Origin of the sequence: Cylindrospermum sp. FACHB-282 (genome assembly GCF_014697195.1) — a bacterium.
Taxonomy (GTDB): domain Bacteria; phylum Cyanobacteriota; class Cyanobacteriia; order Cyanobacteriales; family Nostocaceae; genus Cylindrospermum.
Genome location: NZ_JACJRJ010000045.1, coordinates 1 through 51,654 on the forward strand (window position 1 = coordinate 1; position 51,654 = coordinate 51,654).

General features: G+C 42.5%; 40 protein-coding genes and 3 pseudogenes. 25 read left to right on the forward strand and 18 right to left on the reverse strand.

Going from position 1 to position 51,654, the window contains the following annotated elements:
* Window positions 1-304 precede the first annotated feature (304 nt).
* The 7 genes and pseudogenes from H6G32_RS20435 to H6G32_RS27315 all read left to right on the forward strand — a co-directional run bounded on the left by H6G32_RS20435 (window position 305) and on the right by H6G32_RS27315 (window position 6,685).
* Window positions 305-1,786: a DNA phosphorothioation system restriction enzyme gene (locus tag H6G32_RS20435; RefSeq protein WP_190461565.1), complete on the forward strand. Its 1,482-nt coding sequence runs from the start codon at window positions 305-307 to the stop codon at window positions 1,784-1,786.
* 349 nt (window positions 1,787-2,135) lie between these two features.
* Complete coding sequence (locus tag H6G32_RS20440; RefSeq protein ID WP_190461567.1) at window positions 2,136-2,309, forward strand: hypothetical protein; 174 nt, start codon at window positions 2,136-2,138, stop codon at window positions 2,307-2,309.
* A complete protein-coding gene (locus H6G32_RS20445; RefSeq protein ID WP_190461569.1) occupies window positions 2,306-4,378 on the forward strand; it encodes an AAA family ATPase in 2,073 nt (690 codons plus the stop codon). The genes H6G32_RS20440 and H6G32_RS20445 overlap by 4 nt, the downstream gene beginning before the upstream one ends.
* A 222-nt stretch (window positions 4,379-4,600) precedes the next feature.
* Window positions 4,601-4,721, forward strand: a pseudogene (locus H6G32_RS27305) (Uma2 family endonuclease); the annotation flags it as partial.
* A 514-nt stretch (window positions 4,722-5,235) separates the two neighbouring features.
* A complete protein-coding gene (locus H6G32_RS20455; RefSeq protein WP_190461571.1) occupies window positions 5,236-5,706 on the forward strand; it encodes a DNA phosphorothioation-associated protein 4 in 471 nt (156 codons plus the stop codon).
* Between the two features lie 33 nt (window positions 5,707-5,739).
* A complete protein-coding gene (locus tag H6G32_RS27310) occupies window positions 5,740-6,021 on the forward strand; it encodes a hypothetical protein (RefSeq protein WP_309232613.1) in 282 nt (93 codons plus the stop codon).
* A 136-nt stretch (window positions 6,022-6,157) separates the two neighbouring features.
* Entirely contained in the window at window positions 6,158-6,685 is a 528-nt protein-coding gene (locus H6G32_RS27315; RefSeq protein ID WP_309232614.1) for an HNH endonuclease, read from the forward strand.
* Here the strand turns inward: H6G32_RS27315 and H6G32_RS20465 are convergent, their stop codons facing one another.
* The gene (locus H6G32_RS20465; protein WP_190461572.1) at window positions 6,686-8,284 is read right to left on the reverse strand and encodes a DGQHR domain-containing protein; all 1,599 of its coding nucleotides are present in this window, start codon (window positions 8,282-8,284) and stop codon (window positions 6,686-6,688) included.
* A gap of 190 nt (window positions 8,285-8,474) precedes the next feature.
* Between H6G32_RS20465 and dndC the strand changes: the two genes are divergently transcribed.
* From dndC to H6G32_RS20510, 9 genes are all read left to right on the forward strand, one after another.
* Window positions 8,475-10,124, forward strand: a complete 1,650-nt coding sequence (gene dndC, locus H6G32_RS20470; protein WP_190461574.1) for a DNA phosphorothioation system sulfurtransferase DndC — start codon at window positions 8,475-8,477, stop codon at window positions 10,122-10,124.
* Window positions 10,125-10,213: 89 nt separating this feature from the next.
* Complete coding sequence (gene tnpA / locus H6G32_RS20475; RefSeq protein ID WP_190461576.1) at window positions 10,214-10,630, forward strand: IS200/IS605 family transposase; 417 nt, start codon at window positions 10,214-10,216, stop codon at window positions 10,628-10,630.
* Between the two features lie 614 nt (window positions 10,631-11,244).
* Window positions 11,245-13,230, forward strand: a complete 1,986-nt coding sequence (dndD, locus tag H6G32_RS20480; RefSeq protein WP_190461578.1) for a DNA sulfur modification protein DndD — start codon at window positions 11,245-11,247, stop codon at window positions 13,228-13,230.
* A 9-nt stretch (window positions 13,231-13,239) separates the two neighbouring features.
* Window positions 13,240-13,626, forward strand: a complete 387-nt coding sequence (gene dndE, locus H6G32_RS20485) for a DNA sulfur modification protein DndE (RefSeq protein ID WP_190461580.1) — start codon at window positions 13,240-13,242, stop codon at window positions 13,624-13,626.
* Window positions 13,627-13,761: 135 nt separating this feature from the next.
* Window positions 13,762-15,273: an AmpG family muropeptide MFS transporter gene (locus H6G32_RS20490; protein WP_190461582.1), complete on the forward strand. Its 1,512-nt coding sequence runs from the start codon at window positions 13,762-13,764 to the stop codon at window positions 15,271-15,273.
* Window positions 15,258-15,659, forward strand: a complete 402-nt coding sequence (locus H6G32_RS20495; protein ID WP_190461584.1) for an ABC transporter permease — start codon at window positions 15,258-15,260, stop codon at window positions 15,657-15,659. Before H6G32_RS20490 ends, H6G32_RS20495 begins: the two co-directional genes overlap by 16 nt.
* Window positions 15,660-15,767: 108 nt before the next feature.
* The gene (locus tag H6G32_RS20500) at window positions 15,768-15,935 is read left to right on the forward strand and encodes a hypothetical protein (RefSeq protein WP_190461586.1); all 168 of its coding nucleotides are present in this window, start codon (window positions 15,768-15,770) and stop codon (window positions 15,933-15,935) included.
* Window positions 15,936-15,942: 7 nt separating this feature from the next.
* The gene (locus tag H6G32_RS20505) at window positions 15,943-16,467 is read left to right on the forward strand and encodes a GNAT family N-acetyltransferase (RefSeq protein ID WP_375539808.1); all 525 of its coding nucleotides are present in this window, start codon (window positions 15,943-15,945) and stop codon (window positions 16,465-16,467) included.
* A 130-nt stretch (window positions 16,468-16,597) separates the two neighbouring features.
* Window positions 16,598-17,356 carry a HEAT repeat domain-containing protein gene (locus H6G32_RS20510; protein WP_190461590.1) on the forward strand — a complete coding sequence of 253 codons (759 nt, stop codon included), beginning with the start codon at window positions 16,598-16,600 and terminating at the stop codon, window positions 17,354-17,356.
* A 71-nt stretch (window positions 17,357-17,427) separates the two neighbouring features.
* Here the strand turns inward: H6G32_RS20510 and H6G32_RS20515 are convergent, their stop codons facing one another.
* From H6G32_RS20515 to H6G32_RS20550, 9 genes and pseudogenes are all read right to left on the reverse strand, one after another.
* Window positions 17,428-18,642: an RNA-guided endonuclease InsQ/TnpB family protein gene (locus H6G32_RS20515; protein WP_190461593.1), complete on the reverse strand. Its 1,215-nt coding sequence runs from the start codon at window positions 18,640-18,642 to the stop codon at window positions 17,428-17,430.
* 211 nt (window positions 18,643-18,853) lie between these two features.
* The gene (locus H6G32_RS20520) at window positions 18,854-19,258 is read right to left on the reverse strand and encodes a phosphomannose isomerase type II C-terminal cupin domain (protein ID WP_190461595.1); all 405 of its coding nucleotides are present in this window, start codon (window positions 19,256-19,258) and stop codon (window positions 18,854-18,856) included.
* A gap of 304 nt (window positions 19,259-19,562) precedes the next feature.
* A complete protein-coding gene (locus H6G32_RS20525; RefSeq protein ID WP_190461597.1) occupies window positions 19,563-20,897 on the reverse strand; it encodes a PQQ-dependent sugar dehydrogenase in 1,335 nt (444 codons plus the stop codon).
* A 363-nt stretch (window positions 20,898-21,260) separates the two neighbouring features.
* Window positions 21,261-22,457 (reverse strand): EAL domain-containing response regulator, encoded by a 1,197-nt coding sequence (locus H6G32_RS20530; protein ID WP_190461599.1) that lies wholly within the window; start codon window positions 22,455-22,457, stop codon window positions 21,261-21,263.
* Window positions 22,450-26,007: a PAS domain S-box protein gene (locus H6G32_RS20535; protein WP_441306995.1), complete on the reverse strand. Its 3,558-nt coding sequence runs from the start codon at window positions 26,005-26,007 to the stop codon at window positions 22,450-22,452. Before H6G32_RS20535 ends, H6G32_RS20530 begins: the two co-directional genes overlap by 8 nt.
* 108 nt (window positions 26,008-26,115) lie before the next feature.
* Window positions 26,116-27,324, reverse strand: a pseudogene (locus H6G32_RS27565) (PAS domain S-box protein); the annotation flags it as partial.
* Window positions 27,325-27,479: 155 nt separating this feature from the next.
* On the reverse strand, window positions 27,480-30,194 hold the full coding sequence (locus tag H6G32_RS20540) for a glycoside hydrolase family 10 protein (RefSeq protein WP_190461603.1): 2,715 nt from the start codon (window positions 30,192-30,194) through the stop codon (window positions 27,480-27,482).
* A 572-nt stretch (window positions 30,195-30,766) separates the two neighbouring features.
* Window positions 30,767-32,095 (reverse strand): TIGR03279 family radical SAM protein, encoded by a 1,329-nt coding sequence (locus tag H6G32_RS20545; RefSeq protein WP_190461605.1) that lies wholly within the window; start codon window positions 32,093-32,095, stop codon window positions 30,767-30,769.
* Window positions 32,096-32,459: 364 nt separating this feature from the next.
* The gene (locus tag H6G32_RS20550) at window positions 32,460-33,398 is read right to left on the reverse strand and encodes an undecaprenyl-diphosphate phosphatase (RefSeq protein ID WP_190461607.1); all 939 of its coding nucleotides are present in this window, start codon (window positions 33,396-33,398) and stop codon (window positions 32,460-32,462) included.
* Window positions 33,399-33,571: 173 nt separating this feature from the next.
* Here H6G32_RS20550 and H6G32_RS20555 point away from each other — a divergent pair, with 173 nt between their 5' ends.
* From H6G32_RS20555 to H6G32_RS20570, 4 genes are all read left to right on the forward strand, one after another.
* Entirely contained in the window at window positions 33,572-34,351 is a 780-nt protein-coding gene (locus H6G32_RS20555; RefSeq protein ID WP_190461609.1) for a DUF3120 domain-containing protein, read from the forward strand.
* 674 nt (window positions 34,352-35,025) lie between these two features.
* Window positions 35,026-35,454 carry a photosystem II complex extrinsic protein PsbU gene (psbU, locus tag H6G32_RS20560; RefSeq protein ID WP_190461638.1) on the forward strand — a complete coding sequence of 143 codons (429 nt, stop codon included), beginning with the start codon at window positions 35,026-35,028 and terminating at the stop codon, window positions 35,452-35,454.
* Window positions 35,455-35,639: 185 nt separating this feature from the next.
* Entirely contained in the window at window positions 35,640-37,328 is a 1,689-nt protein-coding gene (nadB, locus tag H6G32_RS20565) for an L-aspartate oxidase (RefSeq protein ID WP_190461611.1), read from the forward strand.
* Window positions 37,329-37,343: 15 nt separating this feature from the next.
* On the forward strand, window positions 37,344-38,114 hold the full coding sequence (locus H6G32_RS20570; RefSeq protein WP_190461612.1) for a pentapeptide repeat-containing protein: 771 nt from the start codon (window positions 37,344-37,346) through the stop codon (window positions 38,112-38,114).
* 84 nt (window positions 38,115-38,198) lie between these two features.
* Here H6G32_RS20570 and H6G32_RS20575 read toward each other — a convergent pair whose 3' ends face one another.
* The 3 genes from H6G32_RS20575 to H6G32_RS20585 all read right to left on the reverse strand — a co-directional run bounded on the left by H6G32_RS20575 (window position 38,199) and on the right by H6G32_RS20585 (window position 40,508).
* A complete protein-coding gene (locus tag H6G32_RS20575) occupies window positions 38,199-39,182 on the reverse strand; it encodes a vitamin K epoxide reductase family protein (protein ID WP_190461614.1) in 984 nt (327 codons plus the stop codon).
* A gap of 81 nt (window positions 39,183-39,263) precedes the next feature.
* On the reverse strand, window positions 39,264-40,112 hold the full coding sequence (btpA, locus tag H6G32_RS20580) for a photosystem I biogenesis protein BtpA (protein ID WP_190461617.1): 849 nt from the start codon (window positions 40,110-40,112) through the stop codon (window positions 39,264-39,266).
* Window positions 40,113-40,367: 255 nt separating this feature from the next.
* A complete protein-coding gene (locus tag H6G32_RS20585) occupies window positions 40,368-40,508 on the reverse strand; it encodes a hypothetical protein (protein WP_190461619.1) in 141 nt (46 codons plus the stop codon).
* Between the two features lie 329 nt (window positions 40,509-40,837).
* Between H6G32_RS20585 and rimO the strand changes: the two genes are divergently transcribed.
* The gene (rimO, locus tag H6G32_RS20590; protein ID WP_190461621.1) at window positions 40,838-42,202 is read left to right on the forward strand and encodes a 30S ribosomal protein S12 methylthiotransferase RimO; all 1,365 of its coding nucleotides are present in this window, start codon (window positions 40,838-40,840) and stop codon (window positions 42,200-42,202) included.
* A gap of 154 nt (window positions 42,203-42,356) precedes the next feature.
* Complete coding sequence (locus tag H6G32_RS20595; RefSeq protein WP_190461623.1) at window positions 42,357-43,931, forward strand: DEAD/DEAH box helicase; 1,575 nt, start codon at window positions 42,357-42,359, stop codon at window positions 43,929-43,931.
* Window positions 43,932-43,978: 47 nt separating this feature from the next.
* Here the strand turns inward: H6G32_RS20595 and H6G32_RS27460 are convergent.
* Window positions 43,979-44,182 (reverse strand): annotated as a pseudogene (locus H6G32_RS27460) (aldo/keto reductase); the annotation flags it as partial.
* Window positions 44,183-44,608: 426 nt separating this feature from the next.
* On the opposite strand from H6G32_RS27460, the gene H6G32_RS20600 reads away from it, so the two are divergent.
* Window positions 44,609-44,803: a hypothetical protein gene (locus tag H6G32_RS20600; protein WP_190461625.1), complete on the forward strand. Its 195-nt coding sequence runs from the start codon at window positions 44,609-44,611 to the stop codon at window positions 44,801-44,803.
* Between the two features lie 517 nt (window positions 44,804-45,320).
* Here H6G32_RS20600 and H6G32_RS20605 read toward each other — a convergent pair.
* Together H6G32_RS20605 and H6G32_RS20610 are read right to left on the reverse strand one after the other, a co-directional pair.
* A complete protein-coding gene (locus H6G32_RS20605) occupies window positions 45,321-46,202 on the reverse strand; it encodes a hypothetical protein (RefSeq protein ID WP_190461626.1) in 882 nt (293 codons plus the stop codon).
* 826 nt (window positions 46,203-47,028) lie between these two features.
* Window positions 47,029-47,973, reverse strand: coding sequence for an aldo/keto reductase (locus H6G32_RS20610; protein ID WP_190461629.1), 945 nt, complete (start codon window positions 47,971-47,973; stop codon window positions 47,029-47,031).
* Window positions 47,974-48,182: 209 nt separating this feature from the next.
* Here H6G32_RS20610 and H6G32_RS20615 point away from each other — a divergent pair, with 209 nt between their 5' ends.
* A complete protein-coding gene (locus H6G32_RS20615; protein ID WP_190461631.1) occupies window positions 48,183-49,616 on the forward strand; it encodes a BCD family MFS transporter in 1,434 nt (477 codons plus the stop codon).
* 92 nt (window positions 49,617-49,708) lie between these two features.
* Here the strand turns inward: H6G32_RS20615 and H6G32_RS20620 are convergent, their stop codons facing one another.
* Window positions 49,709-50,326, reverse strand: a complete 618-nt coding sequence (locus tag H6G32_RS20620) for a PEP-CTERM sorting domain-containing protein (RefSeq protein ID WP_190461633.1) — start codon at window positions 50,324-50,326, stop codon at window positions 49,709-49,711.
* A gap of 277 nt (window positions 50,327-50,603) precedes the next feature.
* On the opposite strand from H6G32_RS20620, the gene H6G32_RS20625 reads away from it, so the two are divergent.
* On the forward strand, window positions 50,604-51,413 hold the full coding sequence (locus H6G32_RS20625; protein WP_190461634.1) for an inositol monophosphatase family protein: 810 nt from the start codon (window positions 50,604-50,606) through the stop codon (window positions 51,411-51,413).
* A 77-nt stretch (window positions 51,414-51,490) separates the two neighbouring features.
* Here H6G32_RS20625 and H6G32_RS27465 read toward each other — a convergent pair whose 3' ends face one another.
* Window positions 51,491-51,601, reverse strand: coding sequence for a hypothetical protein (locus H6G32_RS27465; RefSeq protein WP_375539809.1), 111 nt, complete (start codon window positions 51,599-51,601; stop codon window positions 51,491-51,493).
* Window positions 51,602-51,654: the final 53 nt, after the last annotated feature.

Genomic DNA, 51,654 nt, shown 5'->3' on the forward strand with positions numbered 1-51,654 from the left:
TGGGTAATGGGTAATGGGTAATGGGTAATGGGTAATGGGTAATGGGTAATGGGTAATGGGTAATGGGTAATGGGTAATGGGTAATGGGTAATGGGTAATGGGTAATGGGTAATAGAAATCAATCACCTCTTAGACAATCCCTAATCACCAGTTAGCAAGCCCTAATCCCCTTTTGCCCAATTGCCTATCATCTATCACCCATCACCTATCACCCATCACCAATTACCTATCACCCATCACCTATCACCAATTACCAATTACCAATTACCAATTACCAATTACCTATTACCTATTACCAATACTTATGTACTTGACATCAAAACCAGTGCAACAACTGCCCGCTTTCAAGCTCAAGTTACCATTTGTGGGGGAAAGTAAGGGTAGTTATCGGACTCAGCAACCATTACCAGGATGCCCGATTATGCCCCCATGTCTGCAATTGCGCCAGTATCAGCAACAAGCGATCGCAGGCTGGTTTGCTAATAACGGCAGAGGAACGCTAAAAATGGCTACTGGTAGTGGTAAAACTATCACTGCACTGGCGATCGCTTGTGAATTGTACCAACAGATAGGCTTACAAGTTTTATTGGTGGTGTGTCCCTATCGTCATCTTGTCAGCCAGTGGGCGCGAGAATGTGATAAATTTAACTTGCAGCCAATTTTAGCCTTCGAGAATTTACGCAATTGGCAAAGTCAACTTTCCACCCAAATCTATAATCTGCGTTCTGGTTCTCAAGAGTTTGTGACGGTGATAACCACCAACTCTACTTTAATTGGCGATGGCTTTGGTTCACAACTCAAGTATTTTCCCGCCAAGACTTTAATTATCGGTGATGAAGCCCATAACTTAGGCGCACCAAGGTTAGAGGAAAGTTTACCCCGCCGTGTTGGGTTGCGACTAGCTTTGTCAGCGACACCGGAGAGGTATTTTGATGATGGCGGTACTCAATCATTATTTGATTATTTCGGCCCGGTGCTACAACCAGAGTTTACCTTGCGGGATGCGATCGCACAAAATGCTTTGGTACACTATCTCTATTATCCCGTGCTTGTGGAGTTGACAGAGGCTGAAAGCATTGCTTACTTAAAGTTAACCAAAAAAATCGGCCGTTCTCTACTTTATCGAGAAAGAGAAAATGGCAATGGTGGAGACTTTGAAGACAACGAAGATATCAAATCGTTATTGATGCAACGCGCCAGGTTAATTGGTGCAGCAGCCAATAAATTAACCGCTTTGCGGGAATTAATGGCAAATCGCCGCCAAACCACTCACACCCTTTTTTATTGTAGCGATGGTTCACAAGATGCAGGACAACGTTCATCTTTGCGTCAACTCAAAGCCGTTGCTAAAATTTTGGGAATAGAATTGGGATACAAAGTCAGCACCTACACCGCTCATACCTCTTTACAAGAAAGGGAAGCTTTGCGCCTGCAATTTGAAAGCGGCGAGTTACAAGGTTTAGTAGCGATTCGCTGTTTAGATGAAGGTGTTGATATTCCGGCAATTCAAACAGCTGTCATTTTATCAAGTTCTGGTAATCCCCGTCAATTTATTCAGCGCCGGGGACGAGTTTTGCGCCCTCACCCTGGTAAAGAACGCGCCACCATCTTTGACATGATTGTTTTACCACCAGACTTAGACAGAGAAACCATTGAAGTAGAACGCAACTTGTTAAAAAAGGAATTGCGGCGCTTTGTGGAGTTTGCTGATTTAGCCGATAACGCCGGCGAAGCAAGGATGAAGTTGCTAGATTTGCAGAAGCGCTATGGGCTATTGGATCTTTAATATAGAATTTAGATTGCAGAAAAAGAAACGGCGTTTATCTACATCTATAGGTGGTTAGAAACATCCGATTTTATATTTTTTTTTGTAAAATTACTTCTAAAGTTAGAGCAGAAGATGCGCTGATATGAAATAATAGACAATATAGAACAGTCAATATAATGGGGGCTAAGTCAAATTTTATTGAAAGCACAACTTCCCATTATAAAGCTTGACAACAAGCATAACATAGCGCCTCCAAAAAATAAAGCTTTTTCTAGCAAAAAATTTTCAATTTACCAACTACAATTTGCCAAATCTCCTGCTGACTAAAAACGGTTAAAATAGGGAAAACATATATCTAAAAACCGAGATGTCACAAGAGGCAATCATCGATGATGTGCAAGAACCAATTACCAGCGCACCGCCAGAAGTAAGACAAATAATTGAGAAGGTGTGGAGAGTAGAGAAAAGACGACTAGATCGCAAACTCAAAAGTCCTATTATTGATGAGATTTTAGATATAGTGAAGGAAGCGGTACAATGAAGCTGACTTCAATTAAATTATGTAATTTTCGCTCTTTTTATGGCAGAACTCCAGAGATAAATCTGGCTGGTGGCAATGAACGCAACACCACAATTATTCACGGCAATAATGGAGCCGGAAAAACCAGTCTATTGAATGCCTTTACTTGGGTGTTATATGAAAAATTTAGTGCAGCTTTTGCATCAACAGAGCAGCTAGTAAATAAAAGAGCGATCGCCGAATCTCAACCAGGACAACCGGTAGAATGTTCAGTAGAACTTGGTTGGGAACATGAAAACACCCGCTACCGAGCTAAACGCGCCTGTCGAGTTTATAAAAATACTCATGAAATAGAAGCTGGGAAAACGCAGCTAACTTTGTGGGTAGGTGGAGATGATGGTAAATGGAATATTCCCAATCAGTTACCAGACGAAATCATCACCCAGATTTTACCAGCGAGTTTACATCAATATTTTTTCTTTGACGGCGAGAGGATTGAAGAAATAGTCCGTTCTGATCAAAAAGCCGAAATTGCCGAAGCAATCAGAACTTTTTTAGGTGTAGAAGTAATTGAACTTTCAATCAAACACTTGAAAGATGCCAAGAAAAATTTAGAAGCAGACTTAAAAAACATCGGTGATGCGGAAACAAAACAGTTATTGATTCAGCAAGAAAAGCTAGAAATTGACATTGAAATTATCACCCAGCGCCAAACGGAAATCAAACAAGACTTAGAACATCAACAGACATTTAAAAAAGAAGTCAGTAACCGATTGCGAGAACTTAGCGCCGTCAAAGAATTGCAAGAAAGACGTCAGAGTTTGGAATCTCAGAGAGATGCCAATCGGGAAGAACGGAAGAAAACAAAGGAAACTTTGAAAAAAGTCATCTCTGCGCGAGGTTACACAGTTCTGTTATCAGAAACTACAACCCAGTTTCGGGAGATATTCACAGATTTAAAACAGCGCGGTGAATTAACAGCGGGAATTTCGCGGGAATTTGTGAATGAGTTGCTAAAATCCGAACGTTGTATTTGTGGTGCAGATTTACAAGACGGTAGTCATTCCCATCTGAACGTCAAAACATTGCTAGATAAAGCAGGTTCTTCAACAGTAGAAGAAACAGCAATTCGCATGAGTGCCCAAGTAGATGAAATTGATAAGCAAGCAACATCGTTTTGGGAAGAAGTAGATAGAGAACAAAGGAGAATTAAGCAGTTATCAGAAAATATAAATCAAGTTGAAATTGAATTAGATGGCATTCAAGAACAACTGCGAAAAAATCCCAATGAAGAAATCAGCAACTTACAGAAACGCTTAGACGAAATTGAAGCAAAAATTGATGAATTAAATCGAGAACAGGGTGGAAATCAACAGGAAATCGCTCACCTAAAAACAGAAATTGATGACTTAGTCAAAAAAATCGCCAAGCAAAAACAAAATGAAACAAAGCAATCGTTAGCACAACGACGCATCAATGCTACTCAAGACGCTATCGAACGTTTATCAGAAATCAAAAATCGTCAAGAAAAACAGTTTCGTGTGCAATTAGAAAAGCGGGTGCAGGAAATCTTCTCAGAAATTTCTTTTACTCCCTACCTTCCCAAAATCAGCGAGAAATATGAACTGAGTTTGGTAGAAAGTACGACGGGTATCGAAGCACCAGTTGCAGCTTCCACGGGAGAAAATCAAATTCTCAGTTTATCTTTTATCGCCAGCATCATTGATAAAGTGCGGGAATGGAGTGAGAAACGAAAAATGATTATGGTTCCTGATAGTAGCACTTTCCCTATTGTGATGGATTCACCTTTTGGTAGTTTGGATGCAAATTCTCGCCGACACATTGCCAGAACAATCCCTAAATTAGCAAATCAGTTAATTGTGTTAGTGACTAAGACGCAATGGCGGGGTGAGGTGGAGGAGGAAATAGCAGCGAAAATTGGTAGAGAATATGTGTTAACTTACTATTCTTCTAAGCCTGATTGCGAACAGGATTATATTCAGTTAGGTGGAGAGAGATACCCTTTGGTGCGTCAAAGTCCAAATGGATTTGAGTATACTGAAATTATTGAAGTTGAACGGAATAGGTAAACTCAGATTTTGCACCAATTGCTAAAAGCCGTGAACTAAAGTTCCGGCTGTAAGCATAAACCAGTTAAAACTGGTTAAAAGTTTTGTTTTAGTTAGCTTAAGCTTTCAGGGCTAAATTTATTTAAGGGCTAATTGACAAAGGCAGTTTTTCCCACAGGAGGAAGTTATGGTTGCTAGTCCAGACAAAAATTATCTGACTCCCCAGGAATACCTGGAATAACTATATCTGAAAAGGGGCCGTTTCACTACCCGGATGTTCTAGTAAGTTGTCATCCGAAGGACAAACAAGCAATTAAATTTATTCAATATCCTTGTTTAATTGTCGAAGTCCTTTCTCCTAGTAACGTAAGTTGCTAGTTAGGAAAACTGTCAGAATCAGGATGTCCAGGATTAAAGGATGAACAGGATGAAAACTGGGATTTAATCACCAATTACCTATTGCCCATTACCTATTACCAGCAACTTGGGTTATATTGAGGGGGATGAAGTGCATTTAACTAGTGTTGATTTCCGCTTTCCTATATCTTTGGTTTATGAGGATGTGCTGTTGTCGATCTAATACCGCTATATAATTAACAGTTTTCATATCAATAGCTGAACCCGCAGTAAGTAAGTAGGCGAAAAGAAATCAAACTATGTTAAGCAAAGTAAAAACTATTGAAATTTGCTCGTAGTGAGGGCTTCAGCCCTCACTACCAACCTTGAATTATTTACGCCAACCTACTTTGCAGGATGGTTGGTGGCGGTGGATAATTTGTTTGTTTAGGCGATCGGATTTTCTGGTTGGTATATTGCGCTTGAATGTGCGATCGCTTTTCGTTTTCGGTTATGATAGCAACAACGTAGATATTAACATCATGGCTGCAAACAGGATCAAAATTGCTAAAGATAAGGCTGAGTTGGTGAAATCGCTAGTAGCATCCAAAGAAACAACTGGCCCTTTTCAGACTTATGTAGAGGTAATGGTGTTTGCAGCAGCATTAGGGGTCAAATATAAAAAACGTGTTCCTACTGGAGAAACTACAAAAAAAGAACCTTCTCCAATTCCACAAGAAAATTTTGCTTCATTAGGGTATGACAAAATCATTAACTTATTAGGAATCACGGAGACACACGATATAGAAATACTTGCATCTAGAGAAGAAGAATATGAGGATAAACGCACTCAAATATTTGAAGAGTATGCTAATGGAGGACTGGAAATATTACAAAATGAATTGCGGGGAGTCCTGGACTACACAGCACAAATTCTAGTAATTTTGATTGCTGCAAGAGACAGTAAAGAAAACACAGAAGAGGAATTTGATTTAAGCAAATTCTTAAATTGAGATATTTTTGTTTAATTTTATAGTAAAAAAAATATGAATAATCTTAGAGAGTATTGTCAAAGGTTTTCTCAGTTAAATGTGAGTAGTAGTCGTAAGCGTGGTAGTGCTCAACACAAACCTATATTGCTTTTATCTGTAATCGATTTGATTGCACAAGGTATCATTACTAATAATAAAATTCCAGTTTCAGATGATTTGATTCAAACCTTTGATAAATATTGGAATTTAATTGGGTCTCAATCTTACAAAGGGGGTTTGCACTATCCATTTTTCCATCTGCAAAATGAAGGTTTTTGGTACTTAAGTAAGATTTAAACATGGGTTCAATGGTTTACAGCCAAAAACACCTAACAAGTTAAAAGAGGCTGTCGAATACGCATATTTAGACAATGAACTATTTATTTTTCTACAAAATGAAGCTTCTAGAAAAGAACTAATTGATGCACTTATTATGGCTTTTTTTTCTGATGATGAAAATAAAATTGAAGGAATTTTACAAGTAAATCAAAGCTGGCAAAATTACTCGGATAAGGAAGATAAACAAATTGATTATAGTAATTTAGACATTAATCCCAGATGGAGTTTTAGAAGAACAATAGTTAGAAACGCTTTTTTCAGAATATCTGTTGTACGTATATATGAAAATAGATGTGCTTTTTGTGGACTAAAAGTTATTAAAAACGGCAATCAAAATATTGTAGATGGCGCACATATAAAGCCATTTTCACAATTCTATGATAGTAGAATTCACAATGGAATATCACTTTGTAAAAATCATCACTGGGCATTTGATATGGGTTGGTTTTCTGTAGATAATCAATACAAAATTATAATTAGTAATGACTTGGAAGAAGTATCTCCCCACGCTAAACCTATGAAAGATTTCCACGGTGAAAAACTACTTCTACCCAAGACAGAGCAACTTTTTCCAGAAATGGAAGCGTTGGAATGGCATCGTCAGAACATATTTAAAGCATAATTATAGAACTGGTGGAAGTCCTACATCTTTCAATTCAACAAACTTCCCATCAAAACCTATAGTTTTATCTTCTATAGTCCTAGCATCAGCTAAATCCTTACGCAGTTTAGCAAGTTCCATCTGATCATTAATTCCACCCAAAATATAAATCAGTAACTTCGTTGCTAAATCCTTTCCAGCAACCTGCACCCGCTTCTTATTTGGGTCATACAAAACGCCGTACCAAAGAGATTGAGGATACTCCATCCCACTAAATCCTCCTTGCTGGTCAAACTTCCGCAACTTCTTAAAAATAGCTGCTAGAGAAAACCCTTTTTTAAACACCAAAATTCCCAAAGCTTGGGCTAAAGCCACTTGAGAAACAGGACGGAAAAGCATATTTGCTTCACCTCCTTCCTTCTCAAAACTGAACCGACGCAAAACAGGTGTATCCTCATGTTCCAGAATCTTAAAACTAGGAAGGCTGGCTAAATAATCAAAAAGCTGGGTAAATTCCTCAATTCCCTCCTCAAGTTCATCATCCTCTGGACGCATGGGAATTAGACCTTTTTCTAAAGGTTTCCAATGAGGGAATTTTTGCCCCAAATATCGCTCTGACATATCTTGCAAAGCTTGCAGCGTCGTTAAAACTGTAGAATTTGCTGCTACTGTTGCACTATTCCAATTAACGCGATCATTACGATCTCCCTTTTCTTTTAAAAGCGGATGAGTAACCGCGATTTTCCTCGCTACAATCGAAAAACCATCATCCTCATTTAGCTGTGCTAACTGACCTTTAGTTAAGGGTGCAGCCATGAGATTAACATGAACAAAAATCGATCTCACCCGTCGCCTTGCTTCGTTGCGAGTTTCCCCAGGTGCAACCGCACAGATAAACTCAATACCAATTTTTTCTTTGGGTAAGCTTTGCAAATAAGCAGGGTCTACTTGGTACTTTTCTATCAAATCAGTTGCGGTAATAAAACTGTCGTCAGCCGATTTTTCTTTTTTATAGCGCTGAAGTTTGCCAGATTCGATTAAGTCCATCAACCCCTGCACACCCATCAGTCGGTGTTGACCATCCAAAGCATATATAGTGATATCATCCTCAGAAATATTTAGCAGACCGACTTTACCATCTTTGTCTAGAGGGGTGAAATCAGTAGTAGATTTGTTGGCGCGTCCATCTTTATCCCACTCAGCAGCTTTGGCATTATCCACCCAAGGTTGATTAATCACCACCAGCACAGGGGGAAATTTATGATTTTTTCGAGCTGCTAAATACTGTACTAGAGGCGCTTGACGTGACCAGTCAAGGGGACGCTGGCGAATTTCATCAATGCTATCTGCATCAATTTCGATATTGTCAGTCTCTGGATTATATTTCTTTTGAAGTAGGGGTAAACCAGAGGCGAAGTGTACCCGACTCGCAAACCATTCTAGGGTAACAGAACCTACATAAGCCTCAGTACCACCCATCTCGGTTTTTTGAACGAGAATCTGATCTTTTTTACCTAGAAAGTTCTCCAGCAGCAAGGCCAGTGACTGTTTATCCTTGTTTTCTTGTTCTAGGTACTCTTTAGCGATTTTAGTAGTTTTGTCAGATGTACTGTCTTTCATGTTAATTTTTAAAAACAAAATAGTGTAAGCTAGCTTAATCGTCTAAAGAAAGTTGCATATTAATAGTATAGTTTTTAAAAACTTTTTTTAGATCCGCGTAGGTAAGTTTTGCCTGTGTGGTTATGTGAATTCCATTGACTTAGATGGAACAAATGCAGTCACACCAATGTTTCCAGAGAGGTAGAGAGAAATGACTACAGCACAACAACCAGAAAATAAAGATCAGCAGAAACGTACTGTAGCAGAGTTAGTGGACTATATCCAAGCTCTCACCACTGAAATTCAAGAATTGTATTGTTTAGATGAGATACCTTGGGTTGTAGGCTATTCGGGTGGCAAAGATAGCACTGCTACTTTACAGCTTATCTGGAATGCGATCGCAGAACTACCACCTGAAAAGCGAATTAAGCCAATCCATGTTATTACAACAGATACGCTAGTAGAAAACCCTGTAGTCTCTGTTTGGGTACGCAAATCTTTAGAGCAGATGAAAGTAGCTGCCAAAGAAAAGGGAATGCCTATTGAACCCCATTTACTACAGCCAGAAATAAAAGAGACATTTTGGGTAAGTTTAATTGGTAAAGGTTATCCAGCACCACGAGGAAAATTTCGTTGGTGTACAGACCGCCTTAAGATTCATCCTTCTAACCGCTTTGTACGTGATGTAGTTAGAGTCAAGGGAGAAGTAATTCTTGTCTTGGGTACGCGCAAGGCTGAAAGTGTCAAACGTGCTATCTCAATGGAAAAACATCAAGTAGGTAGCTTAAAAGAACGTCTCAATTCTGATTCAAATTCGCTTAAAACCTTGCTTTATCATAGTCCTAGCCTGCCTAATTCTTTAATTTATAGCCCTATCGAAGATTGGCGTACTGATGAAGTTTGGATTTACCTAAATCAGTGGGAAAACCCTTGGGGATATAGTAACAAAGACTTATTCATCATGTATCGAGGCGCAACAGCAGATAATGAATGTCCTCTAGTTGTTGATACTTCTACCCCTAGTTGTGGTGATTCCCGATTTGGGTGCTGGGTTTGCACAATCGTTAATAAAGATAAATCAATGGCGGCAATGATTCAAAATGATGAAGAAAAAGAATGGATGCAGCCTTTATTGGATATCCGCAATGAATTAGATATAAAAGATGATAGAGACAAGAGAGACTTCAGAAGAATTTGGGGAGAAGTTCAACTATTTGAGCGTGATTTTGAAGGTGAAAAATCCATTCAACCAATTCATGGCCCCTATACAAAATATTGGCGGGAACATTGGCTGAGACGAGTATTAGAAGCGCAAACACAAGCCCGTCACACAGCGCCAGACAATATGCGCGATATCACCCTCATTACTCTCGAAGAAATGAGCGAAATTCGCCGCATTTGGCTAGAAGATAAACACGAATTTGATGATAGTTTACCTACCATTTATGAAGAAGTAACTGGTGAAGTATTCCATGACCCCCGTCCTGGTGCTGATTCTAGCTTGCTAGGTCTTGATGAGTGGACGGTGCTAGAAGAAATATGTGAAGGTGACGCCATGCACTTAGAACTGATGGCGAAATTGTTGGACACAGAACGCCAGTATCGTAAAAAAACTCGTCGTGTGGGTATCTATGAAACCCTAGAAAAATGTTTTAATACAAGTTCCCGTTCGCCAGAAGATGCGATTAAAAACGCTCGTTTGAAACGGGAATTAAACGAAGCAGTTAATCAAGGTGATGTTGCAAAAGTTAAGCAGCTAACTTTAGGGGATGTACCGGACAAAGAAGAGAATGAAGAGAGTAAACCCGACACTTGGGCAAATTTGAAGTTTGCAAAAAAGAAGTTAGATGATAGTGAATAATAGCCCCGGCGATTAGAAATCGCGGCTACACAAACAAAACCCACCTCCGTGGGTTAATGAAATATGGAATTTAAGGTATCAGAAAAAATATGAGGTCAAATTTCACGCAATTATATCTACATTGTGTATGGGCAACTTGGGATAGATTGCCTCTAATTAGGCCAGAAATTCAAAAGTTAGTTTATGCCTCAATTATTCAAGAATGTGAACAATTAAAATGTACTGTAATTGCAATCGGTGGTATTGAAGATCATGTTCATCTTCTAACAGGTTTTCCGTCAACTGTCAGCGTTGCTGAAGTGATTAAACAGATTAAAGGTAGTTCCTCCCATTTCATTAATCACGAAGTTAAACCAAGTGAGTTTTTCAAATGGCAAGGAAGCTATGCAGGTTTTACGGTCAGTCATGATGCCATTGACAATGTAGCTAATTATATCAGAAACCAGGCTACTCACCATCATCAAAAATCAACTATCCCCACATGGGAACTTGTTACAAACAAATGAAAATATCAAAAAATTATATTATATTTAGCGTAGGCGGACTTCGCCTGTGTAGACGCGAATTCTATTCGCCCGGTGTTTTTTCTTCGCCTGTGTAACCATCAATTCTATTCGCCCAATATTTAATAAAGATACCCGGCGATTAGAAATCGCGGCTACACAAACAAAACCCACCTCCGTGGGTTGAATAAAATTTAGGTCAATGTTTCATCAATTTAGATACCTTAAGATACCTGGCGATTAGAAATCGCGTCTATACAAACAAAACCCACCTCTGTGGGTTGAATAAAATTTAGGTCAATGTTTCATCGATTTAGATACCTTAAGATACCCGGCGATTAGAAATCGCGGCTATACAAACAAAACCCACCTTCGTGGGTTGAAGAGAATTTAGGTCAATGTTTCATCGATTTAGATACCTTAAGATACCTGGCGATTAGAAATCGCGTCTATACAAACAAAACCCACCTTCGTGGGTTGAAGAGAATTTAGGTCAATGTTTCATCGATTTAGATACCTTAAGATACCTGGCGATTAGAAATCGCGTCTATACAAACAAAACCCACCTTCGTGGGTTGAAGAGAATTTAGGTCAATGTTTCATCAATTAAAAAATTAATGATTTTTCTTGAACTCGTTTTACAAAACTTCGGCCCTTACGCTGGGAAACAGATAATCAATCTTAACCCAAACATTGATGAAGAAAACTCACGCCCAATTATCTTATTAGGTGGGATGAATGGCGGGGGAAAAACTACTTTGATGGATGCCATTCGTCTTGCGCTTTATGGACAACGCGCCCAATGTTCTACCCGTGGTAATTTAAGTTATTCCGATTTTCTCAGTCAATGTGTTAACAGCAAAATAGACCCAGCTAACGACACCCGGATTGAATTGCTTTTTGAACATATCGAAAACGATAAACCAATAAAGTACCGTGTTGTAAGAAGTTGGAGAAAAAATCCTAAAGATGGTAAAGATACATTAGGTATTTTGGGTGATAGTGACACATGGCCTGATGCTTTAGTTAATATCTGGGATGAGTATATAGAAAACCTTCTACCCTTGGGTATTTCTAATTTATTTCTCTTTGACGGTGAACAGGTTAAAGAACTCGCAGAACAGGAAACCCCACCACCGATTGTTGTTGAAGCGATTCGCGGACTTTTAGGACTGGAGTTGGCAGACAGGTTAGCTGTTGATTTAGATATTTTAGTTAATCGAAAACTCAAAGAGGTTGCTAATACTAAAGATTTAGCAAATTTAGAGGAGATTGAAACTAGGTTAACGCAGCAACAAGAAGATTATCAAAATACAGAAGAGGATTTAGAAACTTATAAACTTCAGGTAGCAGAATTAGGGAATCAGCAGCAGGAAGCTTTTGATAAATTCATTTCAGAAGGTGGTAAAATTGCCGCTGAACGTAATCAATTAGAATTACAGCAGCAGGCAAAAACTGGGGAAATTGAACAAGTGCGGCAGTCAATGGCTGAATTAGCTGCTGATGTTTTACCCCTGGCATTAATTCCTAATTTGCTGAATCAGGTGCAAGCACAGGGAGAAAAAGAATTTCGCCATCAACAGGTACAACTCGCTAGAGATTTATTACTTGAGCGAGATCAGCGGTTATTAAGTTGGCTAAAGCAAGCAGAAATTTCCTCAGCGCAAGTTGAAAAAATCCAATCTTTTCTAGTTCAAGATGTAGATAGTTTATATGCAAAATCTCTTCAGACAGAAGCACCTTGGCTTTTAGCTGATGAAGAAAGTTTGAGTCAATTAGATAATTTAATCTATCGCTTGCAGAATTCTCGAACTTCTGCACAACAGCAGTTAGCTATTATCAAAAATAAAGAAGAAGAAATTATTACCCTAGAGAGACAAGTGCAAACAGCCGCAGCACCAGAAGATTATAAAAAGTTGCTGAAGGCATTGGAAGAAGCACAAAATCAAGTTGCTGAAGCTAAAGCTAATTTAGAAACTACCCGCCGCCGTTTAGCTGAATTAGAAACTATTATTTCTAGGTCAAAAAAGGAGTTAAATACATATACTGTAGAAAATATCAAGCATAAAAATAGTGAACATATTATTAATGCTGCGGCTAAAGTTCAAAATACACTAAAGATTTTTCGCGATCGCCTAACCCTGCGAAAACTCAACAAACTAGAAGAAGAAGTAAAAAATTGTTTCCTCTATCTCCTGCACAAATCAGACTTAGTGCATCGCATCGCCATAGACACCAAGACTTTCAGCCTCTCCCTTTATGACCTCAATGGTAAACCCGTCCCCAAACACCGCCTTTCCGCCGGGGAAAAACAACTATTAGCGATCGCCTTTTTGTGGGGACTAGCCAAAGTCTCCGGGCGCAGATTACCAGTAGCCATCGACACACCCCTAGGCAGATTAGACTCATCCCACCGCAGCAACCTAGTTGAACGCTACTTCCCAGCCGCCAGCCATCAAGTCATCCTCCTCTCCACCGACACCGAAATCGGCAAACAGGAGGTAGAAAAACTACGAGACAACGAAGCGATCGCTCACGAATACCTTCTAGAATACAACTCCTCCACCCGCCAAACCACCATCAAACAAGGTTACTTCTGGTAAACCCAAATTATGGAATCCCCAATCGAACGGATCAAACTTTCCCAAACAGCCAAAGACCAACTACTAAAACTCAAACGCAGCACCAAAATCGACCAATGGAATATCCTCTGTCGCTGGGCCTTTTGTCGTTCCCTAGCAGAACCAACCGCACCCTCCCCCGTACCAATTCCCCAAGATAGCAACATCGAAATGACTTGGCGCGTCTTTGGCGGCGAAATCTCAGATATCCTCCTCCTTGCCCTCAAGCAACGTTGCTACAACGACGGCTTAAGTACTGACAAAGAAACCCTTGTCCTGCAATTTCGCCTCCATTTGCATCGTGGCATTGGTTACTTAGCAGGAGATCAAAATATCAAAAAGATTGAGGATTTAGTTGAATTAGCGACGAAGAACTGAAATGTCAGAACATCCTGGATTTCTATGTCAGCCCAGAAAGACTATCTGGTGAGAATTAGTGTATAAGTGCAGAATCACGCAGTCAATATGGCAAGATAACTGCAATTCGCTCAGGTGGGGAAAAAAGTTGAAACGATGAAAGAAATTCAAGCACTGCGACAAGCGGTTCAAAGCCGTAAGATGGGTGCTCTATTGCTGTTAGGTTTTGCATCCGGGTTACCCTTATTTCTAACCAGCAGAACCTTGCAACTATGGATGCAAGATGCCAAGGTTGATATAGGTAAAATTACTCTATTTGGACTGCTGGCTTTGCCTTATTCCCTGAAGTTCTTGTGGTCACCGTTGTTAGATAGATTCATGCCACCAGTATTGGGAGCAAGGCGGGGTTGGCTAGTAGTCACTCAATTAGGATTAGTATTAGCGATCGCCTTTTTGGCATTGCAACAACCAGCCCAAAGCGACCAAGTGCTGCAACTACTGGCAATCAACTGCCTAATCATCACCTTTTTGAGCGCTACCCAAGACATTGCAGGTGATGCCTACCGCACCGACATTTTAGAACCAATCCAATCCCAAGCAGGGGCATCAGTTTGGGTGCTAGGCTACCGCATAGCCCTATTTATCACCAGTTCCCTAGCTTTGGTGTTAGCAGATTATCTACCTTGGAATCTAGTTTATTTGCTGATGGCAGCCTTAATGGCAGGGAGTATATTCACAACCCTTTGGGCACCCCCAGAACCAAAATTACCCGCCAACACTCAAAAACTTTCACCCCTATCTATCAAAGACGTTATCTTCCTGGTCTTTATCACTGTCCTAGTAGCGGGGTTACTCGGAGGCGTATTTGTCGGCTTCATCCCCCTGCCTATATTCTATTGGCTGTTGGCAGGTTTGATAGTAGCTTGGATTGGTGCATCTTTATTATTACCTACATCCCTACTAGGCGAAGTTAGAGAAGACAGTTCCCCTCAAAACTTACAAGAAGCCATATTCCTACCATTTAAAGAATTTTTTCACAGATTTGGACTGACTCAAGCCAGTGTGGTACTAGTTTTTATATTGCTATATAAACTTGGCGATTCCCTGGTGGGCATTACAGCAAATTTATTTCTCCGAGAAATAGACTTTACCAAAACTGAAATTGGCGCAATTCAAGCGGGGATGGGCTTTATCGCCACCACTGTCGGCGTATTAGCTGGCGGTGTGATCTTGACTAAAATTGGCTTAAATCGTGGTCTTTGGATATTTGGTGTGCTGCAATTGTTGAGCAACTTAGGTTATTATGCCCTAGCAGTTGCCGGCAAAAATTACTCGCTTTTAGTGTTGGCAGTGAATATCGAAAACTTCTCTGCTGGACTAGTTACAGTTGCTACAGTGGCATTTTTAATGAATCTTTGTAATCACCGCTTTACAACTACTCAATTTGCTTTATTCTCTAGTTTGATGGCTATTAGTAGAGACGTTCTCTCGGCTCCAGCAGGAAATTGGGCAAAAGCCACAGGCTGGCCCTCATTCTTCTTGTTGACCATAGTAGCTGCCTTACCCGGATTGCTACTTTTGCCCTTTGTTGCCCCCTGGAACCCTCAACCAGTGGCACTAACCAGACCTGGATTTGACGAAGAAGAGGATATATGGGGAACCAAGTAGTTATTTTCGTCGGCACATTCATCCTCTTATTTACGGGTTTATTGCTAGGCTATGTTCTCTCGCAGCTAGTTCTGGGATTTTTAGGGTTTAACCTCCTCACCTTTCTCGGAACACTCAGCCTGATATTAATTTTTGGCACACTTTATTACGTGTTATTTTGGCAGTTGCGGCGAGAGCAGTCCCCATCATTGGGTGGCAGGATATCCAGCCAGCTAGATGAAGAAGTCACTGATAGCTATCTCAAAAGTAGGCTGATTGCTAGGTTGTCCGGTGACACCGTTGCTGCTGAGAGGTTAATTGAGCAAGCAAAGCAGAATTATCCTGGTATGCCGGAAAATTGGTATTGTGAGAGAGTTCTTGATGACTTGGATCGCGACCAACGGTAGCATTCTACTTACCGTTCCCCAAAAAATCGCTAAAATTAAGTCAAGAAAACTTTACAAATATTCAGCTAGTGACTTTTAGTTAAGTCCCTAGCTCTTTGCAACCCAGATATGAGTATATTTCGTCAATACATCGCCCCTTTGTTTGCCGTGTTGGTGTTTTTCTTAGCCCTTGTGGCAGTCAGCGCCCGCATTTTTTTGCCTTCCGACATGGCAGCACCCGCACCAATTGAAGAGGTAGGAATAAGTCTTGTAACACCTGACACCTTCAATTTTTGAATTTTGAATTTTGAATTCCTTACTACCAGGCTATCAAATTCGCCGTGGCTCCACCGTAGATCGGGCGCTATTGGTAAAGTTTATCCAACAAACATACCAAGATATGTTTCCCGACCAGGATTTTGCTCACCTAGCGCGGACAGTCGAGCAATATTTCTCCACTGACACGCCCTTGTGGTGGGTGGATGGGGAAGATCAGGAAGATCAGGAAGTGGGGAGATTGAGTGGTGGAGAGAATTTATCCCCATCTTCCTCCCCAGTTGCTTGCCTGTGGGTGGGGAATGCTATAGATCAAGTGCAAGGCGATCGCCATGCTCATATCTTTCTCCTCTACGTTGTTCCAGAACATCGAAGACGGGGTATTGGTACAGCTTTGATGCACTATGTAGAAAAATGGGCAACTCAAAGAGGCGATCGCCAAATAGGACTGCAAGTATTTCAATCCAACAAACCCGCATTAAATCTTTATCATCAGCTTGGATATCAAACCCAATCCCTGTGGATGCTGAAATCACTCCATCCTGAAAAATAAACTAATGCGACACGTTAAATAAGAAAGTGTACAATAATTTAGCTAATACCTATTGGGGTTTTGCTTCTTGGCGTGGAGGGCTAATCAACATCTGTGTGTTGATCCCTAGCAGGGATGGAAACGAAATCATATGTATGACGAAGACGACCTAAGCCTACTCGATGTTGAAGTGGAGCTAGAAAGCCCCCTAGATCAAATAGAGCCGCTAACTGCTGAGTCAGAAGTGGCAAAACCAGATCCAGAATTAATGCTATCCCTTCTGGAAAATCCTCAGCCCCAGCAACGGATGCTAGCAGCACGTGCCTTTTCTGACATTGAAGACCCACGCGCTATTCCTCATCTGATTCGCCTGTTAACTGATAACTGCCCCTTGGTGCGAGTGAGCGCAGTCTATGGTATTGGACGCAATCCCAGTCAAGATGCAGTAGACCCGTTAATTGCCCAACTGAACCGGGACTGGAATGGCTATGTACGGAAAGGTGTAGTTTGGGCCTTAGGAAACTGCCGCGATCGCCGTTCCTTAGCACCCTTAGCAGACGCCTTAAAAACCGATATTTCCGCAGTGCGTTTGTGGGCTGCTAGTGCCCTAGCACAGATGGCAGAAGTCGGGTATGAAGCAGTTGTTGGGGCAATCCCCCCGCTAATCGAAGCCTTAGTTCAAGACCCCGTAGCCGCAGTGCGGAGTAACTGCGCTTGGGCAATCGGACAGCTATGCCGCGAACTGCCCTCGAACATAGTATATGCCACAGCCATTGATGCCTTGATTCAAGCCTTTGCCGAAGACCAAGATTTGGGAGTACGAGAAGATGCCAAAGCTGCACTCTTAGGAGTGGGTGATCCCCGTGGCTTGCAGTTGATTGAGACCCTAGAACAAGAAGGATGGTTTTGATTTTTATTTGGGTGCGTTACACTGCATTAACGCACCATTCGCAGAGGTAAAAAAGTGAACTACCACACACTCTACCCGCTTCGGGTAGAGTGTGGGCTTCTCCTTTCAACAACCACAGCCGCCACAGTAGTAGACTTACGCCCATACTGTTTTGGTCTTACATAGCCTTCAGGAGCAATAACGCTGGTTCCCAACGCCAATACACGCAAGCCTTCATTTCTGATATTTTTCGCCGCATTAATGTCTCTGTCGTGTCGCTCTTTACAGTGGGGACAATCAAATTCACGCACAGACAAATCCATTTTTGGCAGTGGCTTCAAGGTATGGAAGCAAAGATGAGTTGAAGCAAAGAATCGACCTAGTTCTAGATAGACTTTGCCCACCATTTCGGCTTTGTACTTGAGCATGGTACAAAACATTTCCCAGCCAGCATCAGATATTGCCTTGGCTAGGCAGTGGTTCTTGACCATGTTTCTGACTGCCAAATTTTCTACCACTATGACTTGGTTTTCGTCTACTATCTTGCGCGATAGTTTGTGTAGAAAGTCTTCGCGGACTCTTTTGATTTTAGAATGAACCTTGGCTACCGCAAGCTTTGCTTTGCGACGATTATTGGTCGTTTTATCCTTCTTGCGAGACAGTTTTTTTTGCTTACGAGCTAGATTCCTTTCGTGCTTCTTTGTAGCTCTAGGGTGTTGATATTTTGAGCCAACAGATGTGACAGCGAAATCAGTTAGACCTAGATCTATACCAATCACATTACCTTTACTACTAGACTCTGGGCATTCCATCCCATCATCTACTAACATCGAAGCAAAATATCTACTGTCAGGATTTTTGGATAAAGTCACAGTTTTAACTGTACCCTGAATATCCCTATGAACCTTGGCTTTAACAGTACCCAACTTGCCAGGGAATTTAATCTGACAATTGTTCAAGACTTTGACATTTTGAGGGTATTGGATTGACTGTTTTTCTTGGCGGTTCTTGAATGTGGGATACATTGCTCGACCATCAAAGAAGTTGCCAAATGCCACACCTAGATTTAAAACAGACTGTTGAAGGCATTGGGAGTAGCACTCGGACAACCATTCAAATTCAGCCTTCCATAAAGGTATGGACTTCTTCATGGTCATGGCTGTAACACCTTTGCCAGTCTCAAGGTATGTCGCTGTCATCGTAGCCAAAGACTGATTCCAAACCCAACGTACACAACCGAAAGCCTGAGCCAGATGAGCTTTCTGGGCTGCTGTTGGATAGATTCGGACTTTGACAGCTTTTAGCACAAGACTTAGATTGCTTCTTTGATTGCTCTAAGAGCATCTTAGGCGATAACACCAGAGATTGCAAGGAATTTGTTCACCTACTCATACAAGCGCCCATCTGCCGCAGGCTGTGCCTTTGCATCTAGTGGACGGGTGGAATCGGCGGCTCACTCCCATTCATCCCGACGCTCACTTGAGTATAGGTTGAGCGCTCTGATGAATGCTGTTTCAGCTAACTTTCAGCTAGAGATTTGACCACATTTAAGTCAAAAGGACGCTCAATATCATCCTCACCCAAATACTCACCATTTTGAATTTCTAGAATAACGAGGGGAATAAATCCAGGATTTTCTACCTTATGCAGGGTTGCGGCCGGAACATAGGTTGACTGGTTGCGATTCAGTAACACTTCATCATCGCCACAAGTGACTTTTGCTACACCAGAAACAACAACCCAATGTTCATTACGGTGATAATGAATTTGGGGTTTAATACTGTGTCTAGGCTTGATTTCAATCCGACTAATTCTATAGTTTTCTCCCTCCTCTATCACCTCCACATTACCCCAGTAGCGTGTACCTGAATGTGTTGAGGATGCATTGATATTTAACTGAGGATTATTTTCATTCTGAGTCATAACTAATTTCTCGACCTCATGACTATTAATATTTTTAGTAATTAGGACTTACTTTCCTTGACAAATTTACCCTCTTTTCAGGCTTTTTAGATGCGTCTCTTTACGCATCCTACCCGTAGTGTGCGTTCCCTAACGCACAATCTATAGGACTTTCAATGAATAAAACCGATATACATACTTATCGTTTTTTGTCAATGAGTAAGTTCTACTAATTTAGTCTAAATGGCACCAAGCTAGGCAAGAGCCAGCAAAATTAATCATAGCTTCTCTAAGTCTAACGCCATTACCTTTTCCCAATTACCAATTAGCCATTCCCTATTCCCCTATACTGAATCCGGTAAATCCGATTATTAGCTTCTTCAGCTACCAAAAGACTGCCATCGGGCAACACAAGTAACCCCACCGGACGCCCCCAAGTGCTTGGAACAGACGGGTTAAGCAAAAATCCTGTGAGAAAGTCTTCATAGTAGCCTTGTGGACGACCCTGAGTATCGAAGGGGACAAACACAATCTTGTAACCAGTACCGCGATCGCGATTCCAAGAACCACGAAAAGCCACAAAAGCACCATTGCGGTATTTTTCAGGAAACCTGCGACCATCATAAAACTGCAAACCCAATGCCGCTGAGTGGGCCTGGAATAACACCAATGGTGTGCGGGTAAGGGCTACCAAGTCAGGGCGTTTACTCTTGCCATTTTTTGTCTGACGTGGATCGAGGTTGTTTGGTGTCAGGTAAGCATAGGGCCAGCCGTAAAATTGTCCCTGCTGGATGCGTGTGAGGTAATCTGGTACTAAATCATCACCAATACCATCCCGTTCATTGATAGTGGCATAAAGTTCCTTAGTTATGGGGTGGAAGTCCAAGCCAACCGGATTACGCAAACCAGAGGCGAAAGTCTGTTGTTGAGAACCATCCAAATTCATCACCTGCACCGTAGCCCGTGGTAGTGGTTCTTCATCCACATTGGAACGGGAACCAACGGAAACATATAGCTTTTTGCCATCAGGTGAGACCACCACATTCCGCGTCCAATGCTGATTATAGCCACCACCGGGAAGGTCAGCAATTTTTTTACCCGAACCAGTGAGTTGCTGTTTACCTTTAGTATAGGGAAACCGTAAAACTGCATTGGTGTTACCCAAAAAGAAGGAATTACCTGCAAAAGCCATGCCAAAGGGAATATTGAGTCCATTTGTGGCACTAGCAAAAGTCTGGCGGATATCAGCCACCCCATCGCCGTTAGTGTCACGCAACAGGCGAATACGGTTTTCCTTGGTTTCTGTCACCAACACATCACCATTGGGGGTTAAAGCCAGCCAGCGGGGAGCATCTAAACCTTCGGCAAAGACGTTTACTGTAAATCCTGGTGGTACTCGCAGCAAAGGGTTTTGCGGAATTGGCACCACCTGAGGTGGCTTAGAGGCACTTTCCGTAGCGAAAGGTGCTGGTAAATTCTTCTCTTTGATGCGGATGGGTGTGGGTGAAAGTGGTTCAGTACGGATAAGTTTTGGCGACTGTGTAGGATTCTGCCCCAGTTCAGGGGGAGGTGCAGTATCCAAAGAGGCACGAGTCTGGCTACAGCCAGCCGCTGTAGTTAGCAACAAAACTAGCAACAAGAAATGCCTGGAAAATTTCATAGCAGCAAAAGTGATAAACAACTTTCCGAGTTTAGGCTGGAAATTTGATGCTTGTCGCCAGCCTCAAGTTCGATTTTTTTTCAACTAAAAACAAACTTTTTTCTAGTGATATCACCAGCAATATTCAGGCAATCTGGTAGTAATTTGTGGGCATCACAGTATCTTTGCCCAAAACAATCAAAAAACAGAAAAGTTAGATTTTTTGAGTTTAATTAATCTTCAACTTATAAACAAGTGGCAATGCTTAACTAAATAATCATTAACCAGGCGAATGAATCATGAATTAGCAATAACTAGTATTTCCCCATGCCGGCTGTAAGATAGAAATCTTACACCTAAATTTTACTTTAGATAGGCAAGGATTTATTCCCCCAACAAGAACTTCTCAAATTCTGCGACTGGTAAAGGACGACTGAAGAGAAAACCTTGCATAGAATCACAGTTATTTTGGCGGAGAAATGATAGTTCTGCTTCCGTCTCGACGCCTTCAGCAACGATTTGTAGATTGAGATTGTGACCCATTTGAATTAATGCCTTTGTAATTGCTGACTTTTGGTAGTCATTGGCAACTTCATGGATAAAATAACGGTCAATTTTTAATGTATTAATTGGCAATTTCTTTAGATAAATCAATGAAGAATAGCCTGTCCCAAAATCATCAATTGCAATTTTTACTCCCAGGGTTCGCAATTTATTCATCGTAGCAATTGTCGTATTAAAATCTCGCATAATCATGCTTTCAGTAAGTTCCAATTCTAGACAATGAGGTGCAACATTGTTAGCTTCTATGAAGTCAACTATCTTGTGAATAAAATCCGGCTGATTAAATTCAATCACCGACAAATTTACAGCGATAGTTAAGGCAGGAATTCCGGCATCGCGCCAGGCTTTAATTTGTTTACAAACATTATTCAATACCCATTTACCAATAGGAATAATTAACCCATTAGACTCTGCTAAAGGGATAAATTCTGTTGGAGAAACCATTCCCAATTCACAACTATGCCAACGCAATAAACTTTCAACAGCAACTATTTTACCCGAAGCAATATTGATTATGGGTTGATAATAAACTTCAAATTCTTGGAAACTTTTTTCTTTGATTGCCCTATGTAAAATAACTTCTAACATCTGCATTTTAGGTGTTAATTCATTAACAGCAGTTTGATTTGATAAATATTTCTTTAAAGTCGCGTGTTTTTCCAACCGATTCATGATGGCACTTAATAATTCAGCCCTAGTGAAGGGCTTAGTCAAATAGTCATCTGCACCCATATCCATACCTTGGCGAAAGTCAGCCTTAGCAGATTTAGCAGTCAAAAAGATAAAGGGAATGGTTGCTGTTGATGGATCTTGGCGTAATGCTGTTAGTACTCCATAGCCATCAACTTCTGGCATCATCATGTCGCACAAAATTAAATCGGGAATCTCGGAGATAGCCAGATGTACGCCAATTCTGCCATTAGCAGCAGCAATAGTTTCAAAATCCTCAGCGGCTAGCAAATCTAAAAGGTTTTCACGAACTGATTCTTCATCTTCAATTACTAAAATTTTAGGCATAATTTACCTCATTTTGTATTGGGTTATTTAATGGTAGAGTGACAGTAAACTTCGTACCAACTCCCAGGGTGCTGATAACAGAAATTTCACCTTTATGTATTTCTACACAGTTTTTTACTATCGATAGTCCTAATCCAGTTCCTAGGATATTACCGACGTTTCTGGCACGATGAAAAGATTCAAACAACCGCGGTAAGTCTTCTTCTGGAATGCCAATTCCCTGATCTTGAATTTCAAACACTGCTTGTTCACCCTGACAAGTAAGAGTAAATTTACCAGTATTGCCATTTGGGGAATATTTGATGGCATTCGAGAGTAAGTTGCTCAGAATGTGTCCCAGAAATTTGTCATCCATGCAGCAGGGCAGAGATTCATATTCACTGGTAAAACAGATAAAATTCTGATTGCTCAGATTCATCTGCATTTCTTCCACTAATTGACGGCAATATTCGACTAAATCGAAGCAGGTTGGTCTGTACTCTAGTCTTCCCGCTTCTACCTTGCCGATGACCAAAATATCATTCAACATTTCAGTCATGCGCTTGACAGCAGTTTGAATGCGATGTAAGTGAGTGAGTTGTTTTTCTGCTGTCCATTTGTGGCTGTAGTGTTCTAGTAACTCAGAGGAAGAAAGTATAGTACTTAATGGCGTGCGGAATTCGTGGGAAGTCATGGAGACAAAGCGGGATTTAAGTTCGTTGAGTTCTTTTTCTTTTTCTAGTGCTACTCTCAGTTCTTGTTCTAATTGCTTGCGATTTGTGATGTCTGCCCAGTAGCCGACAAGTTCCAATGGGTTGCCAATTTCATCTCGCACTACTTTACCTTGATCATAAACCCAGCGATAGGTATTATCTTGGTGTAAAAAGCGATATTCTAGACTGTAACTTCCTAACTCCAATACTTTTGAAAGTTTGTCCAGCACCTGTGGTGCGTCTTCTGGGTGGATGTGACTAAACCAAAAGCTAGAGTTTTCAACAAATTTCTGGGCTTCATAGCCCATCATTGCGGTGACATTTTTACTGATGAAGATAGCACCGAAATCGTTGGAACTCTTGCAGGTATAAATCACGGCAGGGCTGGAAGCGAGTAAGTATTGTAGCCGCTGCTGCATTTCTCTCAATGCTGCGGCTTCCTGTTGGCGCTGGGTAATGTCTCGACTCATGCCGCGATACCCACTCAATTTACCTTCAGAATCAAAAACTGGAACTCCACTGGTTTCTAGCACAACTAGATGACCATTTTTATGAATTTGGAAGTTTTCCCGGCATTGGAATGGTTGCGGTGCCACAAAAATCGCGGCAAAATCCTGAGCAATACTGCCCCGCTTTGGTGGGGACATGAAGTCAAGGGGTGTTTTCCCTAGCACCTCTTCTGGTTCATAACCCAAGATGTCGCGTACCTTGGGGCTGACATAGGTATAGAGGCTATTAGCATCAACTTCCCACACCCAATCGCTGCTGGCTTCGACCAAGTTGCGGAACCGTTCTTCGCTGTCTCGTAGCGCTTCTTCGGTTTGTTTGCGCTTAATGCCAATGGCGATCGCATCGGCGGCAATTCCCAGGGCTTTAAAAGTAGATTCCGTGAGTATTTGACGGCAATACATAGCTATCACCCCTAGAGTCTCACCTTCAACAATCAAGGGATAGCCAGCGAAGGCAATCATCCCTTCTTGATCACTGATGGGATCATCGTCTTGCAAAGAGTTTGTCAGATGGGGTTGGCCTGATTCGGCGATCAAACCTATTTTCCATAGACCGACTGCTATACGGCTATCGGGCCCGTCAATATGGGTGTAGATCCCAGAACTGACTTGCAACTCCAGTACTTGATCGTCTTTGTTCAACTTCCAGATGCGAGCAAAAGCTGCATTCAGATGTTTGACTAAAGCCTGGGTGCAGCCGCACATCATGGTTTCTAAGGTTCCATTCTGGGTGAGGACAGCGTCTACATCGGCACGAAAGTCTGCTAGACGTACCCGTTCTGCCAATGCTGCCTCTGCCCGTTGGCGATCGCATAATGCTGCTTGCTGTTGGCTAATGTCGGTGATCGTACCAATATAGGCAATGACTTCTCCTTGGTCTGTTAGTTCTGCCACTGCCTGACCAAAAACCCAACTAACACTAGCATCAGGACGCTGAAACCGATATTCTGAGCGAAAGAGTAAGCCTTGTGACACAGCTTGATGCCACTCTGTGGCCACCCGTTCCTGGTCTTGAGGATGGATAGCCGCAAACCAGCCAAATCCCGCTGCTTGGTGTTTTTTCAGTCCGGTAATTTCGCACCAGCGCTCATTGACATAGAGGCAATTTCCCACGGAATCTGTACGAAATAAACCAACTGGTGAGACTGTCGCCATTGTGTGATATCGCTGTTCACTTTCCCGCAGGGCAACTTCTGCTGATACGCGATCGTCAATATCAGTACTTGTCCCAAACCAATTTAAGATTTTTCCTTGGCGATCGCGCAATGGTAAAGCCCGGATTAGATGCCAACGATAGTTTTTGTCAGCACCTCTGAGCAAGCGACATTCTATTTCCAACGGTGTGCCTGTGACTATGGATTTTTGCCAGAGGGCCAGATACCTGGGCTGATCCTCTGGGTGTACCCATTCCTGCCATCCCCAGCCCAAGATTTGCTCTAGGTTGCAGCCAAAGAAGTCAAGACTACGTTGGTTAACATACTCGATGCTGCCATTTGCTTGAGTAATCCATACTTTTTGCGGGATAGATTCAGCCAAGAAGCGAAAGCGTTCTTCGCTTTTTTCTAAAGCCGCTTGCGCTTGTTTCCGTGCAGTGATATTTTCCAAAGTACCTAGCATACCCACCACATTACCTTCAGGATTATGCAAAGGGACTTTGTTTGTCTCTAACCAAATTTGCTTACCATCGGCTTGCTGTTGAGGGGTGATGATTTGATATTGTGGTGTATTGGTCTTCATCACTTCGGCGTCACAAGAGTAATAAAAATGTGCTTCCTCCTGATTAAAAAGTAAATCGTAGTCTGTTTTGCCAACGATATCTTCTAGATTGTCAAAACCAGCCATTTTAGCAAAGTTGCGATTACAACCCAAGAAGACAGAATTTATGTCTTTCCAGAAAATACTATGGGGGATAGTATCCATAATTAGCTGCAACATTTTCTGGGATTGCCGCAGTTGCTTTTCTACCATCTGGCGATCGCCTATTTCTGACACCAGCTGCTGATTGATTTGTTGTAAGGCAATCGTGCGTTCAACCACGCGCATTTCTAGCTCTTGGTTAGCCTGTTGTAGGGCTGCTTGTGCTTGCACACGATCATTAATATCCACCGAAACTCCAATCAGACGATAAGGGCTGCCTGTGGTATTGCTCAAAACTATCGCCCTTGTGAGAAACCATTTGTACTCAGATAGTTGCCCTTCTATGAGTACTCGATACTCTAGCTCCAAGGAACCAAGATTAGCAATCGCCAACCGGTTAGCACTATCAACCTTTTGCCGATCATCTGGGTGTATGCCGATCAAGTATTCAGGGTAAGATATTTCTTGAGTTTTTCCTGGGCCACCAACCATACTCAAAAATAATATCTGGTCATTTTCCAGATTCCGCTCCCAATAAATTGTATTAGTCGCTTCCAACGCCAATGTTAAACGGGTAGCGCTTTCCTGCAATGCCTCAAAAGCCTGCTGGTGTTCGGTGATATCTTCGGCAATCCCAGTGAAGCGGTAAACTTCGTCAAAATCATTGCTCACAGGAAAGGTTTTTTCAGAAATCCAGCGCAATTCGCCGTTGGGGCGGAAAATCCGATATACTTCGTTGAAAGATTCACCTAATTTTAGACTTTCTATCCCTTGTAGATAGCGATCGCGGTCTAGGGGATGAATCGATACATAATAGTCCTGGGGATTTTCGTAGAGGCCAGCGGCGCTTTTACCCCAAATTTTTTCGTAAGCTGGGCTAATGTAATATAAATTATGCTGTTTAGCATCTCGGACAAAAAAGACTTGGGGAATATTTTCTGTCAGTTGCTGAAATAGCTCTTCGCTCGAACGCAGCGCTGCTTCATTTTGTTTGCTATTGCTAATGTCTCGCTGTATGGAAATAAAATGAGTGATTTTTCCAGCTTGATCTTTAATCGGGACTAAATTTATCTCCACCCAGTATGTAGAGCCGTTCTTGTGATAATTAATTAATTCCGTCCTAATCGGTAAACCAGCTTCCAGGGCGGCGCGAATTCTCGTAAGTTGGGTGCTAGAGGTTTGCTCACCCTGTAAAATCCGCGGTGTTTTTCCCAGGACTTCATCCGCTGTGTAGCCACTCATGCAGCTAAAGGCAGCGTTGACATAGACTATCCGGGGGCCAAAAGGTTCATCTAGTGTCTCAGCTTCAGTAATCAGAATAGCATCGTTGGCATTGACCACAACTGACTCTAACAACCGTAGTCGTTGTTCAGTTTGGCTGAATTTACCGGAAATTTCCGCTGTTGCTTGTGCTATCCCTTGACAAATACTTTTAGCGGTGATTGTCCCCAGGAGTTGGCCTTGGTGATCGATCACTGGTACTAACCGCAACTGATCTTGGTTGAACAGTGAAAGTATTGACGCCAGCTGATAAAAATCAGACACCTTAACCGTCATAGCTGAGGTAGTCATAACTTCAGAAATTTTGGCTGTAGTCAAGTCAGCCCCCGAAGCTACCAGCTGCACCATGTCTTGTGCTGTAAAACACCCCAATAACAGCGCCTCTGACCTTACCAAGACACCTTTGCCCCTTGTTGCCATCAGTGCGATCGCATCTAATACTGGCGTTTCCGGTGCAACCGTCAGCGGCGAAAAGTCAATCACTGACTCTAAGCTTTCTAGCGTGAGATGCTGAGGTAAGGCTTGCATAGTTTATGAGAATAGCTATTATCAAAAAATAGTTATCTTAAGCAGCTTATTGATTTAAATATCTTCTAATATTGTGGCGCAAAAATAAGTAATAGTATCTGAGTTAACACCCTCCCAGCGCTAATTCTCGAAATCTTTATGCTCTGAGTATTAATCTAGGGATAGAAATTCAGCCGCCGTTCGCCGTAACGCAACAGCCTTTCTATAGTCACAAGACGATTTTCCCAAGCTTTGACTTGATAGGGATTGTCCACAGCTTGTTGGCGCATCCAGTCCCGAAATTCATACTGGAACCGATTCAGTGAAGCTCTTACCGCTATTAACTTACTAGGCGAAGGTTGAGCCGCAAGCTGATTTAAAGCAATTTGTAACGCTTCTGCCTGATTGTTAAAATTGGAAATTGTGGTTGCAGGTATTTGCAGTTGGTTATTTTGCCAAACAAACTGCCATTCTCGTTGCAAAGCAGCATAACGGACAGCAGCACTTTGAAAAGGCTGGCGATGAGGAATCGGTTCACTGGTTAGGCGTTGCCCCCTACCTTGGGTACTGCTAAAAAGTCTATCTAACTCATCGTTCAAATTCTCAGCCGCAAACAATGCATAACCACTAGTCGGCAAATCCCTAACCAGTTGCAGTTGATCAAATACCCCGACTGTTGGCAAAGAAAGCAAGCGAATGCCCGGCATTAACAAAGTAGAGCCTAATTTAGTGGAAATACTCCAAGGGTGGGCCAATCTTTGGAAGCGAGAAGTATCCAGAGCATAAGTCATGGGCACAATTAAATCTATATCCCCCCGCCTAGACCAAACTTCCCAGTGCTGTTGGATTTTTTGAATCCGTTCTATTTCTGGCAAAGGAAATACAGCTACCGACAAAATCAAATTAGATCGCTGTTGTCGCAACTGCTGGGATACTTCAGCCACAAAGGTATCAACTTGCTGGGTGCGAAATGCCGTCCATTTTTGCCATAAATCCCGGTCATTGGGAGAAATAGTCAGAGGATCTACACCAGTCAGTTGCTGAAATTGCTCTCTTGACGCTTTACCATAGCCATAAATTCGCCCTGCATAAGGGTCTTGGAAGGGATAGCGAATGTAGTCTAGGTGTAGACCATCTACCTGATAACGGCTGACAATTTCGGTGTACAGCTTTAGTAAATAGGAACGCAATTCTGGATTCGCTGGATCAAAGAATGGCTTAGTCTGACCAACGGGAATCATTTTGCCATTTTGATCATAATTTGCCCAATCGGGATGAGCTGCCAGTACAGGCCCTGGATAATCTGGATTGACATTGATAATTTTATTGTGCCCCTGGTTACCAGCAGCAAAAGTCCAAACCCAAGCGTGTAACTCCATACCCCGCTCATGGGCTAGTTTGACGCCGGCTTCAAGTGGATCCCAGCCTTTAATTAGGGGGTTTTGCTGCGGTGCAACTTGGCTAGGATAAATTGGATAACTAGCATTAATAGTTTCAAAAAAAACGGTGTTAAACCCGGCTTTTGCCAGTCGATCAAATACCAAAGCCAGTCCTTCTTCGCTACCAGCTTTGACAATTGTTCCCCGGTCTAACCACACTGAACGGATTTCTGGTGAAGCCAACCGCCGATTTATGGGCAACTGCTTCCACAAATTTGCCTTTGTTGCCAGCCACTGCTGACGTGCTAAGGCATAGTTTTTTTGGGCAACCAACAGCGGTATGTTTTTGGCAACTACCCTGGACTGCGCTAAGACTTGCTCTCTGCTGGCCGCTGATGCCCCTAGTTTGTTGGCAGCTAAGTGGGTTTGTTCTTCTTTAAGAGATTGGGGCATTTCACTAATGTTAGCAGCATAGGCTGATGCCGCTAAATGAGCGCTTTCCACACGCCCAATCAAATTTTCTAGCTCTTGCTGAAGAGCTAGAGCTTCTTTCCTATCTATCGGCTGTTGAGAATTGGGGAGCACATCCAGACGCACCCCTTGTTCCAGTTGATCAATTACCTCTTGGGAAGCTGGGGGTTTGACTTTGGGCAGAGGTTTGGGAGCAGTTGTCGGTGCTGGGTTTTGAGTGGGTGAGGATGACTGAATTTCTGGCCTTTTTGATGCTGTCACCACTGAGTTGTTGCAGCTTTGGGAACCTCCAGCTACTTTTTTATTCGTGCCATTTAAGGGTAATGTCAGATAACGATTGAGGGCTGCTTTTAACCAAGCACTATCTAAATCCGCTGTTGAAGCTGCATCTGTTCCCCAACGCCAGCCCAAAAAGGTGGAGCGTTCTGTTGTCAGCACGGCGACGGGATGATCTTGGGAATTCCACACAGCAGCAGTTTGACTGGTCATGTCATTGGGAATCACAACACCGCCGCGAACTTTGCCAAAAAGCCCGTTTTGGGTTGCCCAATCTTGAATCTTGGTTTTGGCGGGTTGTAATTGTTGGCTACCATTCAAACTAAATCCCCAATAACCTCCGAGGATGGTTCGCAATAACTGCCGTACTCCCGGCGCTGACAGGCTACCGACGGGGCCACTAGCAATTAAGCGTCCTCCCTTGCTCATCCATTCTTCTAGAGCGATCGCTTGTACGGGGGTTAATTTCTCCACATTTGGCAAAAATAATACCTGTCGTTGGCCCCAATCTGCGGCACTTTGTACATCAGCTAGGGAAATCACACAATACTTCACCCCAACAGTCTGCAAGCGATTGGCGATCGCATTCCATTGATTAGCGTTTTCTTGGCTGTTGACTACGCTGAATACAGCTTCTTCTGCCGCCGCCCTAGCTGGCAAAACACCCAAGCAATTAAAAACTAAAAAATTAAAATTTAAAATGAATAATCCGGCTGTTTTAATGTTTAATTTGCTATTTTTAGGTTGATTTTCCCGATTCCTCACTCCTTACCCCTCATGTAATTTTAGATTTTAGATTTTGGATTTTAGATTAAAAATTTGGCAATTGATGCTGTTGATAATTTCTGATTTTTTCTAAATCTAAAATACCCTATTTAACATCTAAAATTATCACATTCATTGAGCATTTTACAAAACTCAGCACTGAAAAATCAGTAATAAACCTCTTGCAAAATAGCAATTTATTGATATACGCACACAAATACACCCTGATTTATCTGTGTTTCTCTTGACCACCACAGGAGATAGAGAGGGCTAAAAGCCGCTCACTACGAACTAATTTCAACATTTGTTACTTTACTACGACTTAACGGACAGGAAACACTAAATATGAAGCATTGCTTAAGTCTGTTGTCGGGTGCGTCAGACCCAATAATTTGGCAATAATGAACAGATTTTGGACATCTGACCCACCCTACAAAGCCATGTTCAAAAGCCGAAAATGACCAACTATCGTTGCTCCATATCGTGTTCAATTTGTATAGTGCGTAAGTTCTATTTACTTAAAATAGTTTGATTTCTTTTTGCATACTTATTGCCAGAAGTTGACAAAAAACTCAGCACTGAATACAGGTATTGATTAAATCCTCAACTCCCGCAACAGGCAAGATTTTTGTATCCAGTTGGCGAGATACTTCCTGAATACTCATATCATCTAAAAATATCAATTCACCATGTTTCAGCATGACATTTGGCAACAAAATTCCCTCGCCTAAATCTTGTCCCTGTAAGTTTAAAAGCAAATCATGACCAGTAAGTAATCCGGTAACACTAATACTTTGTCCCCAATAATCGCTAGATAATGCCCGCATATTTACCTCTAAACCTTCAACAGCATTCAACTGTTTGACGATAGGTTGAAATGCTTGTTCAACCGCGTTTCCGACAACCCAAGTTAATTTTCTTTTGGGAGAAATTTTTGGCGGTAACAATTCGGCAGCGGCCTTGGCGAATTGCTTGATAAACAAACGAATGGAACCAACACCGTTATCAATTTGGGGATATTCCTCATATTCAGCTTCACTGGGTAATTTCTCACCAGCAATCAAAAACCACTCATCGGCTAACCAAGCAAAGTTAGAACCGAATTGTTGACGAAATTGTTGCAAAAGCGAAAGCACTTGAGTAATCACTTCCTGTGCTTTTTCTGGCGTCACAGGTGTGAGTTCGTCTTCTTGGGGGCGAAACCGCGTCAAACCCACCGGCACAACTGCCACAGATGCCACGGCAGGTATTTCCCCAGTATGAAAAGATGCTAAATCTCGTAATGTTTTTTCTAGATGTTCGCCATCGTTGATACCAGGACAAACTACTACTTGAGCATGAATTTGCAGTCTTCTTTCTCGGAACCACTGGAGTTGTTGCAAAATTTGTCCCCCACGGGGATTTTTTAGCAGTCTAGTTCTGACTTCCGGTTCCGTGGCATGAACAGAGACATACAAAGGAGACAGGCGCATTTGTTCAATCCGCTGCCATTCTTTTTCTGGTAAGTTAGTCAGGGTTAGGTAAGATCCATACAAAAAGCTCAGACGGTAATCGTCGTCTTTTAAGTACAAGCTAGAGCGCTTACCTGGTGGCTGTTGGTCAATAAAGCAAAATGGGCAACGGTTATTACACTGAATTAAACCATCAAATAGGGCAGTTTCAAACTCTAGCCCCAAGTCGTCGTCGTATTCTTTTTCGATTTCAAGATGATGGATTTTACCAGCAGTGTCTAAAACTTCTAGCTCCAAAACTTCATCAGCACATAAAAATTGATAATCAATTAAATCACGGGGATGTGTGCCATTGATGGCCACGATTGCATCCCCCACATCAAAGCCAATCTCTGCGGCTATGGAGTCTGGAAGGACTTTAGTAATTTTAGCAGGATGAATTGTAGTCATTGGTCATTGGTCATTGGTCATTGGTCATTGGTCATTGGTCATTGGTCATTGGTCATTGGTCAAGAGTCTAAATATAAAATCTTGATTAATAACTAATAACTATTTTTTAACAGTTCTGCCCAGATCGCACAAAGGAAAATTTAACACCCTTGGGAAAAACCTGTCCAAAATTGGTAAGCCAATGCTAGTTGGCGGCTTTAATAATCTCGTTTTCACACAAGATATTCGGTGATGCCGCCAAAAAGCTCCGAGTTTACCCATCTAACGAATAGATTTTGGATCAGGAACCGCTAATCAAAGGATAACTTTAATGAAACCCTATATCTGGAGAGTCCATACCATAAAATTAATGCAATGACAAGTATTAATTATTCTGTAACAGTCCAAATGCGATCGCACTCAAGATTGATGCCCCAAATGCCAAGCGATACCAGATAAATATTAAAGTATTCTGGGTTTGAAGATATCGCAACAGCCAGGCTATGGATAGATAAGAAAATACAAAGGATGATAATGTACCAACCAATACTAGTGCCAAGTCAATTTTGCCCAGAGCCTCTTTAAAAAATGCATACAAAGTAGCAATGGTAAGAGTGGGAATTCCTAGCAGAAAGGAAAATCTTGCCGCTGTGCTACGTTCCAAACCAATAAATAACGCCGTTGTCACAGTTGAGCCAGAACGGGAGGCACCAGGTACTAAAGCAATCATCTGGCCTAGCCCAATTAAGACGCCATCACGAATTGTTAAGTTGTCGAAGTTCCGCTTGCGACTCCCCAACTTTTCCGCTGCTGCTAATAAAAGTGCCATCCCAATGGAAGTAATGGCAATGGTAGTCATGCTATTAATCGTAGATTTATCGTCATTAAGTGCTTTTTTTAGCAGAAATCCCCCCACCAGGGCAGGCAATGTGCCTACAGCTATCCCAACAAGCAATTGCCATTCTTCTCGTTGCCAGTCTTTTTGCTGAACAGCCGCCCATCCTCCAGCCAAAATCTTAGTAATATCTGACCAAAAATAAATTAACACTGCGACGACGCTACCAAATTGAATCGTGGCCAAAAACGGCTTACCTGCCACTGCATCCCAGTGCAATGCTTTAGTAAACACCTGAAGATGAGCAGTGCTGCTGATGGGTAGAAACTCTGTGATGCCTTGGACAATTCCCAGAATAAATGCCTGAATCAGTCCTTCGATCAAATTAACTCCACCAGTGGAGGCTTCACTAGGTACTCCCACCTGTAAAAGTTGCCCCCATAAAGGGAATAGCCAGTCTACACCGCTTGCTTCTAAGATTGTCGCCATTAACCCAACTCCTAAAAAGGATGCGTAATTTTAGCAAATTATCCCAGTTTACGGACTAGTAGTGATTCTTTCCGGGTGACGCAAAATTCAGGTAAGATAAGAATGCCCAGGGGGGGGATTTTTGATTGTGATACTTTATGATAAGTAAAGTTTAGTAACAAATATTAAAAACTTTGATTAATAATACATTGTCTGCCTACAGTGCTTCTAATCCGTCTATTGATAAAGATTTGCGTTCAACTGACCCTGGACACAGGAGCGTTAAAGAATTAGAGTCTACACTCTCCTTCTCTCCTTCTCCAACCCTGGGGATATCTTCCCCACAAGCTTGGTTAGTGTTTGCAGCGGCGGTGTTTTTGGTATCAGTGCCGGTGTTTGTAGAAGCGCCAATGGTGCGATCGCTCCCCACCCTGAGTTTAGCAATGACAGGATTTTGGCTGTGGCTGAGTTTTACCCTGATGTCACGTCCGCAAACTTATCTCTGGGGTGATTTGCTTTTAGGGTTCAGTTGGAGTTGGCTAGCAGGCTCCATTTACTGGGGCTGGTTGCGTTGGGAACCTGTGTGGCATTTGCCAGTAGAGTCCATTGGGCTGCCATTAGCCCTGTGGTGTTTGACCAGGAATTGGGGCAAAGTAGGTAGCTGGTTTTATTTAGGTTCTTTATTCGGTACCTTCTTAACCGATGTCTATTTCTACCTGGTAGACTTGATGCCCTACTGGCGACAGATTATGAGAGTAGATGCAGATGGGGCGTCACAAATCTTACAAAATGCTTTGGTGCAAGTCGAAACCCCTTGGGGAGAAGCTTGGGCCCTAGTTCTTGCCCTAACGTTGTTGACAGTGGGAATTTTATCTTTAGGTGGAAAGCAACGACACTGGTACGCCTTTAGCGGAGCAGTTTTGAGTACAATTTTGGTAGACAGCCTATTTTTGCTAGCAGCGGCGATCGCCTAAATTTCTCCTCCACTATCGGCAAAATCCCTGTAGGTAGAGTCAATATTGCTTGGGAGCAGTTAGAAGCCCCACGCCTCATCCGTAAGGGGAGCAGAGGATGTATCTCTGTTTTATCAATTATTCCAGAATCGTGCATAGTAAATGCTGTACCATACAAATGGTCGTTGACCCACCCGCCAGCGAACAGATAGGTTTGGAATAAGTAGCGGTAAAACGCTTACCACAGAAAGCTCGGTAGACAGGGAAAAGAACATCACCATCTGGTGTGCTATTGCCATAAATCCAAGTGATGTTGTGCAAAAAAGAAATTAAACTGCCTGGGGAAGACGGGTGGCTGCCGGGGTCTAGGCTTTGACCTAGTAAACGCCTACTTGCGAGAGACGCTGTGTAAGACCAATTTGTACTTGTGCAATTCGGCAACGGCGAGTGAGACCGGAAGCCTAGACTGTACCTTCAGTACAGTGTAGGTACTTCACTTTCTGATGACTGCTGTATGTTGATTAAGCTATCCGCTATCAACCCCAGGACGAAGTCAGAGGAAACAAGTCCTCTACCAGCCCCCAAATTTATCAGTGGGTTGAAATCAGACTTCAAACTTCTCACTTCAGCCAAGAGTTGACAGCTTTATGGCTTCAAGTTTTTATTTCTGTTTGATGGAAAGAGGGAGAAAAATCGTGAAAGGATTGGTGCGTTTATTAACAGTGTTTAGTTTGTTGCTTGGCTGCTGGGGATTACTGGGAACAACTCAGATAGCCCAAGCTGCAAGTTTCAACAATTTTGCTATTCCTCAAGTCCCTATTCTGGCAATAGAACGGCAAAATCGGGCAGATGCCAAGCTAGGAACGGCATTCGGTCAAAAAATTGATTTGAATAATACCAACGTGCGTGCTTTTCAACAGTTTCCAGGGCTGTACCCAACCCTGGCCAAGAAAATCATCACTCATGCTCCTTACCAAAAGGTTGATGATGTGTTGGATATTCCCGGATTGAGCGATCGCCAAAAACAAACCCTGCAAGCCAACTTCGATCACTTCACAGTGACAGAATACGAGCCTGCCTTCAACGAGGGAGACGATCGCTTTAACAACGGCATCTATAGATAACTAAATGGGACTGGGGACTGGGGACTGGGGAAAGCCAATTTTAGATTTTAGATTTTAGATGGGGTTGGGTAAATATAGGTAGAAAATTCTGCCTAATTATCAAAATCTCACTGGAAATCCAAAATCCTTGCATCCAAAATTGAATACCCATTACCCATTACCCATTACCCATTACCCATTACCTAATGTCGCAGATAGATATTCCTAGCCAATTTGATGTTTTAGTAGTCGGTGCTGGTGCTGCTGGACTATACACGGCGCTATGTCTGCCAGAGTCCTTGCGAGTCGGCTTGATTACCAAAGAAACTGTTGCTTTATCCGCCAGTGATTGGGCCCAAGGTGGCATTGCCGCAGCTGTCGCCCCAGAAGATTCTCCCGCCCTGCATATTGACGACACATTACAGGCAGGGGCAGGTTTGTGCGATGTAGAAGCTGTAAAATTCCTTGCTGAACTTGCACCTAGCTGCATTCAAAACCTAGTTAACTTGGGAGTTGCTTTCGACCGTCATGGTAACGCCTTGTCCTTAACTTTGGAAGCTGCCCATTCTCGCCATCGTGTTCTCCACGCCGCTGACACCACAGGCAGAGAAGTTACCACCACCCTCACCGCCCAAGTACTACGCCGCCAAAATATTCAAGTTATCCAACAGGCGTTAGCTTTGAGTCTATGGATAGAACCGCAAAGTGGGCGCTGTCAGGGAATTAGCCTATTTTATCAAGGTGAACTCCAATGGGTAAAAGCTGGTGCCGTGGTACTAGCAACAGGTGGTGGTGGACAAGTTTTTGCCCAAACTACCAACCCCGCAGTGAGTACAGGTGATGGGGTGGCGATCGCATATCGTGCAGGAGCAATCCTCCGTGATTTAGAATTTGTCCAATTTCATCCCACCGCCCTCACCAAAACCGGTGCAGATCGCTTTCTCATTAGCGAAGCTGTGCGCGGCGAAGGGGCCCACCTCGTCGATAACGAAGGGCATCGTTTTGCCTTTGATTACCACCCCGCAGGGGAACTCGCACCCAGAGATATAGTTAGTAGAGCCATTTTTAGCCATCTACAACATACCGCCCTCGATCCGGCCACTGCCCATGTCTGGCTAGATATGCGCCCCATCCCTGCTGACAAGATTCGTTACCGCTTTCCCAACATCATCAAAGTTTGTCAGCGTTGGGGCATCGACGTCTTCAAGGAACCCATTCCCGTAGCCCCAGCTGCCCATTATTGGATGGGTGGCATTGTCGCCGATCTGCAAAATCGCACGAATATTCCTGGTTTGTATGCTGTGGGAGAAACTGCCAGCACCGGAGTCCATGGGGCAAATCGTCTAGCAAGTAATTCCCTGCTGGAATGTATTGTTTTTGGGGCACAAATGGCTAATATTGCCCTAGAAGATGTGGGGCGGCTATCGACAATCCCAGTGCTGCCCTTGCGGAAATTTAGCGCTGATGTCCATGAGTTGCAGTCCCAACAAGGGCAGCTAGAAGCACTACGGCAGAAGTTGCCCCGTTTAGTATGGCAAAGTGCTGGTATTTGTCGGGAACAATCAGGTTTAGAACAAGCGATCGCCACTGTTGAATCTTGGCAACAGGATTTTTCTGCCTTACCTTTGAGTCAATTCCTGCTCGGTTTACGTCCCGCAGAACCAGCTAGTTTTGACCTCCCAGATGTGGAACGGCAATTGCGACTTTGGGCAGAAACCCGCAATTTATTAGATGTGGCTGATTTAATTCTCAAAAGTGCTGCTTTTAGAACCGAAAGCCGGGGTGGACACTACCGCCTAGATTACCCGCAACAAGACCCTGCATGGCTTGCCCACACACTTATACAAACAGGCTTGTGGTGGAAATATCAGATTTTAATTTCAAATTCCAAATAATTGGTAATTGCCTCTATGAGAAGCATGATTTGTCTGAGTTTTGTAGTCTTGCTGTTAACTGCGTGTAAAACTCAAACTGAACTTATCAAAAATAAAGAATGTGTCGGCTGCAATTTAAGTGGGGCAAACCTTCAGGGCGCAGAACTTAGTGGGGCTAATTTAGTTTATTCCAATCTCACACGGGCTAATCTCAGCCGTGCAAATCTAAGTGGAGCTAAACTTAGCAATCCCCCTTCACAGTTTAGAAGTGCTAGTGATGTCACTATCTTGATTGAGGCCAACCTGAGTGACGCTAACTTAAGTCAGGCGGAAATTTATGATACCAGCCTCAAGGGAGCGAATTTACAGGGAGCTAATCTCAATCAAGCAGATTTAAAAAATGCTGATTTGAGTGAGACTAATTTAAATAATGCCAACCTCCAAAACGCTAATTTAAGAGGTGCAAATATCAGAAATGCCAAACTGCAAAATGCTGATTTAAGCGGTGCCGTGATGGTGTCGGCAGCACTTCATAATAGTGACTTGAGCAACGCCAAGCTTAATAAAGTTCAGTTTGACTCAGGTTCGTTATTAGGAGCTAATTTGAGTGGCGCTGATTTGAGCTATGCCGATTTGAAGGCTGTTGATCTACGGACAGTGAATTGGCAAAAAGCTAATCTTAGTCATGCTGATTTAAAAAATGCTGGTTTAGAAGGCCCTTATCAACCTGATAGGGATTTTGTAGGTGCTATTTTGTGCAATACCATTATGCCTAATGGACAGATTGAAAATCGAGACTGTAGTTAGATTCAGTGGGGTGCGTCAGACACAATAAATTGGTTAGTATCAACAGATTTTCGACATCTGACGCACCCTACAAAAGACGTTGTTTTATTTGAAATATTTAAAATTGCGATCGCCTGTATAACCAGAAATTTTTGCCAGTTCATTCAGGTTTTGCACACCACTATATTTCTGACCATTAATAATCCAAGAAGGATAACTTTCTATTTTTGCTGCTGCACAATCTGGAGTTTGCATCCTTGGATTATCGGCAGCAGCACACTCAAAGTGGGTGAGTTCTTTGTAGGCTTCTTTCCCAAACATAAGTTTTTGTTCATGGCAATGGGGACACCACCAAGCAACGTATTCTTTAGCGCCTATCTTTGTCAAATGCCGTGCTAGAGCTATTTCAGCCTCACCAGAAGTAGTGGTAATTTCCCAACCAATGCCGGGTTTAGGTTCCTCTTTAGGAGTGAAGGCAACTGATATAGGTTTACCAGGAGTAGATTCGCCTATTCCACCTTGTTGATTGACTCCAGCATAAACTCCTAAAGTGCCTATCAGCGTTACCATGCCCACAATCAGGGCAGTAAAGAAGATTTGCCCAATATCCTCCCAATCACGACCGATAATGGTCAGCACCAACAGACTGAGGGAAAATAAAGCCGAGCCAATACAGTAAGGACATAAGGCTTTGATTTGGAATGCCAGCAGGTACATTAAATAGCTGCTGAAGACAGACATGGCGATCGCCCCAATCAACAGCCCCCACCAAGTCAAGTTTTCTAGTTGTTTGCGGCTATGGTTATTTTCTGCTGAGTTAAATGCTAAGGGAGCAAAAGCTAAAATCACCATACTGATGTAGGCCAAAAACCCAAATAAGGCTAATGGCTGACCCAAAACTGTTGCCCAAGGACTGGAAAGTACATCATTACAGCCTTTAACACCAGCTTGGGCCACACAAGCGGCACTGCCTCCGGTTAACTTTTCAAAGGTGAGATAACCTGTTGTCAGGGCACCACAGCCGGCGATCGCACCAATCAATGGACGCGACCATTTATGAATCCAAGGAGTAGAACGGCGGCGAATCATAAGTATTTAGTCACTAGTCATTGGTCATTAGTCATTGAGGAGTCGGATTAATGATGGTCATTCTCACAGGCTCCCCAGTACCTAAGAATGTAAACTAACAGAAGAAATTGATGTGCTTTCGCTTTTGGCTCTCCAACTCTGGCGTGCAGCTTCCACAAATTGACTGACGCGAATTGGATCAATTGGTTGCGAAATCTTTTCGTGGCGTTTTAGGGAACTAGAAACAATTACACCATCTGCTGCCTGCATCAGGGTCGGAATATTTTCCCAATTAGCCCCACTACCAATGAATACTGGTGTGCCAGATGCTGCCCCACAAGCCAGTTCCAAATCTTCTTGGTTAGGAGGGCTACCAGTAGCCCAGCCAGATAAAATCACCGCATCTGCCAGACCCCTTTCAATGGTGTCTTTGACGGCGACTGTGAGATTCGGAGAACTCAACGGACGAGCATGTTTCACCAAAACATCAGCAAAGATTTTGACATCGCAGCCTAATTCGCGTCGATAGCGGAGTAATTGATGAGCATCTCCCTCAATTAATCCCTGATCAGTTGCCATTACCCCTGTGAGGACATTAACGCGGATGAATTGTGCCCCCACGCAGCTAGCGATCGCGATCGCACTTTTGCCATCGTTCCGCAAAACATTTAAGCCCACAGGCAAAGTTACTAAATTCTGGATTTGCTGCACCACCACAGTCATAGCACTGACAATTGCTGGATCGACTTGGTTTTTAGTAAACGGCGCGTCGAAAAAATTTTCCACAATAATACCGTCTACCCCTCCACTGGCCAGGGCTGTTGCTTCTTGTTCAGCGCGGTCAATTACCGCTTGCAGGCTACCTCCCCAACGGGGTGAAGTAGGCAGGGGTAGTAGGTGAACTACGCCAATAATCGGTGTTCGAGTTTTAAATAGCTGATATAAGTCCACGTCTTTAATCCGCTTCGCGGAGTCCAGAGTCCAGAATTTTCTTGACTGTTGTATGGGCGGGTTTCATGAGATATTCCACCTACCCACAGAGTCAGCGGGTTTAACCCGCCCCTACAGACTCTTGACTTTTCACTCAACCAGTCACATTTGTTTTATCTTGGTCAGTTTGCTACCTCCCCCATAAGATGGAAATTGGCGTCAAACCTCCCCTAAGATATGTTAAGATAAAACCTGGCTACAAGAGGAGTTTGCCACTCACAAGACGCAACGCAGCTTTCCGTGGTTTAGGCGTCCCGCCCGCGCATCGTCGAGGGCCTTGCCTGACAGCCAGGGTAGCATTACTGCTTTATAGGCGTAGTCGCGAGCGCGATTTCCCTGAGGGTAGCGACTTCTCACAACAAGCCCTTTGGGCGGCTTCCCGATGGGTAAATTAACAACGCACACGCTGCGGTAATGTAAAATACCAATAGGCGAATTGTTAGAAAAAGATTACAAGTGTCAAATGTACCCAAAGACACTTCAATTTACCCTGGGAAACAGATTAATAAAAATATCATAGCATGACCTATATCTCCATCAGTGATTAGGGTCATCAGTCCACTTGTAGTCCCTAGCAGTGGGAATCTGCCACTGCTCCGTCCGGATAAGGGTGCGGGTAAAAAAAGCACCTAGCTAGTGCTTGAATGTTTGACAAAGAGAAAAAAAAGTGAAGATTTTTTCAAAATATGGGTGATAAGCCAACAATTGCCATTTCTCACCTGGGCTGCGAGAAAAATAGAATTGATACCGAACACATGTTAGGACTGCTAGTAGAAGCAGGCTACGGTGTAGATACGAATGAAGAGTTAGCCGATTATGTTATTGTCAACACCTGTAGTTTTATCGAAGCCGCCAGGGAAGAATCTGTCAGAACTTTAGTAGAACTGGCAGAAGCTAATAAAAAAATTGTGATCACCGGCTGCATGGCACAACACTTTCAAGAACAATTGTTGGAGGAGTTGCCCGAAGCAGTAGCCGTGATTGGTACAGGGGATTATCACAAAATCGTCAATGTCATTGAACGGGTAGAACAGGGAGAGCGGGTCAAGCAGGTTAGTGCCGAACCAACCTATATTGCCGATGAAAATACACCGCGCTACCGCACTACAACAGAAGGCGTTGCTTACCTGCGGGTTGCCGAAGGATGTGATTATCGTTGTGCATTTTGTATTATTCCCTATCTACGAGGAAACCAGCGATCGCGTACTATTGAATCGATAGTCGCCGAAGCCAAACAGTTGGCTAGTCAAGGGGTAAAAGAAATTATTCTGATTTCCCAAATCACGACCAATTATGGTTTGGATATTTACGGAAAACCGAAGTTAGCCGAATTACTTCGCGCTTTGGGGGAAGTAGATGTACCGTGGATCAGAATGCATTACGCTTATCCCACCGGACTGACCCCAGAGGTGATAGCGGCGATCCAAGAAACACCAAATTTCTTGCCTTACTTAGATTTGCCCTTGCAACATTCTCATCCAGAGATTCTCCGCGCCATGAACCGTCCCTGGCAAGGACGTGTGAATGACGGGATTATTGATCGCATCAAGACTGCGCTACCATCAGCTGTGCTGCGAACGACATTTATCGTTGGGTTCCCTGGAGAGACACAAGAGCATTTTGAGCATCTACTGGAATTTATCCAGCGACATGAATTTGATCATGTTGGTGTCTTTACATTTTCGCCAGAGGAGGGAACCCCCGCCTACAATCTACCAAATCAGTTGCCAAAAGAAGTGATGGCAGATCGCCACCACAGAGTTATGGAACTCCAGCAACCAATATCGCAAAAGCAAAATCAACAGGAAGTAGGCAAAATTGTTGATGTCCTGATTGAGCAAGAAAACCCTGAAAGTGGTGAATTAATAGGTCGTTCAGGTAGATTTTCCCCAGAAGTCGATGGTCAAGTCTATGTTAAAGGCGTACTCCTTGAGAGAGGCAAGCTAGGCGAAGCGTCTCATAGAGAAGCAAAGTTAGGAACCATCGTGCCAGTAGCGATTCATAGTGCCGATGCATACGACCTCTATGGTCAAATTGTCGATAGTAATTAGTCATTGGTGAGCCAGTGCAGTTTTAAAGGTTTCCTTTATGAGTAACTGGCAAACTCGGAGGGTGATCTTTCCATGCCCTATGCCCTATGTCCTGATTTACAGATAAGTATCGGTATTACAAGTCCAAAAGTCAAAACAAAATCTAGGAGAGTTAATGAATCTTTCGTTTCAAGAATTAGGTATTTCCCAACAACGTGTTGAGCAATTAGAAAAAATCGGCTTTACCGAACCCACCAATATTCAAGTCCAAGCTATTCCTCAATTGCTGGCGGGTCGTGATGTCGTAGGCCAATCCCAAACTGGAACAGGTAAAACCGCAGCATTTTCGCTGCCAATTTTAGAGCGGCTGGATATTAATCAAAGAGCCGTGCAAGCCTTGGTTTTAACCCCGACTCGTGAATTAGCCATGCAAGTTCACGATGCGATCGCCCAATTTATCGGCGATGAAGGTTTACGGGTATTGGCAATTTACGGTGGTCAATCAATCGACCGCCAAATGATGCAACTCAAACGCGGCGTTCACATGGTTGTGGGCACCCCAGGACGGGTAATCGATTTACTAGATCGCGGCTGTTTAAAGCTCGATCAAGTGAAGTGGTTTGTCTTAGATGAAGCCGATGAAATGTTGAGCATGGGCTTTATCGACGATGTAATTAAAATCCTGTCCCAAGCACCCGTAGATCGGCAAACAGCTTTATTTTCGGCGACCATGCCGCCATCGATTCGCTCCTTGGTAAACAAGTTTTTGCGATCGCCTGCGACAGTTACCGTTGAACAACCCAAAGCCTCACCCAACAAAATCAATCAGGTAGCTTACCTGATTCCCCGTCACTGGACAAAAGCCAAAGCCTTACAGCCAATTCTGGAAATGGAAGATCCAGAAACAGCTTTAATCTTCGTCCGCACCAGACGTACAGCAGCAGAACTCACCAATCAATTGCAATCCGCTGGACACAGTGTTGATGAATACCACGGGGACTTGTCCCAACAAGCGCGGGAACGCTTATTAAGCCGATTCCGTAACCGTCAGGTACGCTGGGTGGTAGCAACTGATATTGCCGCACGGGGACTAGATGTTGATCAACTATCTCACGTGATCAACTACGACTTACCCGATAGCGCCGAAACCTACGTCCACCGCATTGGTCGGACTGGTCGTGCTGGTAAAGAAGGAACAGCAATTTCTCTAGTCCAGCCATTTGAACGGCGCAAGCAGCAGACATTTGAACGTCATAACCGCCAAACTTGGCAAGTGCTGACGATTCCCACAAGGGCACAGATTGAAGCTCGCCACATCCTGAAATTGCAAGGACAAGTGGCAGAAGCTTTAACTGGCGAACGTTTAGCTTCATTTTTACCCATCATCAGCGAATTGATTGAGAAATATGATGCTCAGGCGATCGCCGCTGCTGCATTGCAAATCGCTTATGATCAAACCCGTCCTGCTTGGCTGCAAACAGAAGATGCGCCTGTAGAGGATAATTCCCCAACTCCCAAACCCAAATTGGGCAAGCGTCGTGAGTCCTCTGGTGAATATCCACGAGGTGGCGATCGCGAATACCCACGGGGTGGTGGAGGCGATCGTAATCGCTCTTGGTCTAAATCAGACAACAATGGTGATGACGACAGACGTGGTGGATCACCTAAACCCAAGTTACGGACAAGCCGTCGTGAATCTTCTCCTTCCCCTAGCAATCAAAAACTAGGTTCACCCACAGGTAGAGAATAGTCCAAGCGCTGAGTACTTCATTAGTTCTGAGTATTTCCAAGCTAGACTCAGGACTTAGAACTCAAAACTGAGGACTTAAAGGGGCGGCTAACTTGTTCTAGCTCCCCCGTCTCATAATCCGAAATTTCCAGCCCAAAGCGCCGACATTCTGTTGTAACTGTGGGCTGATTTTACTCCCGCAATGGCAATTAGTTCCCCTGAACAATTAACCAATTAAGCGCAACTTGTGCAGGGGTACAACCATATTTTTTATCAATCTTCTAGAATCAAGAAATTAATATATTAATTTTTTGCATTTACTCTTGGCTAAATAATAATTTAGTATTGATTCCCAAGATGATCGCAGTATTAACTGTTTCATCAAAGCAGGTGTATTAAACAATTAAAAATTCTCTCATAGAGCCTACGGCACGCTACGCGAACAAAATTCAAAATTGTAGGCTGTTACAGCATACGAAAGTCTATCGGGAATAAGTAGCTGCCCCAAATAAATATCGTCTGTGCAATGCTTTATTATGTAAAGTTTCTCTGCTTTTGTACGGTTTTCACTACCAAGCTATTGTTGTATACTCTTAGAAGAGTACTCTTATAAATAAACATAGGCTTGGTAGTTGGTTGCTTATGTTTGTTGTGTTTCAGATTGTGTGTACTTTTTGATACCTTTGGAGAACAACAAAATGATAGCAGTAAATCAACAAGAATTGCATACTAATGCTGTAGCAAACCCAGATGATGATGATTTCATGACTGTTCAGCTTAAAGACGGTAGGGCTATCCAGGTAAAACTAGATGATCTAAAACAGTTTTTGGATGAAAACCGCAATAATGTGGTATTTGAAAAGCTGGCAAATGTGGGCAAAAGAAGAGTTTAGCTTCTAACACAATATTTTTACAAGGGGACAAAACTTGGGTCTGTCTATATAAATTCCTTTGTCTAAATCATCATCGTTTTCAGAATAGTGAACTGTGCAATTTCGGAAAAGTCTATATTCCGTATTTTCATCATCAGCTTTGGTTGGGTTGTAAGGTATTTCTTCTCCCAGAGAAATGTAAACAGAGAATCTGTGTTTCCGAATTACATAACCGTAAATGTATCCATTTGATTGAGCATTAAGGAATTCAGATTTATGACTTTTCACTTCTAGCATTCTTGCCCCTACTACCCTTGATTGTTTCTTCAGTAGATATTTTGAATAGTCTGAACAAATAGTTCCGCCATGCTATTTAAAGAAATCTTAAGCTAATACTATACATAGTGTATTACTATGCATATGGCTTTGTGGATGTCAGGGGAATCGAACCCCTTGGATCAGAGATTAGGAGTCAAGCCCAGCATCCAACGCCGCCCTTGAAGCTATAAATAAGGCAGTGATATTACCAGTGCTTTATTTATAAGCCATTACTGTCTAATGCCTGGTCAATAGTCAGCAATTCATCTAGGGCATTTGCTATCTGTCTGTTAGTTCCTTCTTTCAGTTCTTGCTCCAAATGAGCTATACGCTCTTGTTGCCCCAAAAACTTACTCTCTAGGTTTAATTTGAGGTGCGTATTTTCCTGTTTAAGTTGTTCTACTTCTTTGGTTAAACTGACAATGCGTTTAAAAAGTAGAGCCAAGGCTTTTTTTACATCTATTTCAGACGACTCTTTTAAATCTATTAATGAGTGTTGATTTTTATCAACTAGTAAATCTTCAGAATTCCCTGAGTTTGTATATTGATCATTCTCTTCCAAATTATCTTGCAACTCAGTCGGACTACCGTTAACTTTTTCACCCATCAAATCCCTTTCAGGACGAACTTGAGAATCTGTGACTAATTCTATGTTACCTTGATCGTCAAAGTAAGGAATCGGCTTGCCATGTTTAAGAAAAAATTTGCTCAGAACTTTGTCGAAAGTTAGTCCACGCTTTGCATTTATTTCCCTAATAAGAGCGTATGGAATACGTGAATAGTGTAAATACTTTAATCCATCTTTTTTGTATGCTAAAAAAGGAGTATCTGATCCTTCTAGCGGTTTTTCCCGTAAATTCCGTACACGGACTTGTAAAGCAGGGGAAGACATACACGTATAGTCTAGCAGGTCTTCCATTACTGCTCCTCTACAATGTCTGTCGTTAACCCAGGCAACCCGTTCTATAATCAAAGAATGAATAGCATCCGCACCGTAAACGTAATTAGCTAAATCCTCGGAGAATGAATATAGTTCATTGTCCAGAGTTGGCGGCGAAGCTTGACCTTTTGGTACTTTTCGGTTTAAAATGGAATTAGCCATAAATAAACTGCCTTCCTACTGGAAAGTTGTGGGGGTAGATAAATTAAGAAACGGTGACTGCGCTTCCATCCTGTTACTTAGTTGGCCGACTTAGGCAGGATTATAAAAAGCACAGTACACCAAATAAATAAGCAGAGGTAGCAAATTGAAGCTACCTCATTTATTTTAGAGCAATTTCTCTCGATTAGCAACAAAGATTTTGTATTTATTGTATTTCAAGTAGATTAGCTTTATTTCATTTGCAATATTTATTTAATTTAAAATTATTAAAGTATCATTTGAAGCAAGAAGATAAAATATTTACTAGAAAATTCACTGTATAATATTCTCATCTTTTGTCGCCAGAATGTGTTGCATTCGATAGATTGCGGACTTCACTGACGGGACTTAGCTATGAAAATATGCACCTTACTTAATCAGTATTTGTAAATACGAAGTGGTAGCAGTTTAGTCTTTGATGATATAGTCGTATTTCAGTTTAGATGAATCTTTATCTTTACCTTGCCATTCTTGAGGATAAATACTCAAACGTCCGGTTTGAGGAAAATTCCTCATATAGAAACCACTGACCAGTATTCTCTTCAACCCAGACCGTACCATCTTGCTCTTGCCGGACTCGTACCACAATTCCTTATTCTCGTGCTAAGTCATAGTCATAGCACTAAACGAAAAAGAAAAAGCGATTAGAAATCGCGGCTACACAAACTAAGTCCACCTTCGTGGACTAAGGAAAAACTAGCTGTTTGAAACCCACGCAGGTGGGTTTTGCCTGTGTAGTTGCGGTTTCTAACCGCTTAAGTTGATACTCATGGACTAAGATAAATGATTAATTTAGCCAAGGACGGGTAATTTGCTCTAACTCCCGAACTTCATCATCAGTCAATCTCCAACCCAAAGCACCGACATTTTGTTTTACCTGTTCTGCGGTTTTGACTCCAGCAATGGGAATTACGTTACCCTGACAAATTAACCAATTAAGTGCAACTTGTGCAGGAGTGCGACTATATTTTTCACCAATACTCTGAAGCGAAGAAATTACAGGGTTAACTTTTTGTATTCCCTCTTGACTAAATTTAGTATCTATGGTTCTAGCTCCGGTGGGCTTGCTTGCTCCTGTATACTTACCTGTGAGCAATCCCTGGGCTAAAGGACTATAGGCCAAAATAGTCACACCCAACTCGCGAGCAGTTTGAAAAATACCGTTACTTTCAATTTGGCGATTTAGCAAAGAATAACGTACTTGGTTAACCGCTAGAGGTACACCCCGTTTTGCCAAAATTTGGTGTACATCTCGCATTTCTGCTGCTGAGTAATTACTTATACCAACTGCACCAATTCTACCCCGCTTCACCTCATCAGCGAGGGTATTCATTAAAGTTTCTTGACTCAAAAAGAAGGCAAATGGCCAATGCACTTGGTAAAGTTCAATTCGCTCTAGTTGTAGGCGTTTGAGGCTATCTGTTAAGGCATCAGAGACAGATTTCGCTGTACATCTCCAAGGTAAAGGGCCAAATTTCGTGGCAATTTGCACTTTTTGGGGTGTTTGTTTCATAAATTGCCCCAAAAATTCTTCGCTTTTTCCCATCCCGTAAACTTCCGCAGTGTCAAAGAAATTAACACCAGCTTCTAAAGCGGCTGTAAAAGCTGCTTGCAACTGTTCTGGCCCATAACCGTCGCCATAATTCCAAAAGAGTTTATCACCCCAAGCCCAAGTACCAATGCAAAGGGGTGTAACCGCTGGGCCATTTTGCCCCAAGGTGATGGTTTCCATGTTTGTAAGATTTATTTTATTTACATTTCTTTACTTTTATAGGTTATCGAAGTTTTGTATTTTTAGGTGTTTGGAGATGATTTTTTTGACAAACCGCTCCAGACACATAGGACACAGAGAAAATAAGGAATAAAGGAAAATTCGAGATGTGTTGGGAGTTTGGGTTTATCGTTATTTAAAGGAAAGTTCAATCTGATCAACAAGTAGCTATGGCAAGCGGTGATGCTTTTGATACCCCAACCAAATCTCAAGCCGTGGCAAGGGTCAATGTGCTGACCATGTTTCGGCTGGGATTGTTTCAAATGGGATTGAGTATGATGTCCATTTTGACTCTGGGGGTACTCAACAGAGTCATGATTAAGGAAATAGCAATACCGGCAACGCTGGTTTCTCTGGTGCTAGCAATGCCGGCTTTTGTTTCTCCTTCCCGCATCTGGTTTGGTCAGATGTCAGATGCCAAGCCGTTATGGGGCTACCACCGCACAGCTTATGTTTGGGTGGGAGCAGCGATTTTTGCGATCGCCGCTTTTTTAGCGGTACAAGTAATGTGGCAGTTAAACGCCGCAACCAGTAACGCTGGTAGCTGGGTATGGACAACCCAAACCATCGGCTGGACAGCAGTTATGGGTTTAGTTTTCGCTGTCTATGGTCTAGCAATTTGTGCCAGTGGTACCGCCTTTGCAGCTTTGTTAGTTGATATCTCCGAAGAAGACAACCGCTCTAAAGTCGTCGGGATTGTTTGGTCAATGCTGATGGTGGGTATTATTGTGGGGGCAATTATCAGTTCCAGCTTGCTGAAGCAATTAACAGCAGGTGCACCCATAGAAATCTTACAGGCAGCAATAAACAGGCTGTTTATGATCGTCCCGGCAACTGTTTTTGGGCTGGCCATTGTAGCTACATTCGGTGTAGAGAAAAAATATTCCTTTTTCGCTAACCGTTCTACACCAGCAAATCGGGAAGACAGCATTACTTTAGGTAAAGCTTGGGAAATCTTAACAGCTAGTCCGCAAACAGGTTTGTTTTTCACCTTTTTATTGGTGATGACCATCAGTTTGTTTATGCAAGATCCAATTTTGGAACCTTATGCGGGGGAAGTGTTTAAGATGCCCTTAGCCGAAAGTACCAGGCTGAATATTTTTTACGGTACTGGGATACTAATAGCCTATGGTGTCACCGGCTTTTTGATTGTGCCACGGTTGGGTAAGCGTAAAACTATCCGCCTGGGCTGTTTTTTGGTAGCATTTTGTGCAGTATTACTAGGTTTATCAGGATTTACCGCTAATCCAGCTTTCCTGAAACTAGGTTTGGTTTTGTTTGGGTTAGCTACTGGTTTTGTGACTACCGGAGCTGTTAGCTTGATGCTGGATCTCACAGTTGCAGAAGCTGCTGGCACATTTATTGGCGCTTGGGGATTAGCGCAGTCCATATCTAGGGGAATTGCAGTGGTAATTGGCGGTGCTCTTTTGGATTTGGGGCGCAATCTGTTACCCAACTTGGTACTAGCCTATGGTCTAGTATTTGCTCTGGAAGCTTTAGGGATGGTGGTGTCGATTTGGTTTCTGAACCGGGTAAACGTGACAGAATTTCAAACCAGTACCAAAAATGCTTTAGCTTCTGTGTTGGAAAGTGATTTAGATTAATTAAGTACATTTTATAGACTCAAAGATATGTAGAGACTAGCCATGCTTAGTCTCTACAATGTGGTTTATATATAAATGCAAATTGCTGTAAATTATGCTTTAACAACAGCTTCTAGCTGCTGTTTTGGTGACTTTTTCTTTTTCAGTAGTAAGCCTATACTGCCAACTAATAAAATACCACTAGTGGTAAATGGTTCTGGTACTGGCTGAACTTTCTCAACCTTTAATGATACTCCGCCAATGTTGTCAGCATAATAACTGTCACTAATAAAAAAATTAGCAGTTCCATCGTTAATCAAAGTGAATGAGGTGTTTGATAGTGCAGAATTTTGTCTTGCTAAAGATAGAGTTGAGAAGCGTCCATTTCCGTAGCCGAAACCATTAGCAGGTTGATTATTTAAGGAAATAGAATAACTATTGCCCCATCCTTTCTGACATTTGTTTCCTTCATTATTGCAACCTGCAATAATACCCCCCCAAGCATTCCAACCATCATAAAGACCACCATCCGCAATTCCGATATAGCTAACATCATATTCCCCAGCACTCAAATTAAGAGTAATTGGATTATTAGGATTGTTAATATTGATTGGATTCAAATTAATAATTTGGCTAAAACTAGCAGCTTCAGCCGCATTACTTTGCATCATGGTTAAGCCAATTGCAGTACTTGTAATAGCAATTAGCGATTTCAGATTTAAGGTCTTCATGAGTTGTGCCTATAAAATACCAATTAACTAAATATATAAATTATGTTGCTTTCTGTGTGGGAGAAAAGTTAGCGTTTTCAATGAAACTTAATTTTCCTTGAAATACTCTAGAAAAAAAATAAAATAAATTCAAGTAAAATAATATTTATGCTGATAAAGCAAGTAAATATTTAACAGAATTGGGGATTGGGGATTGGGGACTGAAAATTCGGAAATAGGAAAAAATTCTGCTCTAATGACTAATGACCAATGACAAATGACCAAGGACTAATGACCAATGAATGATTTTTGGATAACGATTCTGGATTTTGCCCAAACCACCACTACCAGAGTGGGACAGCAACTGATGCAAGATTTTGGGCAGGTGCAAGCTTTGCAAAAAGCTGATGGCAGTTTGGTAACGAAAGCCGATAAATGGGCAGATCAAGAAATTCGGGATGCGATCGCTTCCACTTTTTCAGGTTACGGGATTTTAACCGAAGAAAGCGAACACACTTTCCCTGGTACAGAATGGTGTTGGGTAATTGACCCTTTAGATGGCACAACCAACTTTACACGGGGTATTCCCATTTGGTCAATTTCTCTGGGTTTACTTTATCAAGGCACACCGATTTTTGGTTATGTTTACGCACCCCCATTAAATCAAGCTTTTCACGGTTTTTGGGCGGGTACATCAGGGTTAACAGTGCCAACGGGAGCATTTCTGAATCATCACCCCATCCACACCAGTAATGATGCTCCTAGCAACCATCAGTTTTTTAACGTCTGTTCCCGCAGTATTGGAGTTATTCAAAAAGACCTTCCCTGTAAAATTCGGATGTTGGGGGCTGCTAGTTATAACTTTCTGACAGTGGCATCTGGGGCAACTTTAGGCACTATTGAGGCGACACCAAAAGTTTGGGATATCGCCGGGGCTTGGGTAATTGTCCAAGCTGCGGGCGGTGTTTGGTCATCACTAAATTCCCCGCCATTTCCTTTAAAGCCAGGAGAAGATTATGGCGATCGCTCTTTTCCCACTTTAGTAGTTAGTCGTCCAGAATTACTTCCGGTATTTACACCATTTCTCGAACGGTTAAAAAAGAATTAGTGATGATACAAGCTTTACCCATGTGACATACTCCACACACTCCCTTCCAGGTGAGTGTGGGCTTCTCAACGACTCCTCTATGAGGACATTAATTGAGCTTTAAGACCGTGTGTCCCACGGTTCTTGACATTTATAGCCGCGTTCAAATCCCTGCACAAACTCGCATGACATACAGGGCAGTTGTGCATTCTTTGAGATAGCGGCTTTTTAACTTTGTGACCACCCTTCGGCAAGCTCAGGG

Excerpts from the sequence above, each read along its gene's own strand:
- H6G32_RS20435 (WP_190461565.1), top strand. The coding sequence starts at position 305 with ATGTACTTGACATCAAAACCAGTGCAACAACTGCCCGCTTTCAAGCTC.
- H6G32_RS20440 (WP_190461567.1), top strand. The coding sequence starts at position 2,136 with ATGTCACAAGAGGCAATCATCGATGATGTGCAAGAACCAATTACCAGC.
- H6G32_RS20445 (WP_190461569.1), top strand. The coding sequence starts at position 2,306 with ATGAAGCTGACTTCAATTAAATTATGTAATTTTCGCTCTTTTTATGGC.
- H6G32_RS20455 (WP_190461571.1), top strand. The coding sequence starts at position 5,236 with ATGGCTGCAAACAGGATCAAAATTGCTAAAGATAAGGCTGAGTTGGTG.
- H6G32_RS27310 (WP_309232613.1), top strand. The coding sequence starts at position 5,740 with ATGAATAATCTTAGAGAGTATTGTCAAAGGTTTTCTCAGTTAAATGTG.
- H6G32_RS27315 (WP_309232614.1), top strand. The coding sequence starts at position 6,158 with ATGGCTTTTTTTTCTGATGATGAAAATAAAATTGAAGGAATTTTACAA.
- H6G32_RS20465 (WP_190461572.1), bottom strand. The coding sequence starts at position 8,284 with ATGAAAGACAGTACATCTGACAAAACTACTAAAATCGCTAAAGAGTAC.
- dndC (WP_190461574.1), top strand. The coding sequence starts at position 8,475 with ATGACTACAGCACAACAACCAGAAAATAAAGATCAGCAGAAACGTACT.
- tnpA (WP_190461576.1), top strand. The coding sequence starts at position 10,214 with ATGAGGTCAAATTTCACGCAATTATATCTACATTGTGTATGGGCAACT.
- dndD (WP_190461578.1), top strand. The coding sequence starts at position 11,245 with ATGATTTTTCTTGAACTCGTTTTACAAAACTTCGGCCCTTACGCTGGG.
- dndE (WP_190461580.1), top strand. The coding sequence starts at position 13,240 with ATGGAATCCCCAATCGAACGGATCAAACTTTCCCAAACAGCCAAAGAC.
- H6G32_RS20490 (WP_190461582.1), top strand. The coding sequence starts at position 13,762 with ATGAAAGAAATTCAAGCACTGCGACAAGCGGTTCAAAGCCGTAAGATG.
- H6G32_RS20495 (WP_190461584.1), top strand. The coding sequence starts at position 15,258 with ATGGGGAACCAAGTAGTTATTTTCGTCGGCACATTCATCCTCTTATTT.
- H6G32_RS20500 (WP_190461586.1), top strand. The coding sequence starts at position 15,768 with ATGAGTATATTTCGTCAATACATCGCCCCTTTGTTTGCCGTGTTGGTG.
- H6G32_RS20510 (WP_190461590.1), top strand. The coding sequence starts at position 16,598 with ATGTATGACGAAGACGACCTAAGCCTACTCGATGTTGAAGTGGAGCTA.
- H6G32_RS20520 (WP_190461595.1), bottom strand. The coding sequence starts at position 19,258 with ATGACTCAGAATGAAAATAATCCTCAGTTAAATATCAATGCATCCTCA.
- H6G32_RS20525 (WP_190461597.1), bottom strand. The coding sequence starts at position 20,897 with ATGAAATTTTCCAGGCATTTCTTGTTGCTAGTTTTGTTGCTAACTACA.
- H6G32_RS20530 (WP_190461599.1), bottom strand. The coding sequence starts at position 22,457 with ATGCCTAAAATTTTAGTAATTGAAGATGAAGAATCAGTTCGTGAAAAC.
- H6G32_RS20535 (WP_441306995.1), bottom strand. The coding sequence starts at position 26,007 with ATGGTTGGTGGCCCAGGAAAAACTCAAGAAATATCTTACCCTGAATAC.
- H6G32_RS20545 (WP_190461605.1), bottom strand. The coding sequence starts at position 32,095 with ATGACTACAATTCATCCTGCTAAAATTACTAAAGTCCTTCCAGACTCC.
- H6G32_RS20550 (WP_190461607.1), bottom strand. The coding sequence starts at position 33,398 with ATGGCGACAATCTTAGAAGCAAGCGGTGTAGACTGGCTATTCCCTTTA.
- nadB (WP_190461611.1), top strand. The coding sequence starts at position 35,640 with ATGTCGCAGATAGATATTCCTAGCCAATTTGATGTTTTAGTAGTCGGT.
- H6G32_RS20570 (WP_190461612.1), top strand. The coding sequence starts at position 37,344 with ATGAGAAGCATGATTTGTCTGAGTTTTGTAGTCTTGCTGTTAACTGCG.
- H6G32_RS20575 (WP_190461614.1), bottom strand. The coding sequence starts at position 39,182 with ATGATTCGCCGCCGTTCTACTCCTTGGATTCATAAATGGTCGCGTCCA.
- rimO (WP_190461621.1), top strand. The coding sequence starts at position 40,838 with ATGGGTGATAAGCCAACAATTGCCATTTCTCACCTGGGCTGCGAGAAA.
- H6G32_RS20595 (WP_190461623.1), top strand. The coding sequence starts at position 42,357 with ATGAATCTTTCGTTTCAAGAATTAGGTATTTCCCAACAACGTGTTGAG.
- H6G32_RS20600 (WP_190461625.1), top strand. The coding sequence starts at position 44,609 with ATGATAGCAGTAAATCAACAAGAATTGCATACTAATGCTGTAGCAAAC.
- H6G32_RS20605 (WP_190461626.1), bottom strand. The coding sequence starts at position 46,202 with ATGGCTAATTCCATTTTAAACCGAAAAGTACCAAAAGGTCAAGCTTCG.
- H6G32_RS20610 (WP_190461629.1), bottom strand. The coding sequence starts at position 47,973 with ATGGAAACCATCACCTTGGGGCAAAATGGCCCAGCGGTTACACCCCTT.
- H6G32_RS20615 (WP_190461631.1), top strand. The coding sequence starts at position 48,183 with ATGGCAAGCGGTGATGCTTTTGATACCCCAACCAAATCTCAAGCCGTG.
- H6G32_RS20620 (WP_190461633.1), bottom strand. The coding sequence starts at position 50,326 with ATGAAGACCTTAAATCTGAAATCGCTAATTGCTATTACAAGTACTGCA.
- H6G32_RS20625 (WP_190461634.1), top strand. The coding sequence starts at position 50,604 with ATGAATGATTTTTGGATAACGATTCTGGATTTTGCCCAAACCACCACT.
- H6G32_RS27465 (WP_375539809.1), bottom strand. The coding sequence starts at position 51,601 with ATGCACAACTGCCCTGTATGTCATGCGAGTTTGTGCAGGGATTTGAAC.